Source organism: Microbacterium sp. MAH-37 (assembly GCF_009758255.1).
Lineage (GTDB): Bacteria > Actinomycetota > Actinomycetes > Actinomycetales > Microbacteriaceae > Microbacterium.
In genome coordinates this window covers 1-57671 of record NZ_WSEN01000008.1, presented here as the reverse complement: position 1 = coordinate 57671, position 57671 = coordinate 1, and the positions used below count along the sequence as shown (strand labels likewise).

Here is a 57671-nt window from a genome sequence, read left to right as displayed (position 1 = left end):
CGGACTCGACCAGCCGCTCACCGAGACCGAGGTCGTCGAGCTGCGCGGCATCGGCGACCGGCTCGACCTCACCGAGGTCAGCGAGGTGTACCTGCCGCTGAGCCGCCTGCTCAGCCTGTACGCGACCTCGTCGAAGGGCCTCGGGGCCGCGACCAGCGCGTTCCTGCAGGAACCGGACTCCACCACGCCCTTCGTGGTCGGCGTCGCAGGCTCCGTCGCCGTCGGTAAGTCGACGATCGCCCGCCTGCTGCGCGAATTGATGAGCCGCTGGCCAGGCACCCCGCGCGTGGAACTGGTCACCACCGACGGGTTCCTCTACCCGAACGCCGAGCTCGAGCGGCGCGGTCTGATGGACCGCAAGGGCTTCCCCGAGTCCTACGACCGCCGCGCGCTGCTGTCGTTCCTCACCGAGGTCAAGAGCGGCGCGGCCGAGGTGCGTGCCCCGTTCTACTCGCACATGCGGTACGACATCATCCCGGATGCCACGGTCGTGGTGCGCCGCCCGGACGTCGTGATCGTCGAGGGGCTCAACGTGCTGCAGCCGCCGCCCGCACCGAACGACGTCGCCGTCAGCGACCTGTTCGACTTCTCCATCTACGTCGACGCCGACCCCGCGCACATCGCGCAGTGGTACGTCGACCGGTTCCTCGCGCTCCGCAAGGGCGCGTTCACCAACCCGTCGTCGTACTTCAACGTGTTCGCGCACCTCACCGACGCCGAGGCCGTCACCACGGCGATGGGGTACTGGAACGAGATCAACATGCCCAACCTGCTCGAGAACGTGCTGCCCACCCGGCATCGCGCCACCCTCGTGCTGCGCAAGGGCGTCGACCACGCCGTCGAGAGCGTGCAGCTCCGCAAGGTCTGACGCCTTCCGGCATCCGTTCCGCTCTTGCAGACGGCGGACGGATCTGCGTTCGGCGGCGGACACGCCGGCGATTCATCCGCCGGCCGTCGTTCCGTCCGCCGCCTGCAGATGGATGCCGGGAACCGGCCGCTCCGCGTTCCGGCATCCCGCACCGGTTCCTGAGCGAGCGGAGCGAGACGAAGGATTGGTACGGAACCCTCGCAAAACCGCGCCCTTACCCTTGAAGCCATGTGTGGAATCGTCGGATACGTGGGCCCGCGGCCCAGCCAGGACATCCTGCTCGCCGGGCTCGCCCGCCTCGAGTACCGCGGTTATGACTCCGCCGGCATCGCCGTGATCGACGAGGCCGGTGAGCTGGGCATGCGCAAGAAGGCCGGCAAGCTCGCGGTGCTGCGCGATTCGCTGGCGGATGCCGCACTGCCGGACGGCAGCACGGGCATCGGACACACCCGCTGGGCGACCCACGGCGGCCCGACCGACAACAACGCGCACCCGCACCTCGCCGACGACGGCAGGCTGGCCGTGATCCACAACGGCATCATCGAGAACTTCTCCGCACTGCGCGCCGAACTCGCCGATGCGGGAGTGACCTTCCTCAGCGAGACCGATACCGAGGTGGCCGCCGCGCTGCTCGGCCAGGAGTACCGCCGCACCGGCGATCTGGCCACAGCGTTCCAGACGGTCGTGAACCGCCTCGACGGCGCGTTCACGCTGCTCGCCATGCACCAGGACCAGCCCGGCCTCGTGGTCGGCGCGCGCCGCAACTCGCCGCTCGTGATCGGCCTCGGCGAGGGGGAGAACTTCCTCGGCTCCGACGTCGCCGCGTTCGTCGAGCACACCCGCAGCGCTCTGGCGATCGGGCAGGACCAGATCGTCGCGATCACCCCCGACTCCGTCACCGTGACCGACTTCGAGGGCAACGCCGTCGAGGCGCAGCCGTTCGAGGTGTCGTGGGACGCCGCCGCCGCCGAGAAGGGCGGCTGGTCGTCGTTCATGGCCAAGGAGGTCGCCGAGCAGCCTGATGCCGTGGCGAACACCATCCGCGGACGCGTGCAGGAGGGGCAGGTGATCATCCCGGAGCTCGAGGGCCTGGACTCGCTGTTCCTCGGCATCAACCGCGTGATCATCACCGCCTGCGGCACCGCCTCCTATGCGGCCCTGGTCGGCAAGTACGCCGTCGAGCAGTGGGCGCGTGTGCCGGTCGAGGTCGAGCTCGCGCACGAGTTCCGCTACCGCGACCCGGTGATCGGCGACGACACCCTGGTCGTCTCGATCAGCCAGTCCGGCGAGACCATGGACACGCTGATGGCGGTCAAGTACGCCCGCGAGCGCGGCGCCCGCACTCTCTCGATCTGCAACACCCAGGGCGCGACGATCCCGCGCGAGTCGGACGCGGTGGTCTACACCCACGCCGGCCCTGAGGTCGCCGTCGCGTCGACCAAGGCGTTCTCGGCGCAGATCACCGCGCTGCTGCTGCTCGGCCTGCACATGGGCCGCGTGCGCGGAACGCATGTGGATGCCACCGCCGAGGTTGCCGAGCTGCAGTCACTGCCGGACAAGATCGCCCAGGTGCTCTCGGAGGAGCAGGAGCACGTCTCGCAGCTGGCCGGCTGGATGGCCGACACCCGCTCGGTGCTGTTCCTCGGTCGCCACGTGGGCTACCCGATCGCGCTCGAGGGCGCGCTCAAGCTCAAGGAGATCTCGTACATCCACGCCGAGGGCTTCGCCGCCGGCGAGCTGAAGCACGGCCCGATCGCCCTGATCGAGGCCGGCCAGCCGGTGTTCGTGATCGTGCCCTCGCCGCGGCACTCCGCGCTCATCCACTCCAAGGTCGTCTCGAACATCCAGGAGATCCGCGCCCGCGGCGCCCGTGTCATCGTCGTTGCCGAGGAAGGGGATGCCGCGGTGCTGCCCTTCGCCGACGAGGTCATCCGCATCCCGCTCGCCGGCGCCCTCTTCGAGCCGGTCCTCGCCGTCGTGCCGCTGCAGATCTTCGCGATGGCGCTCGCCACCGCGAAGGGCCTCGACGTCGACCAGCCCCGCAACCTGGCCAAGTCCGTCACCGTGGAGTGAGGTCGTCACCTCATTTGCAGGTGGCGGATGGATCGGCGTTCGGCGGTGGACTCGCCGGGGGCTTGTCCGCCGACTGCAGATCGGTCCGCCATCCGCAACGGAGGACGTGGGATGCCGGGTGTCGGATCATGCGCGCGCCCGAGCAAGCGCGGCCAGGATCGCGGGAAGGACGCTCTCCCACTGCTCGATGATCTGCCAGTAGTCGAAACGCAGCGTCTCGTACCCGCGAGCGGATGCCGCGGCATCCCGCCGCAGATCCTTCCGACGGTTCGTCGCGCCCTCGTGGTTCTCCTCGCCGTCCGCCTCGATGATCAGCCGGCCGTCGATCACGAAGTCGACCTTGCCGACACCGGGGATCGCGACCTGCGTCTCCACGCTGATCCCGAGCTGGTGCAGGCGAAGTCTCACGAGCGATTCCAGGCCGCTGTCGGCGTCGTTCCGTGCGAAATCCACCATCCACCGTGCGGATGCCGGAAGGGCGGCGCGGATACGGGCCCGCTCGCCGGCTCCGATGAGTCTCTCGTGCCAGGCGGACTCGAAGGCCGCGAAGAAGAACTCGTCGCCGTGGCAGTCGTAGGCGTGCACGAGTGCCAGCTCGACGTCGGCGACGCCGAGCTGCATCCGTCCCGGGCGGTAGTGCAGGGTGCATTCGCACTTGTCGTGGGTGTGCTTGCGGCCCGCCCGCCCCATCCATACATGAGGCTTCGGCTCATCGTGCAGCACCCACACTCCGTGATGCCGGAGGGCACCGGAACACGTGAGCGCACCCCCGTGTGCGGCCGCGGCTCTCGCTGACGAAGAGGCGGACGGCGTCGCGAACACTCCAGGACGGATGCGCTCGATCTCGCCGTTGCGCGCAGCGACATCCAATCGGTATCGGGAGAAGCCGAATGGCGCCAGCTGCTTGCTGCGGGCGACACCGCCGAAGTGGTCGACGAGCTGACGGGCGGAGATCATGCTGGTGATCCTGGTCGATCTCAGAATCGCCCCGAGCGTCAAAAGGCGGTGATGTGCATAGGCCTCCGGAAAGTCGCCCTGTGGAGGGTGACTGGCGTCCTCGCGGGTGGCGGACGATTCTGCATCGGGCGGCGGACACGCCGTGGAATCCTCCGCCATCCGCAGATCGGTCCGCCACCCGCAAGAGACCCTTGAGAGTATAAGTATGAACTTATATAGTGAGGCCGTGCACGAGTTCGAGGTCCTCGCGGATGCCGTCAGGCGGCGCCTGCTCGCGCTGCTCGCCCTGGGCGAGCAGCCGGCCGGCGTTCTGACCGACATCGCTCGCAGCGAATTCGGCATCTCGCAGCCGGCCGTCTCGCAGCACCTCCGGGTGCTCCGCGAGCACCGCTTCGCGACGGTGCGCGCCGAGGGCACGCGTCGGATCTACGCGCTGGATCGCGCGGGGGTGGATGCCGCATCCCGCGCCCTCGCGCAGCTGACCGATCCGCTCGCACAGCGCCTCGACGCACTGCACACCGAGGTCGCGCGGGGCCGCCGCGCGGCATCCGGCGAGAAGAGGGAGAGGAAGATCTCATGAGCATCACCAGTCCCGTCATCGAGAAGCATCCGTCCGGCTACCGGCTCGTCTACGAGGACGTCTACGCCACCGGCATCCGGGATCTCTGGCAGGCGATCACCGACCGCGACCGGATCGCGCGCTGGATGGTCGATCTCACGGGCGACCTGAGCCTGGGCGGTTCCTGGTCGGTCGTCGCCGTGGGGGACGAGCCGTCGTGGGCCACCGGCACCATCACCGCGTGCGACGCACCGCGCTCATTCACCACGACGTGGCACGCGATCGAGGAGGAGCCCACCGAGCTCGTCGTCACGCTCGAGGAGGTCGAGGGCGGCACTCGGATGCGCCTCGTGCACACCGGCATCCGCTCGATCTTCTACGGCGCCGGCTGGCAGACCTACCTCGAGCGGCTGCAGGCGCACCTCGCCGGGCAGCCTTTCACGCAGGACTGGGATGCCCGCTTCGCCGAGCTCTCGCCGGGATACGAGGAGCGGTTCGGGACACTCTGATCCTGGCCTCGCAGGCGGCGGATGAATCTGCGTCCGGCGGCGGACACGCCGTGGAATCCTCCGCCATCCGCAGGTCGGTCCGCCATCTACAAGCGCGGCTGGCGGCGGAGCGCCCTGCAGACGGCGGCACGCTCTGCATCCGGCGGTCGAATCGCCGCGGGAGCTGCCGCCATCTGCGGAAACCTCCGCCATCCGCAGAGGACCCTGCGCTGCGGATCGTCCGCAGAACCGGCCCCGGTAGGCTGAACCGGTGATCATCGGGACTGGAATCGACCTCGTCGACATCCCGCGGTTCGAGCGCTCGGTCGCCCGGACGCCTCGGCTGCTGGAGCGCCTGTTCACGGCATCCGAGCAGCAGCTGCACCTGCGCTCGCTGGCCGCGCGCTACGCCGCCAAGGAGGCGCTGATCAAGGCGCTCGGCGGCTCGGACGGTGTGCACTGGACCGAGATCGAGATCGCCTCCGAGCCCTCCGGCAAGCCCTACTTCGTGCTCACCGGGTCCACGTCGCAGGTCGTATCCGAGCGCGGCATCCGCACGATGCACCTGAGCCTGAGCCACGACGCCGGGCTCGCGATCGCCTACGTCGTCGCCGAGGGGCCGGATGCCGCGCCCGCGCCGGCCACCGCCGCCGAGGCCTCTTCGTCTCGGCGCAGAGGAGAAGAGGAACCAGAATGAGCGCGCCGTTCCGCGAGGCCACGATCGACCTCGACGCGATCTCCGACAACGTGCGTCACCTGCGGCGCCTCACCGGCACCGACGTCATCGGCGTCGTGAAGGCGAACGGCTACGGCCACGGCGCGGTGGCTGTCGCGACCGCGGCGCTCGCGGGCGGGGCATCGCGCCTCGGCACCGCGACCATCGAGGAGGCCCTCGAGCTGCGCCGTGCCGGCATCAACGCGCCGCTGATGGCGTGGCTGCACCCCGCTGATCGGCGGTTCGACGACGCAGCGGATGCCGGTGTCGAGATCGGCATCTCGTCGATGCAGCAGCTGCAGTCCGCGGCATCCGCTCCGGGCACGACGTCGGTGCACCTCAAGCTCGACACGGGGCTGAGCCGCAACGGACTCGCTCCGGGCGAGCGCGAGCAGGCCTTCGCCGAGGCGGCGCGGCTGGAGCGGATCGGACACATCCGCATCGTCGGCATCTTCAGCCATCTGTCCAACGCCTCCGCAGAGGACGACGCGGCCGCACTCGCCGCCTTCAACACGGCGGTCGAGCAGGCGGCATCCCTCGGCATCCGCCCCGAGATCCGGCATCTCGCGGCCACCGCTGCCGCGATCGACCGGCCCGACACCCGCCTCGATGCCGTGCGCATCGGGATCGGGCTGTACGGGCTGTCGCCCTTCGCCGACCGCGGCTCGGCCGACCTCGGCCTGCGCCCGGCCATGACGCTGCGCGCCGCAGTCGACGCCGTGCGCCGGGTGCCCGCCGGCACCGGGGTCTCGTACGACTACGCCTACCGCACCGAGCGCGAGACGACGCTGGCCCTCGTGCCGCTCGGCTATGCCGACGGCATTCCGCGCCAGGCATCCGATCGCGGCCCCGTCCAGATCGGCGGGCAGCGGTTCCGCGTCGCCGGGCGCATCGCGATGGACCAGTTCGTCGTGGACGTCGGCGACGCGCAGGTCGCTCCGGGCGACGAGGTGATCCTGTTCGGCGATCCCACTCTCGGGCACCCGTCCGCCACCGACTGGGCGGATGCCGCGGGCACGATCAACTACGAGATCGTGACTCGCATCGGGCACCGCGTCCCGCGTCGGGACGTGCGATGAGCGGGCTCGAGGAGTTCGCCGGGCGGCGCGAGATCGCGACCTCCGACGAGATGGAGACACTCGGGCACCGCATCGGCACCCGGCTGCAGGCGGGCGATGTGCTCGTGCTCACCGGTCCGCTCGGCGCGGGCAAGACGACGTTCACGCGGGGGCTCGCCGAGGGCCTTGGTGTGCGCGGACCCGTGCAGAGCCCGACCTTCGTGATCGCCCGCACGCATCCCTCGCTGGTCGGCGGTGCGCCGCTGGTGCACGTCGACGCGTACCGGCTGGGCTCCGCCGATGAACTGGACGACCTCGACATCGACTTCACCCACTCCGTGGTCGTGATCGAGTGGGGCCGGCCGATGGCCGCTGCCGTGACGGATGCCTGGTGGGACATCGAGCTCGAACGCCCGGTCGGCGGTGACGACGACCTCGCCGACGAGGACCTCGACGCGGACGCACCCCGAATCGTGACGATCGCCCGCGTCGAGGTCTGAGGCCGCCGGCATCCGCCGTACGTCCAGGACAGGATTCGCGGAACTCGGTCCTGTTCTCGGTGGAACTCGTGTACGCGCCGAACGCACTCCGCGCAGGCCTCTCACACCCCGTCACGACTACGCTGGAGGGCGTGATCCTCGCCGTCGACACCTCGCTGGGCTCGGCCGTCGCAGTCGTCGCCGAAGACGGCACGACCGTCGCCGACGCCGGCAGCGCCAACCCGCTCGGACATGCCGAGGTGATCGGCGATCTGCTCCAGGGCGTGGTCCGCCCCGGCATCACGCATGTCGTCGCGGGGATGGGCCCCGGACCCTTCACCGGCCTGCGCATCGGCATCGCCGCCGCGCGCACGTTCGCGCTCGGCCGAGGCATCCCGGTCATCCCGGTTCCCAGCCACTACGCCGCGGCTCTCGCCCAGGCGCGCACCGACAGGTTCGCGATCATCACCGACGCGCGCCGCCGCGAGATCGCGGTCAGTGTCTTCGAGGGCACGGATGCCGACGGCATCCCGATCCTGGTGGAGCCGACCCGCCTCGAACCGCAGGATGCCGCCTTCGACATCCCCGTGGTCACGGTCAGCACGATCGACGGGGCCGCCCTCGCCCGCGTCGGCGCGGCGGCGCTCGCGGCCGGACGCACCCTCTCCGGCGACGAGCCGCTGTACCTGCGGCATCCGGATGTGAAGGTCCCGAAGCAGGTGCGGCTGTGATCCGCGCCGCGACCATCCACGACCTCGACGCGATCATGGCCCTCGAGAACTCGTCGTTCCCCGACGACGCGTGGAGCGAGCAGACCATGGCCACCGAGATCACCAGCGCGCACAACCACTACGTCGTCGACGAGGAAGCCGGTCGCATCGTCGGCTACGGCGGCGTGCGCGCACTGCTCGGCGCACCCGACTCCGACATCCAGACCATCGCGCTCGACCCCGCGTTCCGCGGGCAGGGCAGGGGACGACGGATGCTGCGCCTGCTGCTCGACCAGGCGCGTGAACGCGGCGCGCGCGACACGTTCCTCGAGGTGCGCGACGACAACGGGGTCGCGCAGACCCTGTACCTCTCCGAGGGGTTCGTCGAGATCGGTCGCCGTCCGCGGTACTACAAGGGCGGGATCGACGCGATCATCATGAAGATCGAATTGAACGGGAAGGCGCAGGATGCCTGAACCTCTGGTCCTCGGCATCGAGACGAGCTGCGACGAGACCGGCATCGGCATCGTCCGCGGCCGCACGCTGCTGTCGAACACGATTGCCTCGAGCATGGACGAGCACGCCCGCTACGGCGGCGTCGTGCCCGAAGTCGCCGCACGCGCGCACCTCGAGGCGCTGCAGCCGTCGATCGAGGCTGCGCTCGCCGAGGCGCAGGTCACTCTTGACGATCTCGACGCCGTCGCCGTGACCAGCGGACCGGGACTCGCCGGCGCGCTCATGGTGGGCGTCGGCGCGGCGAAGGGACTCGCGGTCTCGCTGGACAAGCCGCTGTACGCGGTGAACCACCTCGTCGGTCACATCGCGGCCGACATCCTCACGCCCGACTCGGAGCCCCTGGAGTACCCGACCATCGCCCTGCTGGTCAGCGGGGGTCACACCTCGCTGCTGCACGTGCGCGACCTGACCACCGACGTCGAACTGCTCGGCGAGACGGTCGACGACGCGGCCGGCGAGGCCTTCGACAAGGTCGCACGGCTGCTCGGCCTGCCCTATCCCGGCGGCCCGCAGATCGACAGGGCTGCTGCGGACGGCGACCCGACCGCCATCCGGTTCCCACGCGGTCTGTCCCGGGCATCCGACATGGCGAAGCACCGCTACGACTTCTCGTTCTCGGGACTGAAGACGGCCGTCGCACGCTGGATCGAGCGTGCGCAGGCCGACGGCCAGGAGATCCCGGTGGCGGATGTTGCTGCGAGCTTCCGCGAGGCCGTCGTCGACGTCCTGGTCACCAAGGCACTGGCCGCCTGCGAGGACCTGGGTGTGCCGCGGCTGCTGCTCGGCGGCGGCGTGATCGCCAACCGCCGGCTGCGCGATGTCACCCTCGAGCGCGCGGAGGCCGCCGGCGTGACGGTGCGCATCCCTCCTCTGAGCCTGTGCACCGACAACGGAGCGATGATCGCCGCGCTCGCCGCAGAACTGATCGCCTCCGGCCGCGGCCCCTCGACCTTCGCATTCGGCGCTGACTCCACGCTGCCCGTGACAGAGATCCAGGTGAGCCCGGCATGAGCGAACCGCACGTCGAGGAGCCCAGCCCCGAGGTCGAGCGCCCGGAGGGCTCGGCGGCTCTGCCCGGCGCGCGGAAGACCTACAGCAAGCTGCCCACCGGACCGGTGAGCGTCGAGCCGGTGATGACGGGGCCGGATGCCGACACCGGCGGCATCTCCACGGAGTGGGAGCCCTCCGCGGGGGAGCCCTACGCCGAGGACAAGACCAGGCTCGCGCCCTGGGCGCTGTTCGCGGCGATCGTCGCGCTGTGCACGTCGATGTTCGTCGGCTGGGGCATCCCGGTTGCGGTCATCGCCGTGATCGCTGCGATCATGTCGATCCGCCGCCCTGTGGAGAACCGCGCCGTCGCGATCTGGGCGCTCGTGCTGGGGATCGCGGCCACGGTGTTCAGCGCGGGCTGGCTGATCTGGGCGGTGGCGCAGTACGAGAGGCTGGTCTGAGGGTGCCTGACGGCGAGCGCCTTCGCGAGCTGCAGCGTCGGGCCTACGGGCCAGGCGGGGGCCTGAGCGCCGCAGAGGCGGAGGAGCTCGCGCAGCTACAGGCCGTGGGGCGGATGCCGGTCGCAGAGCCCCCGGTGGGGGAGGTAGTCGAGCCCTCGGTCGTCGAGCCCTCGGTCGCGCTTACCGTCGCCAGCCCTGCTCCGGTCTCACTCGTTGCGGGTGTTGAGGCCGAGACACCCGCATCCGTTGAGACCGGAACTGATGATGCGCCAGGGGCACCCGCAAGCGTTGAGACCGGAACCGATGAGGCGGGGCAGACGCACCCGGGTCCTGAGACGGAATCGTCTCCCTCCACGGATCCTGAGAGAGGAGCGCAGCGACGAGACGAAGGGCGGAGCGCACCCCGGAGGAGACGCATTCTTCTCGCCGTCGCGGCCGCGGCATCCGCTCTTCTCGTCGGTCTCGGCGCCGGCTGGCTGCTGTTCGGCCGCGACACCGGCCCGGCGATGGATGCGAAGCAGCGGAGCGCCTGGACCGAGTTCGAGGCATCCGGCAAGTACGACGCCGGTTCGATCCGCATGCTCGGCGAGCAGTACGGGATCACCGCCTGGTACGCGACGCAGGAGGACGGATCGACCGAGTGCCTCATGCTCACGCCGTCGAAGCAGGTGTCGATCGGATGCCTGCCGACGAAACGGGAGGAACAGGGGCAGGCCTACAGCGTGCCGTTGTCGACCCAGGTGCGGTTCGGCGACGACAAGGGCACGACCGTGAACGGCTTCGTGGTGCGGGATGTGCGTGGGACCCCGACCGTCGTGATGCAGAAGTGGGAGAGCCAGGCCTCGAACTGGGCTGACATGTTCAGCGGCGACGAGCGTGACATCGCCGAGTTGATCGTCGACGAGACCGGAGTGCCCGGTGACTTCCTCCAGATCGTGGGCTATGACGGCGATACACCGATCTGGCTCACTCAGAACGTCGAGACCTGCCTCTACGCCGCTGATCTCGGCGGAATCAGCCAGCAGTCCTGCAGCGCAGACACCACCGAGGTGACGATCAGTCTGCCGAACGCGACGTACGGGCTGCGGGACACGAACATGGGACCGCGACTCACGACCACGTTCAGTCACGATTCTCTGGTGACCGGGGAGCAGGCGGCCGAGTGACCATGCCTGCCGACGACCGCCTTCGGGAACTGCAGCGCCGGGCCTACGGCCCCGGCGGCGGCCTGAACGCGGCCGAAGCGGACGAGCTCGCCGCCCTGCAGGCGGCCGTGCGGAGCGGTGCGTCCGCTGCAGCCGCCACAGCTCCGGTCTCACCCGTTGCGGGTGCGGAGATCGAGAGACCCGCAACCGTTGAGACCGGAGTTGGGGAGGCGCCGAGGGCACCCGCAACCGTTGAGACCGGAGCAGAAGAAGCGGCGGAAGCGCCGGAGGTACCTGCACAACCTGGGACGGATCCGGCTCGCGCCGCGGATCCTGAGCGCGGAGCGCAGCGACGAGACGAAGGACGTGGCGCGCCCCGGAGACGCCGCATCCTCCTCGCGGTCGCGGCCCTGGCATCCGCTCTGCTCATCGGTCTCGGGGCGGGCTGGCTGCTCTTCGGCCGCGACGGCGGCCCGGCGATGACCGCCGAGCAGAGGGCGGCCTGGACCGACTTCGAGGCATCCGGCACGTACGACCCCGGATCGGTCCGCATGGTCGGGGAGAAGTACGGGGTCACGGCGTGGTACGCCACGAAGTCCGATCTCCATCTCGAGTGCATCATGCTCACCCCGCTGCCGGAAGACGCCGTCAGCTGTGCGACACCTCCGGATCCGAAGGCCGACGAACAGGCGTACTGGGGGCAGCTCGCCGTCAGTGGTCAGCTCGACGAGTCCGGGAACACGACGGTGCAGGCGTACATCGTCCGGGACACGGAGGGCGGGCAGGTCGCGATCATCGACAAGTGGGAGAACTCCGGCCCGGACTGGACCACCATGTTCCAGGGCACCGAACTCGACATCGCCAAGGTCATCGTGAAGGAGACCGGCGCTGAAGGGGAGTTCCTGCAGGTGGTCGGCTACGACGGCGACGTCCCGATCTGGATCGACCAGGGCGTGAACTCGTGCCTGTACGTCGCGGACCTCGAATCCGTGACGACGAAGCTCTGCGGCCTCGACCTCACGACCGAGGGCGCGACGGCGCGGGTCGAGGAACCGGGCACCGCATACGTCGTGCGGGTGACCAACCACGGTCCGGTGGTCACCGTGATCAAGGGCGCGGTTCCGACGCCGTCGAGCCCGGACGAGCCCGCCATCGACGACTCGACCGGCAAGACGCAGTAGCGGTCAGACCCGGTCGGCGAGGATCGCGATCCGTCCCGCGGGCGTGCGGGTGAGGATCAGCGTCGCCTCCTGCGAGCCCTTCAAGGCGAGTTTCCTGCGGAACACGGCCGGGTCGATGTCCATGCCGCGCTTCTTGATCTCGAGTCGGCCGATGTCGTGCGCTCGCAGCGCGGTGTTGATCGTCTTCGGATGCGCCGCCATGGTCTCTCGCACCCGGAACGATTGCACGAACGGGCTGGTGAGCGCTTCGTCCCCGGTGAGATACGCGATCTGCTCGTCGAGCATGCCGGCGTCCAGCATCCGGGCCGCATCGCCGATGAGACGGGCGCGGATGACCGCGCCATCGGGCTCGTGCAGGAATGCTCCGAGCTCGCGCACCGGGGCGTCCTCGGCATCCGCCGCGCCCGTCAGCTCGTGCATCGCGTCGCCGCGCACGACGAGCGCGGCACGACGGATGCCGGGACGCGCGAGCACCCCGCTCCAGAGCACCAGCTCGACCACACTGCCGTCTGCGCTGACCCACTGCGCCTCGACGTCGCCGGGGATCAGGTCGCGGTCAAGGCCCGGGCCGAGCTTGATCCCGGTGGGCACGCGCGCGGCCAGGTCGAAGCACCAGTCCAGCGAGGGAGACCAGTCGGATGCCGCGACGCGCTGCGTCTCGGAGTGCCCGGCCGTGCGGCGGGCGGGGTCGAGCCAGACGGCGCCCTGCGCGGCATCCGCATACTCCTCGGCCGTGCCGTGCGACACGGTCACGTCGTCGCCGAACGGCGCCAGGTTGTAGGCGGCGATCGCGGCGGTCACGTCGTCGGCGTCGACCGCGTGCACAGAGAGGCCGGCACCGGCGAATGCCAGGGAGTCGCCGCCGATCCCGCATCCGAGATCCGAGACGACGTGCGTGATGCCGGCCTGCCGCATCCGTACGGCGTGCAGCGTCGCGACGTTCAGCCGCGTGGCCTGTTCGAGGCCGGCCCGGGTGAACAGCATCCGGTCGGCGAACTCGCCGAACTTGGCCTGCGCCTTCGCACGCAGGTGCGCCTGGCCGACGACGGCCGACACGAGGTCGGGGGAGTGCCCGGCGGCGCGCAGCCGCGACACGGCCTTCGCGACCTCGGCCGCCGACGTGATCGGCCCGACCTCGTCGAGCAGCGCGAGTCCGTCGCGGGTGAGCAGCGCGGTCAGCTCGGTCATCTCCACCCCCTCAGCCTACGTTCCCGGGGACATTCCTCAGGGGGTGAACGGGAAGGGGGTTGGCACTCGCATTGCGTGAGTGCCAGCCGACCGCATACACTGGCATTAGCACTCTCCCCCTGAGAGTGCGAACCAGTCTTCTGATTGTTCAGCCGAGAAAGAGGTAGACCGTGTCGGTTTCCATCAAGCCGCTCGAGGACCGCATCGTCATCAAGCAGGTCGAGGCCGAGCAGACCACCGCGAGTGGCCTGGTCATCCCCGACACCGCCAAGGAGAAGCCCCAGGAGGGCGAGGTCGTGGCCGTGGGCCCCGGCCGCATCGACGACAACGGCAACCGCGTCCCGCTCGACGTCGCCGTCGGCGACCGCGTGCTCTACAGCAAGTACGGCGGCACCGAGGTCAAGTTCGGTGCGGACGAGTTCCTCGTCCTGTCGGCCCGCGACGTGCTCGCGGTCGTCGTCCGCTGACGCACTGACGTTCCAGAAGGGTCCGGATGCCTGGCATCCGGACCCTTCTGCGTACCCGACGCACCCCCGTCGATCCCCGATGCCGCCCCCATAGCCCGCGGGGTCACCCCCGATGCCGGACGCCTCGCTGACGTCGACACTCTTATCAAGCGCTTCAAGGCGCTGTCACCGATAAGGGGAATCGATCATGGCACTGGAAGACAACCTGAACGTCCTCGGGGCTCAGTGGAACGTGGGTCTCGAGAACGTGGGCAACGACAACTCGGACAACTCGGACAATTCCGACAACTCCGACAACTCGACGAACGACTCCAACAACGACCTGTTGTCCAACAACGACACCGACGTCGCCGACTCGTTCAACGACAACTCCGACAACTCGGACAACTCCGACAACTCGACGAACGACTCCTACAACGAGGACGACTCGATCACGGTCAAGGACTCGTTCCAGGACAACTCCGTGCACGACTCGGGCAACCAGACGCTGAACGACCACTCGGTCAACGCCGGCATCCGGCAGTACAGCTCCGGGTTCAACGACCTGAACCTCGACTTCGGCGGAGCCGCGGGCATGGCTGCGATGGGCGGCGGCGCCGACGTCGACATCGACATCGACGCAAGGTCCACGGTCAACGACCAGTCGGTGAACCAGAACATCACCACCTCGTCCGGCAGCGGCGGCGCGGCCATCGCGGTCGGCGGCGACGCCGACGGCGGCTGGGGCGGCCCGGCCTTCTCGGGCGCGGGTGGCGGCGACACCGGCTCCGGTGGCGCGGGCGGCGCCGGCGGGGACGGCACCGGTGGCCTGGGCGGCCTCGGCGACGGCGGTGACGGCACCGGCGGTGCCGGCGGCGCAGGCGGCGGGACGGGAGCAGGCGGCCCTGCCGGCTCGCTGGCCGACGGCGGCGACGCGAACGGCGGCGACGGCGGCAACGGCTGGGCGAACGGCGGCGACGCCGACGGCGGCAACGTCGGGCAGTACTTCGGCCAGAGCAGCCAGGTGGCCTCGGGAGACAACTCGATCGCGGCCGGCGGAGACGTCGACGTGCGCAACATCGACACCGACATCTCGGTCGGCGACATCTCGATCGGCAACCGCTACGCCACCGACTCCTTCAACGAGGACTTCTCCGACAACTGGTCGGTCAACGACTCGTTCCAGGACAACTCCGACAACTCGGACAACTGGTCGGTCGACGACTCGTTCCAGGACAACTCGGTCAACCCCGATGTCGACGTGGACGTGGACGTGGACAACTCGAACGTGCTGAGCCCCGGCGCAGACGCGAACGAGTTCGACTTCTGATCGAGTCGCACACTCTGCCCGGTCGCCCCTCGCGGGCGGCCGGGCAGCACCACTACACTCCAGGAACACCCGATGCGGGGAGTGGATCATGTTCGAGATCGTGGATGGCGATCCGGCTGACGAAGAGCCGGTGATCGACCATTTCGGCACGGGTACGGAGCTCGACCCGTTCACGAGCAACGCCTTCACCGAGGAGATCCAGAACGTCGACGAGGCGGACTGGACCACCCTCGACCCGGATCTGCTGTGGAGTGCGGATCCCGGTGACGGTCCCGACGCGGATGCCGCGGGGCCGGACCTTCTGGCCTGAGCAGAACGAGCGGGCCGACACGAATCAGCGGGGGACACGTGCAGCAGCAGGGGATGGACACCGAGAGGGCGCTCCTCGACATCGCCAAGGCGGTCGAGGAGCTCGCCGCGTCCGCGGGCAGGAACGATCTGGCGGCGCGACTGGAGACCACGCGCGCACGGCTGATCGACCCTGCGGTGCGCGTGATCGTCGTCGGGGAGTTCAAGCAGGGCAAGAGCAAGCTCATCAACGCGCTGGTCAACGCGCCGGTCTGCCCGGTCGACGATGACGTCGCCACGAGCGTGCCGACCGTCGTCGGCTACGCCGAGCAGGCGGGGGCCTGGGTGCTCGAGCGTCCTTCCGCCGAGGCGCAGCCGGAGCGGCGGGAGGTGCCGATCGACAGGCTCGCCGACTACGTCTCCGAGCGCGGCAACCCCGGCAACGAGCGCGGGGTGCTCTCCGCCGAGGTGCAGCTGCCCCGCGAGATCCTGCGCGGCGGCCTGAAGCTGATCGACTCGCCCGGCGTGGGCGGGCTGGAGTCGTCGAACTCGCTCGCGACCCTCGCCGCGCTGTCCTCGGCGCACGCCGTGCTGCTGGTGTCGGACGCCTCGCAGGAGTACACCCAGCCCGAGGTGCAGTTCCTGCGGCATGCGATGCGCATCTCGCCGAACGTCGCGGCGGTGCTGGCGAAGACCGACCTCTATCCGGAATGGCGGCGGATCGAGGATCTCGACCGTCGGCACCTGAGCACCACTGGGGACGTCCCGATCTTCGCCGTCTCCAGCGACCTGCGGCTGATGGCGGCCGAGCTGCAGGACCGTGAGCTGAACGACGAGTCCGGCTTCCCGGCCCTGGTGTCCCATCTGCGGCGCAGCATCCTGGGCCGGGCCGAGGCCATCCACGAGCGCAGCGCCGCGCACGACCTGAGCGCGATCGTCGAGCAGCTCGGCATGTCGCTGAAGGCGGAGCTGAACGCGCTGCAGAACCCGGAGGACACCCCGCGGATGATCGCGCAGCTCGAGGAGGCGAAGGAGCGTGCCGACGAGTTCCGCGGGCGCTCCGCCCGCTGGCAGGTGACGCTGACGGACGGCATCTCCGATCTCGTCGCCGACATGGAGCACGACGTGCGCGACCGGCTGCGCCGCGTGCAGCGCGAGGCGGAGCGGGCGATCGACGAGGGCGACCCCGGTCCGATCTGGGATCAGTTCCGGGAATGGCTCGACCAGCGCGTGACCGCGGCGATCACCGAGACCTTCGTGTGGACCGACGAGCGATCGCGCTGGCTGGCCGAGGAAGTCGCCGAGCTGTTCAGCCAGGATCAGACCGAGGTGCCGGTCGTCTCGCGCGGCGATGCCCGAGACGCACTGGACCAGGTCGACGACATCGCCGGGCTGGATCACGGGCAGCTGGGTGCCGCAGAGAAGATCTACATCGGCGTGCGCGGGTCGTACGGCGGCGTGCTGATGGTGGGCCTCGCGACCGGGTTGATCGGCATGGCGCTGATCAACCCGCTGTCGCTGCTCGCGGGCGTGCTGGTCGGGCGGCGCGCCTACCGGGAGGACATGAACGCCCGGCTGTCGCGACGCCGACAGGAGGCGAAGGCGATCGTTCGCCGGCACATCGACGAGGTGACCTTCCAGGTCGGCAAGCAGCTGAAGGACCGGCTGCGCCAAGTGCAGCGCAACGCACGAGATCATTTCGGATCGCTGGCGGAGGAGCTGCACCGGTCGCTGTCGGAAGCGCTGACGAACGCCAAGGCCGCCGCCGGGACCTTCGCCGCGAACCGCGACGAGCGGGTGGTCGTGCTGAAGCGGCGTCTCGCCGAACTGGAGCGGGTGCGGCGGGCGATCCCGGTGCTCCCCGAGCCGCTGGAGGCGGGATCGACCGAGACTGCGATCGCGCGCCGCCCGGCGGCCGGCATGATCGCTCCGGCGGCGCGATCATGACCGCCGACGTCATCGAGCAGACCCGCGAACTGCTCGGCACCGCCCGCGAGGTCTACGACGGCGATCGGGAGCAGCTCGCGCTCATCGACCGGCTCGAGCTGAGGCTGGACGAGCCGCTCCGGCTGGCCGTTGCCGGCATGGTCAAGGCCGGCAAGTCGACGCTGCTGAACGCGATGCTGGGGGAGCGTATCGCCGCGACCGACACCGGCGAGTGCACCCGCATCGTCACCTGGTACCGGTACTCCGCCACGCCGACCGTCACGATGCACCTGCGGCAGGGGCCGCCGCAGCGGATGGCGATCCGGCGGGACCAGGGGCTCCTGCAGTTCGATCTGGGCGGCCGCACCGCCGAGGAGATCGAGTGGATCGACGTCGGCTGGCCGCTCAGCGGTCTGAAGGAGCAGATCCTCATCGACACCCCCGGCATCGCTTCGCTGTCCGAGGACACCTCGGCGCGCGCCGCGCGCTTCCTCACTCCGGAGGAGGCACCGTCTGCGGCTGACGCCGTCATCTACCTGATGCGGCATCTGCACGGCTCTGATCTGAAGTTCCTCGAGGCCTTCCGCGACACCGCGGCCGGTGCCGCGCAGAGCGTGTGCGCCGTGGCGGTGCTCTCGCGCTGCGACGAGGTCGGCTCCGGACGCATCGACTCGCTGCTCTCCGCTCGCCGGGTGGCCGCCCGCTACGAGCGCGACGGCGACCTCGCCCACCTCGCTCTCGGCGTGATCCCCGTCACGGGGCTGGTCGCCGAGGGAGCGAGGACGCTGCGCGAGAGCGAGTTCATCGCATTCCGCGCCCTGGCGGGCATGGAGCGCACCGACCGGGAGCGGCTGATGGTGTCCGCCGACAGATTCACCCGCGTCGCCGATGCCGCCGGACTCAGCACCCAGGTGCGTCAGGATCTGCTGGCCCGCTTCGGCATGTTCGGGGTGCGCCTGGCGACCGCGATCATCCGCGGGGGAGCGGACAGCTCGTCCGCACTGTCCGCGGCGATGGTGGAGCAGAGCGGCCTGGACGGGCTGCAGGAGTTCGTGCGCCGGCAGTTCCACCCGCGCGCCGCCACGCTCAAGTCACGCGGAGTGATCCTGCAGCTCGGCGCACTCGTCGAGCGCGAACCGCGGCCGGGCGACGAGCGGATCAGAGCGGGCATCGAGCGCTTCACCGCATCCGCGCACACGCTGCGTGAGCTCTCCATGCTCGCCGTGGCGCGCGCCGACGGCCTGCCGCTGGAGCCCGCTGACGCGCTGAGCGCACAGCGGATCCTCGGGGCGGACGGCGTCGCGCCGCGCACCCGATTGGGGCTGCCGGAGGAAGCGGATGATGCCGAGGTCGCCGCTGACGCGCACGCCGAGATCGACCGCTGGCGCTCGCTCATGGAGTCTCCGCTCACCGAGCGTGCGGCCGCGGTCGTGTGCCGAGCGGTGATCCGCAGCCTGTCCGACGTGGTGTCAGAGGTCGGCGCCCCGCGGAGCCTCCGGCCCGCGCCGCACGTCGACCCGCCGGGCGGACCAGGCGAGGGCGCGGGGCAGGATGCTGAGCAGCAGAGCCAGCAGGACAAGCGCCGCCTGCGCCGCCAGAAGTGGCTGAACCCACGATCCCTTCTCGCCGAGCGCGACCCACTCCGGTGACAGCAGCACCAGGGTCGCCTGCACGGCCAGGGTCGCCAGCTGCCACCAGCGCACCTGCGGCTTGCGGTTCAGGAACGACACCAGCAGCGTGATCTGCGCGAGCAGCATCGCCAGGCTCACCGCGAACACCGTCCAGAACAGGATGTCGGCGGCACTCTCGTAGGTGTCCTCCGACCGGCCCTTGTCGACCGTCTCCACGAGATCGGCGATCAGCGGCAGCAGGTCCTGACGGATCACGAACAGGTACACGACCGCGAAGCCGCCGACCGCGAAGCTGACGATCCACAGGAACTGGCTGAGGCGCACCTCGAACGGTGCGGACTTCTTGATGACGACCGGTGCGCCGTTGCGGTTCGCCAGCGCGGGCCGCTCCGGCGCGTCCCGCGTGAACGGGGCGTCGCCGGAGTCGAGCTGCATGCGGACCGGCTCAGTCATCGTCGAGCGGATCCTCGATGGCGGGTTCGTCGGCAATGGCGGCGCTCGCCGCATCCGCGTCGTAGGCGTCTCCGCCGGACGGAGCGGTCATGTCGCTCTCGAGCAGATCGGCCGGCTCCGGCACGTCCGCCGGAGCGGCGGGGGCCGCCGGGGCGCTCGCTGCCACCGGATCCGGGGCGTCGGCGGTCGGCGCCCCGGCGGCTGTCGTGGCGGCGTCCACAGCGTCGTGCACCGCGTCGCCCGCGGCTGCGCCGGCGTCTCCGTCGGTCCCGCCGCCCGCGGCGCCTGCGGCCGCAGCATCCGTGTCCTCGGCGTCCGCGTCGTCGGGATCGCCGGTGGTGTTGTGACTGCCGGTGTTGGTCTCGTTGCCGACCGACACGTCGCCGACGGTGACGTCGACGTCGGAATCCACCGTGGTCGCGTCGTCGCCGGCGGCGATCGCGTCATCACCGGACGCCACCACGGCGTCCTGGTCGAACACCTGCGTGACGTCGCCGCCCTCGGTCCAGATGTTCTGGTTCACGGACTGGTCGACGACCGTCGACCGCGCATCGATCGTGGTGAACTGCTGCACCATGCGCACGATGTCGTTCACGACGTCCGTGTCATGCGGATGCGGGTGCGACGGCGGATTCGGATGCTGCACGACCGACGGGTGATCGATGATCACCGGCGCCACCGCCTGCAGGTCTGCGCGGCAGACGCCGCCGAGCCCGTGTCCGTCCATCGTCGACTGCGGATGCGCGACGAAGTCCTCCGCGGCGTCCGGGTCGCGCAGCAGACTCAGAATGAATGCGATCAGCGCATCCGCGATCGTCTCGACTGGTGAGATCATCAGTGGCCCCCTTAAACACTTCGATCCATCGGCATCGCGCGTCCCCTCGCGGTGCCTGCTCAGATCCCCGCACATGGAGGATCACATCGATGCCAGAAGCGTAATCGCGATGCGCCGCCAGGGGATCGGGGGTGGCCCCGATACCGGTGGGGGCTTCGACGGGGGTCATGCGGGATCCCCCGTGATCTGCGATCGCTGCGGCGTGCCTGCGCCGGCGTCCGCGCCCAGCAGGACGCGGAGCTTGCCCAGCACCTCCGACCGCGAGGTCGCGCCCAGCCGCTGGCGGATGTGGGCGATGTGGTGCTCGACCGTGCGCGGCGAGATGAAGATCGCCTCGCCGATCTCGGCGTAGGTCTTGCCGTCCAGCACCATGCGCGCGACCTCGATCTCGCGTTCGCTGAGCATCTCGGTCGGCACGGCGGGCACCTCGCCGCTCGCGGCCTCGTCGGTCGTGGCGGCGATCCTGCGCGTCTCGTCGGCGGGATGCAGCTCACGTGCGCACGCCAGCAGCCTGGCCGCGATGCGCCGGTCGGTGCTGCGCGCGGCGCCGTGCCCGGCGAGCCGGGCGGCATCCCATCGCATGCCCGCCGAGGAGAGCCCCTGTGCGGCGGCCTCGACGGCATCCGGATCGACCTTCCCGGCGAGCACCGAGGTCCACACCCGTCCGGCGCGGGCCATGGCCGCGGCGACGGGGTCGGTGGCGGATGCCGCCACCAGAGCCTTGGCATGCGGTGCGAGACTCTCCGGAGCGTTCGTCAGGATGCCCTGCTGGATACCGGCCCAGAGCAGCTGGCAGGTCCACAGCGACGGCCCACCCAGTTGCGCGGTGATCGCCAGCGCCCGCTCGAGGGCGGGCTGGATGCGGGCGGCGTCGCCGACGCGCGCGGCCGCGGTCGCGAGCTCGGCCAGCGGATGCACCAGGAACAGGTCGATCTCGGTGCGCAGGATGCTGCCGCGGGCCTCCTGCCAGGCTGCTTCGAGCCCCGCGGCGCTCTCGTAGCGGCGGGCGATCGCCACGCGCAGTGCGCGGGCGAGCAGTTGATCGCGCGGCGACAGTGCGCATCCGTCGGCGAGCGCCTGATCCAGCGACTCGCGCGCCTCTGCGGGATGCGCGCGCTGCATGGCGACCCATGCCCGCCACAGCAGCAGCCGCCGCACCGCCCAGGGGCCGCCGTGTCCGCCGGCGATCGCGTCGTCGAGCACGACCTGGGCCGTGGCAGTCGCGCCGAGGTTAAGCGCGACGACGGCGGCGATCACGGCCGGCAGTTCGCAGATCGCCGATGCCGTGCCGGCGGATGTGTACAGTGACGCGGAGCGGACCAGGTCGGCCAGCACCTCCTCGGAGCAGCCGGACTCGAGAGAGGCGGCGAGGCCGCGGTGCAGCAGGTCCATCGACACGCCGAGGGCGGACGGCGCCGTCTGATCCGTCGCGGCCGCGGGCGGTCGGAACGCGCCCACCGCGAGCGCGGGGATCGCGGCGCGCGCCGCGGCGATCGCGTCTGACGGCGCATCCGCACGGTACACGGCGTCGGCCTGCAGCATCATCCCGCGTGCGGCCCAGACGGCCGCCGAGACATCGGTGAGCCGGCCGCGGTCGCAGGAGCCGGGGGGAGCGGACTCCGCGATCGCGGCCGCCCCGTCGATGTCGCCGGCAGCCCAGGCCGCCTCCGCGCGGCGGCCGGCGACGGCGGACTCCTCCGCCCCGCAGCGCACCGCGCCGCGATAGAGAGCGGCCGCACGCTGCGGTCGAGCTGCGAGCAGCCGGTCGGCCTGCTCGACCAGGATCGCGGCGAGCCGGTCGTCGTTCGGCAGATCAGGCAGGTCGCCGTCGCCGTCCGCGGCATGCCGGGCGAGGTCATCGCCGAAGCGGCCAGTCAGTTCCCGCAGCCGGTGCGCGGGCATCACGGCCAGCACGGCGCTGCGCACCAGCGGAGCCGGGCGTCCGTTCCGCTGCAGCAGACCTTCGGCGTAGGCCCGCATCACAGCGAACTCGGCGGCAGCGTCGGCTGTCGATGCGAGGCCCGCGGGATCGACGCACGCCTCCTCCACGACGCTCCGGATGACCGGATCGACGGTGTCGAGGCGCTGCGCGACGCACTCCTGCAGGGCGCGCTCCACATCGGCGTGCGCGGCGCCGCCAGGACATCCGCGCGGATCGTGCCGCTGCAGCGCCTCCCACACCAGCCACGAGATGCCGAGCGTCGCCGACAGGATGCGATCGACGCAGGCCGTGGATGCACCGTCGAGGCTCTCCAGCACATCGGCTCGTGAGGCGTACCCCAGCACCACCGCCGGAAGGTGGCGCGACAGCCGCTGCGCGATCGCGGACTCCTGCTCCGGTACTCGCCAGGGCCGGCTCGCGACGATGAGCGCGGCGCGCGGGTCCTGAGCCCGCTGATCGAGCAGATCGCGCCCCTGTTCGTCGAGCAGGTGCGGATCGTCGACCAGCAGCACGTGATCGGCGGGGATGCCCGACAGATCGGCGGTCGCGCCGTGCGCGAGCACCGCCTGTCGGGAGTCGCTCTCGAAGAGGGCGTACAGGTGAGCCAGCGCCGTGGACTTGCCCGACCCGGCGCCGCCCACCAGCAGCGCTCTCGGCGTCGGGTTGCGCACATCGAGCTCGGGCCGCCGGAGGCCCGCCAGCACAGGAGGGCGCACGCCGGAGCGCGGCGTCATGGATGTCACGTCTACGAGCGACATGATGATCGAGACCGCGTGGCCGGCTCAGGGAGCCGGAGCCTCGGTCGCTGCCGGTGCGACGCTCTGCTCGGGCGCCGGGGCCGGGTCGCTGGTGGGTTCCGGCGCGGGCGCCGGATCGCTGGCGGGTTGCGGCGGAGGCGCCGGATCGCCGGACGGTGCCGGATCGCCGGTCGGCTCGGGATCGGGGACCGGCGCCGGATCGGTCGTCGGCTCCGGCGCGGGCACGGGGTCCGTGGTCGGTTCCGGGGCCGGCTCGGCGGCGGGTGGCGCCGCGTCCACGGGTGCGGGGTCGGATGCCGGCTGAGACGGTTGCGGTGCCGGCGCCGGTGCGCTCGTCCCGGTACCCGGCGATCCGCCGCCGGAGCTGTCCTCTGCAGATGCGGAGCCTCCGCTGCGCTCGGGTGCACCGGTCTCCTGGACGGGTCCGGGCTCCCGGCCATCGAGGCGCTCCGCGGCTTGCGCGGTGTCAGGTCCGTCGCTCGCATCGGGCTCGGCAGAGAGCACGCCGATGAACGCCGCGTTCCGCGGCGGCATGACCGTGCTGTGCGTCGAGCCTGCGCCGGTGGCTTCATCCGCGCCCGCCCGCTCGCCCGCCGGAGTGGTGGCGGCGAGGATCAGGCCGCCCGCGACCAGCACGGCCGCGGTGCCCAGGGAGAACGCCGGGACGAGCCCGGGGCGCGGACGGCGCGTCGGCGCCGCGGCATCCTCGTCGTCGTCGCCGGGGTCTTCGGCGATCGGCGTCTCGGTGATCGGGGTCTCGGTGACGGCCGCTGTCGCGGCGGAAGGCAGCAGATAGGCGCCCGCCGCCCGGGCGGCGCCCCGCGCGATGGTCGCCCCCGGGTCGTCGTCCGCGAGCAGCGGCCGATCGAATCGCTCCGACAGCCGCTGTGCGACCAGCGGGATGCGGGAGGAGCCGCCCGCCAGCACGATGGCGTCTATCGCCCGGGTCGAGAGACCCGCCGCGTCGATGGCAGCCTCGGTGGCATCAAGCGTGCGCTCCAGCATCGGGCCCGCCATCGACTCGAACTCGGAGCGGGTGATCCGCACGCTCGTCTCGAGCGAGGGCAGCCGCACCGGCACCGCGGCATCCGCGTCGCTCGACAGCGACTCCTTCGCCGACGTGACGGCGCTGCGCAGGTCCGCGAGCGCCGCGCGGCGGTCGGGCGCGACTGCCGCCGCGAGATCCGCTCCCGCCATCCGCAGCACGTGCACGAGCAGGGCGTCGTCGAGATCGTCGCCGCCGACATCGGGCAGAGCGACGGATTCGCCGACGCAGCGCAGCCGCTCCGCGTCCTGCTGGACGACCGTCGCACGGAACCCGTCGCCGCCGAGGTCGTAGACGACGACCGTGCGCGCCTCCTCGGATGCCTGCGGCGGATGCCCGTGCACGGCGGCGATCGGCGCGCGCATCATCGCCACGTCGCCCAGCCCCACCGCGCGCAGCGCCGCGTGCACGGCGGCCAGGCGGTGGCCCGACCACTCTGCGGGATGCACGAGCACGACAGCGGCCGGCGCGGCGTCGTGCTGCGCGGACACGTCGTCAACGATCCAGCGCGCCAGACGCGCGACGAACTCCGCCGGCGTCGCCGCGAAACCGCCGACGACCACCGGCGCATCGTCACCGACTTCGCGGGTGAACCCGCGGATCAGCCGGTCCGGTGCGCGCACGCCACGCTTCTCGGCCTCGTGTCCGAAGACGACGTCACCGTCGTCCGTCACGAATCCGAGCACCGCGGTGCTCCCGGGTCCGCCATCGATCTCGGCAGACTCGACTTCTATCTCCCCACTCGACGCCGAATGGTAAGAAACAGCCGCCTCCCAACGGCTCGTTCCCGCATCCAGCGCGAGCATGAACTCCCTCATGAACATGCTCCGTCGCCCCAACCCTCCCCCAGGGTCCAGCTTCGAACCCTCACACCATACCCCCATCGCCGCCCGCGCGATAGAGCCTGTGTCCGGCGTCGCTCCGGCGCGGACGTAGGCTTTAGCGGTGAGCTCGAAGACCGCGGGGGTGCTGTACACCGTCGGTGCGTACCTGATCTGGGGCGTGCTGCCGCTGTACTTCATCGCACTCAAGCCCATCGGTCCCTGGGAACTCGTCGCCTGGCGCGTGCTGCTCTCGCTGGTGTTCTGCATCCTGCTGCTCACCGTCACCCGCGGCTGGCCAGCGCTGATCGCGGTCGTCAGGCAGCCCAAGCTGCTCGGTCTCACCGCCCTCGCCGGTGTGCTGATCTACATCAACTGGCAGGTCTTCGTCCTCGCCACGCTGAACGACCAGGTCGTCGAGACCAGCCTGGGCTACTTCATCAACCCGATCACGATGGTGCTGCTGGGCGTGCTCGTGCTGCACGAGCGGATCCGCCGGCTGCAGTGGGTGGCGATCGGCATCGCCGCGCTCGCCGTGATCGTGATCATCGTCGCGCACGGGACCTTCCCGTGGATCGCGCTCTCGCTGACCGGATCGTTCGGCGTCTACGGCCTCGTGAAGAAGAAGATCGGCCCCGCAGTGGACGCCACCAGCGGGCTGACCCTCGAGTCGTTCTGGCTCATCCCCATCGCCGCCGTGATCCTGTTCTCCGTCGCCCAGGACGGCGGCATCACCTACGGCAACTCCGGTGTGCTGAACACGGTGCTGGTGTCGTTCGCCGGCGTCGCCACCGCCATCCCGCTGCTGATGTTCGCGGCGGGCACCAGGCGCGTCGACCTGACCCTGGTCGGCATGATCCAGTTCATCACCCCGGTGATGCAGTTCCTGGTCGGCTGGCTGCTGCTCGGCGAGCCGATGCCCCCGGAGCGCTGGGCAGGGTTCGTGCTGGTGTGGATCGCGATCGCCGTCTTCGTGCTGGACATCGTGCTGGCGGCGCGGCGCGGGCGTGCGAACACGGCCACCGGCCCGGTCGAACTGGTCTGACGGATCGTTAACGCACCGCAATCCAAATGGCGTGCGGCACCGCTTAGTGTGGATACACCCGAAGGTGGGTCGACCACGTTCATTTAGCAAGGGAGCACCATGAACGCACTGAGGACTTCGCGAAAGACGCGGATCTTCGCCGGCATCGCGCTGGCCAGCGCCACAGCGCTCGTCCTGGCGGGCTGCAGCACGCCGAGCGACAGCGGAGACGGCGACAAGGGCGGCGACAAGCCGGCCGCTGACCTCACCCTCAAGCTCGGTTCGCTGCTGCCGCAGACCGGCTCGCTGGCATTCCTCGGCCCGCCCATGGAGTCGGGCGTCGGACTGGCCGTGCAGGAGATCAACGAGGCCAAGGCCGGCATCACCATCGACCTGACCGCCGAGGACGAGGGCGACACCGACACCAAGGCCTACGAGACCTCGATCACGAAGCTCCAGGGCGCCGGCGTGACCGCCATGGTCGGCGCCGCGGCATCCGGTGTGTCGAAGCTGATCCTCGACGGCAACGTGTCCGCAGGCATCCTGCAGATCTCGGCGTCGAACACCTCACCGGACTTCACCGCGTGGGACGACAAGGGGCTGTACTTCCGCACCGCTCCGAGCGATCTGCTGCAGGGCGAGGTCCTGGGCAACCTGATCGCCGAGGACGGGCACAAGTCGCTCGGCATCATCTACCAGAACGACGCCTACGGCACCGGCCTCGACGCCGCGATCAAGCAGACGTTCGAGAGCACCGGCGGCGAGGTGGTCGCCGAGGCGTCCTTCAACGTCGGAGACGCGCAGTTCGACGCGCAGGTCGAGACGATCAAGGCAGCCAACCCGGATGCCGTCGCGATCGTCTCGTTCGAGCAGTTCAAGACCATCGCGCCGCTGCTGGTGAACGCCGGCATCTCGGCCGACAAGTTCTACATGGTCGACGGCAACCTGTCCGACTACGGAACCGACATCCCGGTCTCGCTGGAGGGCGCTCAGGGCACCAAGGCGGGCCCGAAGCTCGCCGACGACTTCACCGAGCGTCTGCAGACGTTCTGGACCGGCGAGGGCAACCCCGAGGTGAAGGACTTCACCTACGCGGGTGAGGCCTACGACGCGGTCGTCCTCGTGGCGCTCGCCTCGCTGGCGGCGAACTCCACGAAGGGCGCCGACATCGCGAAGAAGATGCAGGAGGTCTCCGGCGGATCGGGCGACGGCAAGGCGTGCACCACGTTCGCCGACTGCGCCAAGATCATCAACGACGGCGGCACCGCCGACTACAACGGCTACTCCGGCGACGTCACGTTCGACGAGAACGGCGACCCGCAGGGTGCCACGATCGGCATCTACAAGTACGGTGCTGACAACAAGGTCGAGCGCACCAACTGAGATCACGAAGAGGCCCCGGATGCTCGCATCCGGGGCCTCTTCGCTGCCCTCCCCGCAAAGGGGAGGAGCGGGTCAGGCGGCGTCCTCCTGGCCGAGCGTTCCGAGGTACAGTCCGATGACCTTCGGATCGTTCAGCAGGTCGCGGCCAGTGCCCTCATAGGCGTCACGGCCTTGATCCAGCACGTACCCGCGATCGCAGATCTGCAGGCAGCGGCGGGCGTTCTGCTCGACCATGATGGTCGTCACGCCGGCCTTGTTGATGTCCGAGACGCGGATGAACGCGTCGTCCTGGCGCACCGGTGACAGCCCGGCGGACGGCTCGTCCAACAGCAGCACGGACGGATCCATCATCAGCGCGCGCGACATCGCGACCATCTGCCGCTCACCGCCGGAGAGCGAGCCGGCGCGCTGGTTCAGGCGCTTGCCCAGCTCGGCGAAGATGCCGGTGACGAACTCCAGACGCTCGTTGTAGATCCTGGGGTTCTGGTAGAGCCCCATCTGCAGGTTCTCCGCGATCGACAGCGACGGGAACACGTTGTTGGTCTGCGGCACGAAGGCGACCCCGCGCTTGACGAGTTTGTCGGCTTTGAGGCCGACGATGCTCTCGCCCTTCACGGTGATGTCGCCGGAGCGCACGTTGACCATGCCGAAGATCGACTTCAGCAGCGTGGACTTGCCGGCACCGTTCGGTCCGATGATGCCGATCAGCTCGCCCTGGCGTGCGACGAGGTTCGCACCGTTGAGGATGTTCACGCCGGGCAGGTAGCCGGCGTGCACATCGGTCAGCTCGACGATGACCTCGCGGTCGTCGCCCTGGGTCGCTGAGCCCGTCGAAAGGCCCGTCGAAGTGGCATCCGTCATGACTTCTCCTCCTCGCCGGCGTCCTCGGCCTCGAGCTCGGCCTCCGCCTCGGCTTCGATCTTCTCGCGCAGGCGGATCGCCCGCTCTGCGGACTCCTGGTCGACCACGGTGAGGCGGCCGGTGACGACCCCGAGGTCGAGATCCTGGTGGGCGCCGAGGTAGGCGTCGACGACGGCCGGATCCTCCATGACGTCCTCCGGCGGACCCTCAGCGACCACGCGGCCCTCGGCCATCACGACGACCCAGTCGGCGATGTGCCGCACCATGTGCATGTCGTGCTCGACGAAGAGCACGGTCATGCCGCGGTCCTTCAGATCGAGGATGTGGTCCAGCAGCGACTGCGTGAGCGCCGGGTTCACCCCGGCCATCGGCTCGTCGAGCATCACCAGGGCGGGGTCGCTCATCAGCGCGCGCGCCATCTCGAGCAGCTTGCGCTGCCCTCCCGAGAGGGATGCCGCGAAGTCCTTCTCCTTGGCGTCGAGCTTGAACCGGGCGAGCAACTCGCGGGCGCGGTCCTCGATCTCCTTCTCCTGCTTGCGCCAGGCGCCGGGGAACAGGCTCGACCAGAACCGCTCGCCCTTCTGGCCGGGCGCGCCGAGCTTCATGTTCTCGAGCACGGTCAGCAGCGACAGGGACTTCGTGAGCTGGAACGTGCGCACCTGGCCCATGCGGGCGACCTTGAACGACGGGACCCCGGCGAGGTTGTGCCCGTCGAACGACCAGGTGCCGGTATTCGGCTTGTCGAATCCGCAGAGCAGGTTGAACAGCGTGGTCTTGCCGGCTCCGTTCGGACCGATCAGCGCGGTGATCGCCCCACGGGGGATCTCGAGATGATCCACGTCGACGGCCACGAGACCGCCGAAGCGGCGCTGCACGGCATCGGCCACCAGGATCGGATCGACTTTCGCGACGCCGGGGGCCGCGGGCCCCTTGGCGAGGCCGGTGGTCTTCGGACGGCGGATGCTGCCGGTCGTGGGCGCACCCTCGACCGGAATGTTGTCACTTGACAAAGGTCATCTCCCTCTTGTCTCCGAGGATGCCCTGCGGGCGGAAGATCACGAGCAGCATCAGCGCGATACCCACGAAGATGAACACCAGCGTGGACGCCTGGCTGTCGGACATCGGCAGGATGCCGGCGTTCGCCATGCTCGGGAGCAGGTTGGCCATGAACGCGAAGACCAGCCAGAACAGCACCGCGCCGAGTGTCGGGCCGAACACGGTGGCAGCACCGCCGAGCAGCAGGATCGTCCACAGGAAGAACGTCAGCGAGGTCGTATAACTGCCGGGGACGACCGCCGACGGGAGGACGAACACGATCCCACCGGCCGCTCCGAGGATGCCGCCGACGACGAGCGCCTGCATCTTGTAGGCGAACACGTTCTTGCCGAGCGAGCGCACGGCGTCCTCGTCCTCGCGGATGCCCTTGAGCACGCGGCCCCAAGGGCTGCGCATCAGGGCCCAGACCAGCAGGATGCCGAGCGCCAGGAGGATGAGGCCGAACACGCGGGTCCAGAGCTGATCGGCGCTCCATGTCCACGGGCCGAACCCGTAGGTTCCCTCCGGGAACGGATTCGCGTCGCGGAAGCCGCCGTTGTACTGCGCCAGGCCGTCGGCGGAGTTGGTCCACGCGTCGAAGAGCTGCGTGGTGAACAGCAGGCGCACGATCTCACCGGCCGCGATGGTCGCGATGGCGAGGTAGTCGGCGCGCAGCCGCAGCGTCGGGATGCCGAGCAGCACCGCGAACAGCGCTCCGCCGAGCAGGCCGATCAGCATGCCGATCCACCACGACAGACCGAAGGTGAGCACCGAGATGGCGTAGCCGTACCCGCCGATGGCCATGAACGCCGCCATGCCGAAGTTCAGCAGGCCGGCGTAGCCGAAGTGCACGGCGAGGCCGGTCGCGGCGAGTGCGTACGCGATCGTGACCGGGCTGAGCAGGTAGACGGCGGTGTTGTTGAAGATGCTTCCGAAGTCCATGATCAGCCCAGCCTTTCCTTGCGTCCGAGCAGACCCTGCGGCCTGACCAGGAGGATGATGATGAGCACGACCAGAGCGCTGGCGTACTTGAGGTCGGAGGGGATCCAGAGGGTGGACACCTCGACCGCGATGCCGACGATCAGCGAGCCGATCAGCGCGCCGAACGCGGTGCCGAGACCGCCGAGGGTGATCGCGGCGAACATCAGCAGCAGCATCTGCGTGCCCATGTCCCACTTCACGCCCGGCCGGAAGTACGCCCACAGGATGCCGGAGATGGCGGCCAGCACGCCGGCGATGATCCAGACGATGCGGATCACCTTGTCGACGTCGATGCCGGACGCCGCAGCGAGCTGCGGGTTGTCCGAGATCGCGCGGGTGGCCTTGCCGATGCGGGTACGGGTGAGGAAGAACGCCACGCCGATGATGACGACGATGCTCACTCCCATGCCGATCAGGTCGATGTAGGAGAGAGACACGGGGCCGAACTGCAGCGGCGCGGGGCTGGCGCCGGGCAGCTGATAGGTGCCGCCGCCGATGACGAACTGGAACGCGTATCGCAGGGCCAGCGAGAGTCCGATGCTCACGATCATCAATTGCACGATCCCGAGCCCGCGCCTTCGCAGCGGCCGCCAGATCCCGGCATCCATCGCCCAGCCGAGGAGGCCGCCGCCGATGACCGCGGCGATGATGCCGAGCCACAGGGGCAGGTGCCAGGTCGTCGTGAACACCAGCGCGACCAGGCCACCCCAGGTGACCATCTCGCCGTGCGCGAAGTTGGAGAGCCGCGTCGTGCCGTAGATGAGTGCGGCTCCCATCGACGCGAGCGCAAGCAGCAGACCGAAGTTCAGCCCGCCGATCGTGCGCGAGATCAGCTGGTCCCAGAACGAGATCGTGACCCGCTCTCCCTCGCCGAGGAACAGATTCATGATCTTCGTGCCGGTGAGGCCGAACTCGACCTCGAACGACGCTGTCGTGCCGGCGATCGGCTGCGTGCCCTCCGGCAGCTGCGCCGCGTCGACGATGACTCCCTTGGGCAGTGTCTCCTCGTCGACGGTGAGGACGTACTTCTCCTTCTCGGGGACGTACAGGCGCCACTTGCCCTCGGCATCCGTCTTCGTCTCGCCCTCGAAGCCCTTGCCCTCGATCGAGAGGACGACGTCGGGCACGGGTTCATCGTCGAACGTGATCACCCCCGCGAAGTAGAAGTCGGTCTTCTCCTGATCATCACCGGGGGCGGCATGCGCCGGGGGAGTGATCAGTATCGCGAGCATGAGTGCTGCCAGGATCGCCAGCAGCGCTATCAGCCCGCGCCGGGGTCGGCTGAGAGCCGGGGTTCTGAGTCCCACAGGGCCTCCACATCGAGAGCGTCCGAGCAGGCTTCGGCGCCGCTCGGGTGACGGACGTCGCACTGAGCGTAACCCGGGGACCGCTGTGCGCGCACCCTGCGTGATGAACATGGAACCAACCTGGAATACTGCACAGCCGGGCGCGTTTAGAATCTGTATAGACGGGCGTGTCCCGTCCGGCCACTGTCGTCCCCGCGCATCCGCCATCGACCGCGCCACCGGGCGCAGAGGAGCCATTCATGGAGCAGCACGACCCGTTCGGTTTCGTCGGACTCACCTACGACGATGTTCTGCTGCTTCCTGGGCATACCGACGTCATCCCCAGCGAGGCCGACACCTCTTCGCGGGTCACCCGTCGCATCTCGGTCGCCACCCCGCTGCTCTCCAGCGCGATGGACACCGTGACCGAGGCGCGCATGGCGATCGCCATCGCCCGTGAGGGCGGCATCGGCATCCTGCACCGCAACCTCTCGATCGCCGACCAGGCCGCCGACGTCGACCGCGTCAAGCGCAGCGAGTCGGGCATGATCACCGACCCGATCACCACGACGGCGGACGCCACGGTCGAAGAGGTCGACGCGCTGTGCGCGAAGTACCGCATCTCGGGCCTGCCGGTCGTCGACGCGGACGGCCGTCTGATCGGCATCGTCACGAACCGCGACATGCGCTTCGTCTCGGGCTTCGAGCGCCAGACCACCCTGGTCAAGGACATCATGACCAGCGAGAACCTCGTCACCGCCAAGGTCGGCGTCGCCGCGGGCGAGGTCATCGCACTGTTCGCGAAGCACCGCGTCGAGAAGCTGCCTCTGATCGACGAGAACGGCAAGCTCGCGGGCCTCATCACCATCAAGGACTTCGACAAGAGCGAGAAGTACCCGCTCGCCACCAAGGACGAGCAGGGCCGACTGCGCGTCGGTGCCGCGATCGGCTTCTTCGGCGACGCATGGGAGCGCGCGGAGGCGCTGCGCGACGCGGGCGTCGACGTGCTCGTGGTCGACACCGCCAACGGACAGTCGCAGGGCGTCATCGACCTGGTCAAGCGTCTGAAGGCCGACCCGTCCTTCGCGCACATCGACGTCATCGGCGGCAACGTCGCGACCCGTGAGGGCGCGCAGGCGCTCATCGACGCGGGCGTCGACGCCGTCAAGGTGGGCGTCGGGCCGGGCTCCATCTGCACCACCCGCGTGGTCGCCGGCGTCGGCGTGCCCCAGGTCACCGCCGTGTACGAGGCATCCCTCGCCGCGCGTCCGGCCGGTGTGCCGGTGATCGCCGACGGTGGTCTGCAGTACTCCGGCGACATCGCCAAGGCGCTGGTCGCCGGTGCCGACGCCGTGATGCTGGGCTCGCTGCTGGCGGGCACCGACGAGTCGCCGGGCGAGATCGTCTTCCAAGCCGGCAAGCAGTTCAAGCAGTACCGCGGCATGGGCTCGCTGGGCGCGATGCAGACCCGCGGCAAGCAGACCTCGTACTCGAAGGACCGCTACTTCCAGGCCGACGTCCCCAGCGACGACAAGCTCATCCCCGAGGGCATCGAGGGCCAGGTGCCGTACCGCGGACCCGTGTCGGCCGTCGCCTACCAGTTGGTCGGCGGTCTGCGTCAGTCCATGTTCTACGTGGGCGCGCGCACCATCGAGGAGCTGAAGACCCGCGGCAAGTTCGTGCGGATCACCGCGGCCGGTCTGAAGGAGTCGCACCCGCACGACGTGCAGATCGTCGTCGAGGCGCCGAACTACAAGAAGTAAGCGCTGGACACGGGAAGGGCGGATGCTGCGGCATCCGCCCTTCCCGTGTCCGGGGTGCGGCGTAGCGTGAACCGCATGTGCCGCAGCATCCACACTCTCCACAACTTCGAACCGGCCGCCACCTCGGACGAGGTGCACGCCGCCGCACTGCAGTACGTGCGCAAGATCGCGGGCACGACCAAGCCCTCGAAGGCCAATCAGGAGGCCTTCGACAGGGCCGTCGCCGAGATCTCGCACATCACGCAGCACCTGCTCGACGACCTCGTCGCGACCACCCCGCCGAAGAACCGCGAGGAGGAGGCGGAGAAGAAGCGCGCCAGGGCGATCGCCTCCGGCAGATACGCCGCCTGACCGGCATCCGCGCGCGCCGCATGACCCTGCGTGACGGCTCGTTTCGGGGCATGACGGCGGGTCTCGACGCCGCTCAGGCGCGTCGCTAGCGTCGCGGTCATGACTCTTCTTCAGGACAGCACCGCCATCGCCGACATCACCGCAGAACAGCGCGCGCAGCGCCTCGAGGCAGCCGGCTCGGCGTGGCACAGCCGCATCGCGGCCGACGCCGCCAACGCCCAGCTCACGTACACGGTGACCGGCCGTGGTGTCGGCTCCGTCGGCACGGAGATCACCTCGGGCAAGCACCGCTTCCTCGTCGATGAGCCGGCCGGTCTGGCCGGCGACGATGCCGCGCCCAGCCCGGTCGAGTACGCGCTCGGCGCTCTCGTATCGTGTCAGGTCGTGGTCTTCCGCCTGTACGCCCAGGCGCTCGGGCTGACGATCGACGACATCGCCATCACGGCGGAGGGCGACCTCGACGTGCGCAAGCTGTTCGGCATCGACGAGTCCGGTCGCGCCGGTTTCCACGACGTGCGGGTGCGCGTCGACATCACCGGTCCGGACAGCGCCGAGGACTACGAGCGGCTCCGCGTCGTCGTCGAGGAGCACTGCCCGGTGCTCGACCTGTTCGCGAACACGGTGCCCACGTCCGGCGAGCTCGTCTGAGGCATCCGTCCGCCGGTGGCCGGGACGGCGTCGGCCGCTCCCATAGGCTGAGCGCATGGGGTCAGCGTCGTCACTCACTCGCGGTCAGGTCGCGCGGTACGCGATCGGTTCGCTCGGGACGGGCGGGTTCGCCACGCTGCCCGGGCTCGTCCTGGTCTACTACCTGACCGATTCCCTCGGCGTGACGGCGCTCGCCGCCGGCGCGATCGTCACCGCGGCGAAGGTGTGGGACGTGCTGATCGACCCCGTGATCGGCGGACTCAGCGACCGCTCCTATGCGCGCACGGGCACACGACGCTGGTTCATGCTGCTCGGCGGCGTCGGACTGCCGCTCGCGTTCGTGCTGACCTTCGCCGTGCCGGCATCCTTCTCCCCGCTGCCCGCGGCAGCGTGGGTGTTCGTCGCGTTCGTGATCGCCGCGACCTGCTTCAGCCTGTTCCAGGTGCCATACATCGCGCTGCCTGCGGAGCTCACCGACGACTATCGTGAGCGCACCCGGCTGCTGACCTGGCGCGTGGTGGTGCTGACGCTCGCGATCCTGCTGTTCGGCTCGGGCGGACCTGAACTGCGCGGCATGTTCCCCGACGACCCGCTGCGCGGCTACCTCGTGATGGCGATCGTCGCGGCTGTCGTGCTCGGCATCGGGATGCTGATCTCGGCATCCGTCGCACCCCAGCGGCCCGCGCTGCCGGTGGTGCCCGGCGCGTCGATCGGCACGCACTACCGCGACGGCATCCGGGTGCTGCGGCAGAGCCAGCCGTTCCGCTCGCTGCTGCTCACCTTCATGCTGCAGGGGCTCGCGACCGGTCTCATGCTCGCGGCCGCGCAGTACGTCGCGCGCTGGGTGCTGCACGACGAGGGAGCGGTGACGCCGCTGTTCGCCGCGCTGATCGCCCCGGCGCTGCTGATGGCGCCGGTGTGGAAGATCATCGCCGACCGCACCGGCAAGGAGCGGGCGTTCCGCCTGGCCAGCCTGGTGTTCCTGCTCGCGACGCTCGTGCTCATGGTCATGGTGTGGCTGCCCGGGTGGTGGATCCTCGCTCCGGTGGCGCTCGCCGGCGCCGCGTACGCCGGCATGCAGACCCTGCCGATGGCGATGCTGCCCGACGTGATCGCGCACGATCGGTCGACCAGCGGCGGCGAGAACCGCTCGGGAGTGTTCAGTGGCGTGTGGACGGCGGGCGAGACCACCGGCATGGCGCTCGGCGCGACCGTGCTGTCGATCGTGCTCGCGCTCACGGGCTACGCGGAGTCGACCGCCGGTGTGCTCGTCGAGCAGCCGGCCGCCGCGGTGGCCGGCATCGCCGTGGCGTTCAGCGCCCTCCCCGCGGTGCTCATGGTGCTGAGCCTGGTCACCCTGTCGCGCTACCGCCTGCGCGAGCACGACATCGTGGGGACAGCGGCATGAGCGGCATCCTGGACCGGCTGCGCGAGCTGCGCGCCGGAGACGCGCCCACGCACGGCGGACATGTGCTCGCGTACGTCTACGACTCGGGGATGCCGGAGCTCGACGAGCTCGCGGATGCCGCGGCGTCCCTCGCCCGGCCCGTGAACGGGCTCGACCCCACCGTCTTCCCGTCGATCGCCGCGATGGAGCGCGACGTACTCGGCTTCGTGCGCAGGGCGTTGCACGGCGGTCGCGACGTCGTCGGGTCGGTGACGAGCGGCGGCACCGAGAGCTGCCTGCTCGCGGTGAAGACCGCCCGGGACCTCTGGCGTGCCGATGGCGGCGCGGGACGGCCCAGGCTGCTGGCACCGTCGACCGCGCACGCCGCGTTCCAGAAGGCGGCACGGATGTTCGACCTGGACTACGACGCGGTGCCGTGCCGGCCGGACGGCACCGTCGACCCCGACGACCTGGTCGCGCGGATGGACGAAGACGTGGCGCTCGTCGTCGTCTCCGCCCCGGCGTATCCGAGCGGCGCGCTCGACCCGATCCGGCAGGTGGCCGCGGCGGCGAAGTCGCGCGGCATCCGCTGCCACGCGGACGCCTGCTTCGGCGGGCTGGTGCTGCCGTGGTGGCCGGATGCTCCGGTGTGGGACTTCCGTGTGCCCGGCGTGACGAGCATCTCGGCCGACCTGCACAAGTTCGGCTACGCGCCGAAGGGCGTGTCGGTGCTCATGCACCGCGGCCGCCGGCAGCACCGCGCGCAGTTCTTCGCGACGACGCGCTGGCCGGGGTATCCGGTCGTGAACCCGACGCTGCTCGGCTCGAAGTCCGCGTCGCCGCTCGCCGCCGCCTGGGCGATCGTGCAGCGGCTCGGGGACGCCGGGTTCGCCGAGCTCACCGCGTCCATCGCGCGGGTCGCGCGCGGCATCCGCACCGAGGTGGAGACGATCCGCGGGCTGACGGTGATGGGTGATCCGGTGGGACCGGCGATCGCTCTGATCGCCGACACGTCGGTGCCCGCGCCGGAACGCGTGGACCCGCACCGGCTCGCCGATCAGCTGGCGCAGCACGGCTGGAAGATCCAGCACCAGCCAGGCTTCACGCAGGCGGACGAATCGAAGCTGCCTCGCAGTGCGCATCTCACCCTCACTCCGGTGCTGGAGCGGAACCTGCCGGAGTTCCGGCAGGCGCTCGCAGCGGCATCCGATGCGGTGCGCGGCCGCGGGGCGGCTGACGGGCGACTGCTGGCCGGCGCGGTGCGGATGCTGGGTTACGGCCCCGATCGTGTTCCCGGGCCGGAGGCGTCCTGGCGCCTGCTGCGGATCGCCGGTGCGGGCAGCGTCACGCCCGGCCAGCCGATGTCGACTCTCATGGCGCTGATCGAGGAGCTGCCTGCCTCGGTCGCCGAAGCGCTGCTCACCGAGCTGCTGGCGAGGTTCTCCGAGCCGCGCTGAGCAGCGCCGGCGTCATCGACTGCAGGAGCGTTGGCGAGGACAGGATGCTTGCTCGGCATTCGTCCTGTTCTGGGGTGTTGTCCTGTTCTCGGTGACGCGGGGTCGGGGAGGGCACGTCACCGAGAACAGGAGATCAGCGACGAGCGGCGAGGTGAAGACCCTGTGCGATCGCGTTCACGATCGTCTGCTGCACATAGCGCGCGTCGAACATGACCTGTTGGTAGTCGAAACGGAGCACGGTGTATCCGAGCAACGCCAGCCGCGCGTCCTGCCGCATGTCTCGGCGGCGATCCTCGGGCTTGCTGTGGAACTCGAATCCATCGAGCTGCACGATCAGTCGCTCACCGATGAGGGCATCGACGGGATGCCCGTCGATGACGACCTGCTGCCGCACCTGTACCCCGCAGCTCCGCATGATCCTGAGGAAGGTGGTCTCGACTCCGGAGTCCGAGAGCACGCCGACCCGCTCGAGCACCTCCCCGACGGCTGTGCTTCTCCAAACGGTACGGCGCACCTGATCCAGAGTGACGTGTCCCTTCCGCAGCGCGGACTCCCAGATCGCCAGGGCGGAGGCGAGTTCCTGGCAGCGAGCCACGTGATACAGCACATTCAGGATCGGGTCCGCGGTCGTGAACTTCGCCACAGGGACGGGCCCGGTCGCCCAATGCAGCCGGCGCAGCGGTGCGGCGTTCCTCGATGCTGTGGCCGGGACGGCGAGGTGTGTCTCGGTGGTGTTCTCGCTCCACAGGCCCAGTTCCTTCGCAGCCGTGACGCACGTCACCCGCCCGCTCACCTCGGCGGCCGCGCGACGGGCATCGCTGCACTGAGCGGTCAGCAGCCACGAGCGGCGCATCCGCTCCAGATGTCCGGCATCCACGGCCTTCTTGATCTGGTGGGCGGTGTAGCCCGCGGTGCGAAGATCTCGGCTGTGGGCAATGCCGTCGTGGTCGCGCATCCAGGTCGCAAGGGGAATGGTCATGCGGACGAGGATGCTCCGGTGCACGGCATGTGGTTCGCGGGAGAAGCGGGGCTGTGGAGAACACGGCGGAGGACGCGCGATGTGGACGACGAGTCGTGCGTCCGAGAACAGGAGAAACGGCGAGGGTAGGACGGATGCCGGGAATCTGTCCTGTCCTGGCGGGATCTCCTGTTCTGGGGAGGGGCCGAGTGCTCTGGAAAGGGACCAAGCCTGATAGCCTGGTCGGCTCGCCTTCGCGAAGGAACGCGGCGGGCGGAAGGACCACCACCGTGGGATACATCGACGTCGCCGGCGTCTCACTCACCCTGCCCGACGGCCGCCCGCTGCTCGACGAGGCGACTTTCCGCGTCGGCGCAGGCTCCACCAGCGCGCTGATCGGCCCCAACGGGGCCGGCAAGTCCACCATCCTGCGGATCATCCGCGGCGATCTCGCGCCGGATGACGGCGTCGTGACGATCGACGGATCGCTCGGCGTGATGGACCAGTTCGTCGGCCACGGCCGCGTCGGCCAGACGGTGCACGACCTGCTGATCTCGGTCGCGCCCGCCCGCATCCGGCAGGCGGCCGAGGCGCTCGAGACCGCGGAGAACGCGCTCATCGAGGACGACACCGAGCGCACCCAGATGCGGTACGCGACGGCGCTCGCCGAGTACGCGGATGCCGGTGGCTACGAGCACGAGACCGTCTGGGACCAGTGCACGGTGGCGGCACTCGGCGTGCCCTTTGAACGCGCGCGGTTCCGCGACCTCGGCACTCTGTCCGGCGGCGAGCAGAAACGGCTCGCCCTCGAGGCCCTGCTTCGTGGACCGGACGACGTGCTGCTGCTCGACGAGCCGGACAACTACCTCGACGTGCCGGGCAAGCGCTGGCTGGAGGAGCGGCTGCGCGAGACGCCGAAGACCGTGCTGCTGGTCTCACACGACCGCGAGCTGCTGGCACGAGCCGCCGACCGCATCGTCACGCTCGAACCCGGCGGTGCCGGCGCGACGGCGTGGGTGCACGGCGGCGGCTTCGGCACCTACCACCAGGCCCGCATCGACAGGATGGACCGCCTCGACGAGCTGCGCCGGCGCTGGGACGAGCAGCACGAGAAGCTGAAGACGCTGGTCGCGAACCTCAAGGTCAAGGCCGAGGCGAACGACGGCTTCGCCTCTCGGTACCGTGCGGCGCAGACCAGACTGCGGAAGTTCGAGGAGGCGGGGCCTCCCGAGGAGCGCCCGCCCGCCCAGGAGTTCGACATGCGGCTGCGCGGCTCGCGCACCGGCAAGCGCGCGATCGTGTGCACGGCGCTCGAGCTCACGGGCCTGATGCGTCCGTTCGACGCGGAGATCTGGTTCGGGGATCGGGTCGCCGTGCTGGGCTCGAACGGCTCGGGCAAGTCGCATTTCCTCCGCCTCCTCGCCCGAGGCGGCAGCGACCCCGATCCGACGCTCGGGCACCTGACGGGTGCGGGGGAGCGGCTCGACGAGGTCGCGCACACCGGCGCGGCGGTGCTCGGTGCGCGCGTCGTGCCGGGCCTCTTCGCGCAGACGCACGCGCATCCGGAGTTCGCCGGCCGCACGCTGCTCGAGATCCTGCACCGCGGCGACGACCGACGAGCGGGAATGCCGCGCGACGCGGCGAGCTCCGCGCTGGACCGGTACGGTCTCGTACGCCAGGCGCAGCAGGAGTTCGCCCAGCTCTCGGGCGGGCAGCAGGCGCGCTTCCAGGTGCTGCTGCTCGAGCTCTCCGGCGCCACGCTGCTGCTGCTCGACGAGCCGACCGACAACCTCGACCTGGAGTCGGCCGAGGCGCTGGAGGACGCGATCGCCCGGTTCGAGGGCACGGTCGTCGCGGTGACGCACGACCGCTGGTTCGCCCGCTCGTTCGACCGGTTCCTCGTGTTCGGTGAGGACGGCGGAGTCTACGAGTCGGATGCTCCGGTCTGGGACGAGCGTCGTGTCGTGCGGGCTCGCTGAGTCCTCCGGGCAAGCCGGGTAGTCTGAAGGGGTGAGCATGGACTTCGAGATCGGCCGAGGCAAGCGCGCCCGTCGCGCATACACGTTCGACGACATCGCGGTGGTTCCCTCGCGACGCACGCGGAACCCCGAAGACGTCTCGACGGCATGGACGATCGACGCCTTCGCGTTCGACATCCCCGTCATCGGCGCGCCGATGGACTCGGTCGTCAGCCCGCAGACGGCGATCATGCTTGGCCGCCTCGGCGGTCTCGGCGTGCTCGACCTCGAGGGCCTGTGGACCCGGTACGAGAACCCCGAGCCGCTGCTCTCCGAGATCGCGGGCCTCCCGGCCGATCGCGCGACGGTGCGGATGCAGGAGCTGTACTCCGAGCCGATCAAGCCCGAGCTCATCAAGTCGCGTCTGGCTGAGATCCGCGAGGCCGGTGTCACGGTCGCGGGCTCCCTCACGCCGCAGCGCACCCAGGAGCTCTACCAGACCGTCGTCGAGGCGGGCGTCGACCTCTTCGTCATCCGGGGCACCACGGTGTCCGCCGAGCACGTCTCGAGCGTCGCGGAGCCGCTGAACCTGAAGAAGTTCATCTACGACCTCGACGTGCCGGTGATCGTCGGCGGCGCCGCCACCTACACCGCTGCGCTGCACCTGATGCGCACCGGCGCGGCCGGCGTGCTGGTCGGGTTCGGCGGGGGAGCGGCGTCCACCACGCGCGCCACCCTCGGCATCCACGCGCCGATGGCCACGGCGGTCTCCGATGTCGCCGCCGCGCGCCGCGACTACCTCGACGAGTCCGGCGGTCGCTACGTGCACGTGATCGCCGACGGTGGCGTCGGCACCTCGGGCGACGTGGTGAAGGCGCTGGCGATGGGCGCGGACGCGGTCATGCTCGGCGTCGCCCTCGCGCGCGCCACGGATGCTCCCGGCCGGGGCTTCCACTGGGGCGCCGAGGCGCACCACCCGCAGCTGCCGCGCGGTCGTCGCGTGCCGGTCGCGGGCGTGGCCACGCTCGAAGAGGTGCTGTACGGGCCCGCTCCCGTCGCAGACGGCACGGCCAACCTCATCGGCGCGCTGCGCAAGTCGATGGCGACCACCGGATACTCGGACCTGAAGGAGTTCCAGCGGGTCGAGGTCGTGCTGGCGCCCTACGAGGCCGGATGACTCGGGGCCCGATAACCGCAACGCAGGACTTCCCTCCCACGCTCCGGGAGGTGATGCTGCGCGGGCGCTGGCTGGGCATGCTCGCGCTCTGCCTCGTCGTCGCCGGTGTGTTCGCCTGGCTGGGGCAGTGGCAGCTGGGTCGCGCCATCGACACCGCGCCGCCGGAGCCGGGGATGACCGAGAAGGTGCAGCCGCTCACCGACGTGGTCGAGCCCGGTGAGTACCTCGCCGAGCCCCTGGTCGGGCAGAAGGTCACCACCGGCGGGACCTGGGTACCCGAGGACTTCATCGTGGTCTCCGGTCGCTTCAACGACGGCGTGGCGGGCTACTGGGTCACCGGCCAGCTGCGCGTCGCCGAGCGCACCTCGATCGCGGTCGCGATCGGGTTCGCGCCCACCCGCGAGAAGGCGGATGCCGCAGCATCCGCCCTTTCCTCGAGGGGGGCCGCGGAGGCCGAGATCACCGGCCGCGTCATCTCGGACGAAGGTCCCGTCGTCACCCGGGATCCGTTCGATCTGAACCGGATGTCGCCCGCCGCGCTGCTCAGTCGCTGGCACGAGATCGACCAGCTGGACGTGTACCGCCCGTACCTGGCATCGACCGAGGCGACCGCCGGCCTCGCCGACATCTCCTCGCCGGCACCGGAGGAGCGCTCCTCGGTGAACTGGCTGAACATCTTCTACGCGATCGAGTGGGCGATCTTCGCCGGCTTCGCGTTCTACCTCTGGTACCGGCTCGCCAAGGACGCCTGGGAGCGCGAGGTCGAGGAGTTCGACGATCGTCAGGACGCGGCCGCGGCCTCCTGAGCGGCTCGCAGATGACGATTCGGTGACCGGATCGCGAATGGCATTGAGGAATGTCCCAGCTGGGTCATAAGGTCTGTGTCATGTGCGTGCGCAGCCCGGCGCACGCGACCGGTGGTTCCACGAGAACCGCCGCTTGACCCGAGGAGACAGCACTGATGATGTCCGCCCCCGACGACGCGAACCGCAAGGTCCCTGTCCCGCGCAGAAGGGCGCGCGCCTGCGCCCTCGTCACCTCCGCAGCGGTCGCTCTGAGCTTCGGCTCGATCGCCGCGACGCCGGCCTTCGCAGACACGAGCGGGACGGGGGTGGTCATCAACGAGGCCTACCTGTCCGGCGGCAGCGCCGGCGCGGCGTTCGTGAACAAGTTCGTCGAGCTCTACAACCCGACCTCTGAGGCCGTGAAGCTCGACGGCAAGTCGCTGCAGTACCGGTCCGCATCCGGCACCGCAGGCTCGAACGGCGTCGTGCCCCTCACAGGGTCGATCCCCGCCGGCGGCTACTACCTGGTGCAGGGCGGCAGCAACGGCGCGAACGGTGCCGCGCTCCCCACGCCGGATGCGACCGGCAACCTCAACCCCAGCGGCACCACCGGCACGATCGCCCTGGTGAACAGCACCTCCGCCGTGACGCTGCCCACCGGATCGGTGACCGGCGGCGCCGTCGTGGACCTGCTCGGGTACGGCACCTCGAACACCTTCGAGAAGGCTGTGGCGACCGCGCCGTCCGGCAACACCGACGTCAAGTCCCTGAACCGCACGAACGGCGCGGACAGCGACGACAACAGCAAGGACTTCTCGCTCTCGGCCACGATCACGCCGCAGAACTCCGGCGGCGGCACGGATCCGGGCCCGGGGCCCGACCCCGTGACCGCGACGATCGCCGAGGTGCAGGGCACCGCGGACAATGCCGCGATGGACGGGCAGACCGTGACCGTCCAAGGCGTCGTCACCGGCGACTACCGCACCGGCGGGTACAAGGGCATCAGCATCCAGACGCAGGGCTCCGGCGGCGCGACGGATGCCACCCCAGGGGCTTCCGACGGCGTGTTCGTCTACCTGAATGCGCTCAAGGCATCCGGTGTGAACATCGGCGACCTCGTCTCGGTCACCGGCACGGTCAGCGAGTACTTCGGCCAGACGCAGATCAACCCGGCATCCGAGGCCGGCGTCGCGGTGGTCACCGCCGGCGTGGGCGTCCCCGCCGCCACCCCGCTGCCCGCCGACGTCGTCGGCGCCGACCGCGAGGCGTACGAGAACATGCTCGTGGCGCCGACCGGCAGCTACGCGCTGGCCTCCAGCCACCAGCTCTACAACTACGGCGCACTGTGGCTGAACCCGGACGAGCTGAATGTCAAGAGCACCGAGGCCAAGCGCCCCGGCGCCGAGGCGGATGCGATCGCGGCGGCGAACCGCGCCAGCCGCATCCTGCTCGATGACGGATGGTCGACGCAGGTCACCAACGCCGCCCACCCCGGCCAGCAGCCGTACTTCACGAAGGACACCGTCGTGCGCAACGGCGACACCGTGGACTTCTCGGAGCACGGCTATGTTCTGCAGTACGGCTTCGACGACTGGCGCCTGCAGCCCGTCGTCCCGATCGACGACTCCAGCGACGCCTCGTACAAGGTCACGTTCAACGCGGAGAACCCGCGCACGACGACCCCGCCGGCCGTCGGCGGTGACTTCCAGGTCGCCTCGTTCAACGTGTACAACTACTTCACGACGCTCAGCAGTGAGAACTCCAACGCGCGCGGCGCGAAGGATGCTGCGCAGTTCGCGATCCAGAAGTCGAAGATCGTCGCGGCGATCAACGGGCTGGACGCCGATGTCGTGACGCTCATGGAGATCGAGAACTCGGTCAAGCTGGGCGACCCGGTCGACACCGCGCTGAAGGACCTGGTGTCCGGCCTGAACGCCGCCTCCGGTTCGGACGTCTGGGGTTACGTGCCCACGCCGGCCGCATTGCAGAATGCGGCGACGACCGACTACATCACCAGCGCGATCATCTACCGCAAGGCCGCCGTCAAGGCGGTCGGCGACGCTGTGACGGTCACCGACGAGACGGTGTGGGGCAACGCCCGTGAGCCCATCGCGCAGACCTTCGAGGCGGACGGCCGCACCTTCAGCGTCATCGCGAACCACTTCAAGTCGAAGTCCGACCCGAAGGACGGCACCAAGGAACCGGCCGACGGACAGGGCTTCTTCAACGCCGACCGTGTGAAGCAGGCGCAGTCCGTGCTGGCGCTCGCCGGTTCCGTGCAGAAGACCTCCGGCAGCGACGACGTGTTCCTGGTCGGCGACTTCAACGCGTACAGCGAAGAGGACCCGATCGACGTGTTCACCTCGGCCGGCTGGTCCGACCTGGTGGCACACACGACCGACGGCCAGTACACCTACACGTTCGACGGCGAGCTGGGCTCGCTCGACCACGTGATCGCGTCGCCGTCGCTGACGGCGTCCGTCACCGGCGCCGGCGTCTGGGGCATCAACTCGCCGGAGTGGAGCGACCGCGGCTACGCGTTCGGCGCCACCGAGTCCGGCACCCCGTACCGCTCGAGCGACCACGATCCGATCGTCGTGGGCGTGTCCAGCACCGAACCGCCGATCAGCATCGACGTCGCCACGATCAACGACTTCCACGGTCGTATCGAGGCCGACAGCGCGGCGGGCGGTGCAGCCGTGCTCGCCGGAGCGATCAAGCAGGTGCGCGAGGCGAACCCGAACACGGTGTTCGCCGCGGCCGGCGACCTCGTCGGCGCGTCGACCTTCACCTCGTTCATCCTCGACGACAACCCCACGATCGATGCGCTCAACGCCGCCGGTCTCGAGGTGAGCGCCGCGGGTAACCACGAGTTCGACCAGGGCTGGGAGGATCTGCGTGATCGGATCCAGCAGCGGGCGGACTGGGAGTACATCAGCTCCAACGTGTTCCTCAGGGGCGCGGACGACACCGCTCTCGCCCCGAGCTGGGTCAAGGACGTCGACGGCGTCAAGGTCGGTTTCGTCGGCGCGGTGACGGAAGAGCTCGACTCGCTCGTCTCGCCCGACGGGATCGCCGACCTCGAGGTCCGCGACATCGTGGCGTCCGTGAACAAGGCGGCCGACGCGCTCAGTGACGGCGACCCCGCCAACGGCGAGGCCGACGTCATCATCCTGCTCGTGCACGAGGGCGCCGCGACCACCGACGTGTCGAGCATCACGCCCGACTCGCCGCTGGGTGAGATCGTCTACGGCGTCGACTCCGACGTCGACGCGATCGTCTCGGCGCACACTCACCTGGCGTACAACCACGTCATCGATGGGCGCCCTGTCGTCTCGGCCGGCCAGTACGGCGAGAACTTCGGTCTGATGAACCTGAAGGTCGACCCGAAGACCCACGAGCTGCTCTCGATCTCGAACGAGATCAAGCCGCTCGCGCGTCAGATCGCCGACCCCAACGACCCGACCAAGAAGATCTGGGTGGCCAACTACCCGGCCGTTCCCGAGGTGCAGTCCATCGTCGACGCCGCCAAGAAGGAGGCCGACGTGATCGGCGCCGAGAAGGTCGGCGACATCACGGCGGACTTCAACCGGGCCCGTCAGAGCGACGGCAAGACCGAGAACCGCGGTGGCGAGTCGACGATCGGCAACTTCGTCGCCGACGTGCAGCAGTGGTCCACCGGCGCCGAGATCGCGCTGATGAACCCGGGTGGCATCCGCACCAACCTCACGTACGCGTCGAGCGGGGCGACCGACCCCGACGGCAACCTGACGTACCGCGAGGCGGCCACGGTGCAGCCGTTCGCCAACACCCTGGTGACGCTCGAACTCACCGGCGCGCAGCTGAAGAGCGTGCTCGAGGAGCAGTGGCAGCCGACCGGCGCGAGCCGTCCGTTCCTGAAGCTGGGCGTCTCGCAGGGCTTCGAGTACACTTACGACCCGGCTGCGGCGACGGGCCAGCGCATCACCTCGATGACGCTGAACGGCACGGCTATCGACCCGGCGAAGTCCTACCTGGTCGCGGCGAACTCGTTCCTCGCGGCCGGTGGCGACAACTTCTTCACGCTTGCCAAGGGCGCGAACAAGAAGGACACCGGCAAGATCGACCTGCAGTCGATGGTGGACTGGTTCTCGGCCAACAAGACCGCGACGCCCGACCTGAAGCAGCGCGCCGTGGGCGCGACGGTCACCCCGGCCGCCCCCGAGGGCGGTTACAAGGCCGGCGACCAGGTCACCGTGGCGCTCTCCTCGCTCGCGTTCAGCGCGGGTGAGCAGGCGCCGGGCGAGGTCAGCCTCTCACTGGGCGACGCCGTGCTGGCCACCGGTGCGGTCGACCCGACCGTCATCGACGCCGGTGACGAGGCGGGCCGCGCGACCCTCACCTTCACGGTTCCGCAGGGGGCGTACGGTCCGCAGCTGCTCACCGTGAGCGTGGCGGGCACCGGCACCACCGTGCAGCTGCCGATCGCCTTCGCCGAGGACGGGGGCCAGCCGCCGGTGTTCGACGGTGAGGTCTCGGTCGAGGCATCGAAGGTCGGCGCGGGCAAGAAGCTCGAGCTCTCGGGCTCCGGGTTCGTCCCTGGTGTCGAGACGAACGCCGAACTGCGCGGCAAGAAGGGTGCGGTCGTGGATCTCGGCGCCGTCGAGATCGCGGACGACGGCACCTTCCAGGTGTCGCTGACCGTGCCGAAGAACACCCAGCCCGGCAAGTACACCCTGGCGATCGTGCAGGACAGCGGCGACGAGGTCACCGTCACCGTGCACGTGAACCGCGGAAACAAGTGATCTGAGAGCCGGATCGAGCAGGGCCGTCGGGGTGACCCGGCGGCCCTGCTTCGTGCGCTCCGGCCTCGCCTAGAATGGACGTATGCCCGAACCGAAAGTCGCCAGTTTCCCGGCGATCCGCGGTGCACTGAAGTTCTACCAGGTCGCGTCCATCATCACCGGCGTCATGCTGCTGCTGCTGGTCGCCGAGATGGTGCTGAAGTACACGCCGATCCACCTCGAGCTCTTCGCGGGCGGATCAGGCGGGCTGCTGTGGTTCGCTCCCGTGGTGGAGGGACCCGACGGTGGTCTGATCTCCACCGGCGACGGGTTCAACCTCTCGCTCGGCATCCTCGTCGCGCACGGCTGGTTCTACGTCGTCTACCTGTTCGCATGCTTCCGCATGTGGAGCCTGATGCGCTGGCGCTTCCCGCGGTTCATCATGCTCGCCCTCGGCGGCGTCGTGCCGCTGCTCTCGTTCTTCATGGAGACCCGCGTCGCACGCGAAGTGCGGGCCTACCTCGCTACCCGCGAAGAGGCGGATGCTGCCGCATCCGTCCCCGCACCCACCACGGAAGGCACCCGGTGACCGAACAGAACTCCGCCGCCGCATCCAGCCCGGACACCGCGCAGCGGCCGGCGCTCGTCGTCGACTTCGGCGCGCAGTACGCGCAGCTCATCGCCCGTCGCGTCCGTGAGGCCGGCGTCTACAGCGAGATCGTGCCGCACACCGCGACGGCCGCCGAGATCGCCGCGAAGAACCCGGTCGCGATCATCCTCTCCGGCGGCCCGTCGTCGGTCTACGAGGAGGGTGCGCCGCAGCTCGACCCGGCCGTCCTGGAACTCGGCGTGCCGACGCTCGGCATCTGCTACGGCTTCCAGTACATGGCCCGCACCCTCGGCGGCGAGGTCGCGAACACCGGCCTGCGCGAGTATGGCGCGACCGACGCGATGATCCCGGTGAACGACAGCACGCTGCTGGGCGGCGAGCCCACCGAGCAGAACGTGTGGATGAGCCACGGTGACCAGGTGTCCCGTGCCCCAGAGGGCTTCGAGGTCCTGGCAACCACGCCCGCGACCAAGGTCGCCGCCTTCGCGAACGAGGAGCGCCACCTCTACGGTGTGCAGTGGCACCCCGAGGTGCGTCACTCCGACCACGGTCAGGCCGTCATCGAGAACTTCCTTCACAAGGGCGCCGGCCTCGCCGCCGACTGGAACAGCGGCAGCGTCATCGCCGAGCAGATCGAGCGCATCCGCGAGCAGGTCGGCGACGCGCGCGTCATCTCCGCGCTCTCCGGCGGCGTCGACTCGGCGGTCTCCACCGCGCTCGTGCACAAGGCCATCGGCGACCAGCTCACCGCGGTCTTCGTCGACCACGGTCTGCTGCGCAAGGGTGAGCGCGAGCAGGTCGAGCGCGACTACGTGGCATCCACCGGCGTCCGCCTGATCACCGTCGACGCGGCCGACACCTTCCTCGGTCACCTGGCCGGCGTGACCGACCCCGAGACCAAGCGCAAGATCATCGGTCGCGAGTTCATCCGCGCGTTCGAGCAGGTCCAGCGCGACCTCGTCGAAGAGGCCAAGGCGTCGGGCGAGAAGGTCAAGTTCCTCGTGCAGGGCACCCTGTACCCCGACGTCGTCGAGTCCGGCGGCGGCACGGGCACCGCGAACATCAAGTCGCATCACAACGTGGGTGGCCTGCCTGACGACCTCGACTTCGAGCTGATCGAGCCGCTGCGCGCTCTGTTCAAGGACGAGGTCCGCGCGATCGGCCGCGAGCTCGGCATCCCCGAGGCGATCGTCGGCCGCCAGCCGTTCCCCGGCCCGGGCCTCGGCATCCGCATCATCGGCGAGGTCACCCGCGAGCGACTGGACGTGCTGCGCGAGGCCGACGCGATCGCCCGCGAAGAACTCAGCGCCGCCGGCCTCGACCAGGCGATCTGGCAGTGCCCGGTCGTGCTGCTCGCCGACGTGCGCTCGGTGGGCGTGCAGGGTGACGGCCGCACCTACGGCCACCCGATCGTGCTGCGCCCGGTGTCGTCCGAGGACGCCATGACGGCGGACTGGACGCGTCTGCCGTACGACGTGCTCGCGAAGATCTCGAACCGCATCACCAACGAGGTGAGCGAGGTCAACCGGGTCGTGCTCGACGTCACGTCGAAGCCGCCGGCAACGATCGAATGGGAGTGAGTTAGAGGGGGCTTCCGCGCCCCGGGGTCTTTGATTCTGGGGTACGGGCGGAGGGAACGTCGCCTTCGCTCGCAGCCCTTCGACTCGCTCCGCTCGCTCAGGAACCGCGGTTCAAGCCGCTCCGCTTCGCGGGTCCCTCCCCGATGCTCGCTCCGGCGACGATCCCTCCGCCCTCATGCCTTTGGTATGGGGGCGGAAGGCGTTTTGGGAGCAGGGGAACGGCGCGGAGATCTGCGGGATCTCGGAGGGATGGGGCGGATCCGGTCAGGGATCCTGTTGATCTCCGAGGTTGTGCCGACGTCAGAGCGGGGTCGTGACGATGTGGTGGGCGGCCTGGAGGACGGTGAGGCCGCGGGAGTCGGGGTAGATCGCGTCGGCGAGGAGGGCGCGGATGCCGGCACGCTCTGCGCCCTCGACGTCGGCGATCGGGTTGTCGCCGACCATCCAGGTGTCGTCGCCCGCATCCGACACACGCAGCGCGTGTGCGAACAACAACCGATTCGGCTTCTCGATGCCGACCGCCGCGCTCGTGATCGTCAGAGAGATCAGGGGTGAGAGGCCGAGGTCGTCGACGAGCGTCGGCAGACCGGGGCCGTGGTTGCTGAGGATGACGTTGTCGTATCCCGCATCCGACGTCTGCAGCAGAGCGTCCATCGCGCCGTCGACCACCCGCCACGGCTCGATCCGGTAGTACTCGTCGAGCACGCGGACGGATGCCGCGGAGGCGACATCCTCAGGGACGCCCTGCGCGCGCAGCGCGCGGACGAAGACCGGTGCCAGACGTGCGGCCCAGGCGTCAGCCGTCAGCGGGGGAGAGGCCACGACATCTGATTCGTGCCACGGGAATCCGCTCCGCAGATGCGGCCGGACGAGCTCCGGATCGACCGTCGCACCGGCATCCACCGTCCGCAGCGCATCGACGACGGCCGCCGTCCACATGCCCTCGCGGACGGCGAGGGTACCGTCGAAATCCCAGAACACCACTCGCCGATCGCCCGCAGTCACGCGCCCAGCCTACGGTCGCAGCTGCGACGCACCCCGGAGGCTCGCTAGAAGCGGCGACCGCCGGAACGACCCGACGAGCGGCTGCCTCCGGAGGAGCGACTCGAGGAGCGGCTGCTGGAGAAGCCGCGGGAGGATCGGGACGAACCGCCCCAGGACGATCTCGACGAGCCGCCCCAGCCCGAGGACGAGCCGCCACCACCACCGGAACTGCCGAAGGCACCCATGAGTGCGCCGAAGACGCCGCCGCCGAGCACGAACATCACGACGATCCCGGCGTTCCCGTCGGCGAACCCGAGACCGCTGACGAGGCCGATGACGCCGCCGCTGATCGCGCCGACGGCCGCTTTTCCGCCGGTTCCCTCGCTGTCTTCCTCTTCGGTGTACAGCCGCCAGGACGACTCGCGTGCAGCGCTCGACACGGCCGTGTCGTACATGACGGCGCCGTTGTCGGCCGGATGCGACGACGGAGACGACCGGACGAAGCGGCGTCCTTCGGGCGCGGTAGCCGCTCCGACGAGGCCCTGTACCTGCTCGGCCGCGGCGAGGGCGGATGCCGCCTGGCGCTCCGCATCCGCCGGGGCGGGCGCCACGGATGCACGGCTGAGCAGCTGCTGCGCCGAATGCAGACGTGCCAGGGTGAATGCGCTGACGCCGCCGGGCCGCGCCTGCACCGAGGCTTCGGCGGCGCGCACTGCCGCCGCCGCCTGGCTCAGGACCGATCCGGTCGTGCCGGACCCGATTGATGCCGCGTCGCCGCTCCCCACGCCCGCGACTCCCGGAACGACGGCGGTCTCCGCCGCCGTGCTCCGCGTGGCGAGGGCATCCGCCTGGGCCTCGATCGCGGCCCGGAGATCCCTCGCCTCGGCGAGCAGCCGCTCGATCTCGTGCACGGCGTCGGTGATCGCCTTCGGCTTGCGAGCATCCACCGCCTTCTGCAGCGCGTCGAGCTGCGCATCCGCCGCGCGCAGCCGCGCGCCGATCTGATCGGCGTTGTCCACGACCCCGATCAGATCTGCCGGAGCGAAGGCAGCCGCGAGCGACGCGAGACGATCGACGGCCTCGCTCTGCAGCGACTCCGCGTCCGCGCGGGCCGCCCTCAGCCGCGCGAGAGTGTCCGCCGCTCCCTCAGCGAGCGCGCGGAGTGACGCCAGTTCCTGCCGGCGAGCGTCGAGGGCGTCGTCGACCTCTCGGCAGAGCCGGAGGATCGTGTCCGTCCACTCCCTGGTCTCCTGGGTGGTGTCCTCCTCGGCATCCTGCAGCTTCTCCAGCAGGCCGAACGCCTTCTGCAGCCGCGTGCGGCAGTCGGCGAGCAGCGCGGTGAACGAGGCGGTCGTCTCCTCGCCGAACTCCGCGGTCACGAAGCCGAGTTCCTGCTCGCTGGTGCGCACCGCCTCGTCGGCCTGCACCAGACGCCGGGCCGCGGTCTTCTTCTGCCCTTCGAGAGTGCGCAGCTCCGCCGCGAGGGCGGCACGGCGCCGCAGGAACAGCACCAGCCTGGTGACCGCGAAGACGAGAGCGGCGAGTCCGGCGACGCCCAGCAGCCACACCCACCACGGCACGGGCACCTGAGAGAACTCGTCGGCGACGAACGCGATGCCTCCGTCCCAGTCGTCATCGGCGAGGTACCGGGAGCCGAGGTCGTTCTCGATCTCGAGGACTCTGTTCTCGGCGAGCGGTCCGGCATCGACCCCGTCACCGCCGTACTCCGCCGAGATCGCGAGGCTGCGTCCGTCGGTGGCGATCGCGAGCAGGTACTGGTCCGGGGCCAGGTTGTTGCGCAGAGCGGTCGCATCCGCCCAGGCGAGCGCGTTGGACGGGTCCTCGAAGTCCGGGACGAGGACGACGTAGAGCTCGGGAAGTCCGTCGGCGGATGCCAGTTCGCCGAGGCGCTGTTCCAGCCGGGTCTCCTGCGAGTCGCTGAGCACATCGGAGAAGTCGCTGACGTGACCCTGGTCGAGGTCGGGCGGCGTCTGCGCACTCGCGGCGACCGCAGGGCCGCCGACGAGCGCACCGAGCAGCGCAACCGTGCCGATGGCCGCAACGCGACGTAGCCGGTTCCTCATGGTGCCCCTTCCGCTCCACACATGGTCCGGCCCATCATGACACGCGGCGAAGCGGCAGCATCCCGCCGCGGCCTCCCGGCGCCGGGAGGCGGCGAATCGCGACATTCTTCGAGGAATTTTGTGCGGCGCGGTGGGGCGCGGTGGCCATGTGGATTCCGGCAGGATGGAGCCATGGCAGGTGGACGCACGAAACTGACCGTCGTCGGCGCGGGGAGCGTGGGCGTGAGCGTCGCGTATGCGGCGCTGTCGCGTGGCAGCGCTTCGGAGATCGCGCTGTACGACATCGCGACCGAGAAGGTCGAGGCGGAGGTGCTCGACCTCGCCCACGGCACGCAGTTCACTCGTTCGCTCGTCTCCGGCGGATCCGATCCGGCCGTCGTCGCAGGCAGCGATGTGATCGTCGTGACCGCCGGCGCGAAGCAGCAGCCCGGCCAGACCCGGATGGAGCTGGCCGGCACGAACGCCCGCATCTTGGGCAGCCTGATGCCGGTCCTGCTCGAGCAGGCACCCGACGCCGTCTTCGTGATCGTGACAAACCCGGCCGACGTGATGACCGTCGTCGCGCGCGAGATCACCGGCCTCCCGGCATCCCGCGTCTTCGGATCCGGCACGGTGCTCGACACGTCGCGGCTGCGCTGGCGGCTCGCGCAGCGCGCGGGCGTGAGCATCACCAGCGTGCACGCCGACATCGTCGGGGAGCACGGCGACACCGAGTTCCCGCTCTGGTCGAACGCCCGCATCGGACCGGTGCCGATTCTGGAGTGGAACGGCGGCGAGACGTTCACGCAGGCCGGACTCGACGAGATCGCCGTCGACGTGCGGGACGCCGCGTACACGGTCATCCGGGGCAAGGGGGCGACCAACCTCGCGATCGGGCTCAGCGCCGCCCGCATCGCAGAGGCGGTGCTGCACGACGAGCACGCGGTGCTGCCGGTGTCGACCGTGCTCGACGGGGTGCATGGCGTGCACGGCGTCGCGCTGTCCGTCCCGTCGGTGGTCTCCGCCACGGGAGCGGTCCCGCTGACGGAGACACCGATGTCCGCCGACGAGGAGGCCCGCTTCGCGGCATCCGCCGACGCGATCCGCGCGGCACTGGAGATGCTCGGCTGACACGCCCTTCGTCTCGCTCCGCTCGCTCAGGACCCGGGGCTCAGGACGCAGGGGAGAGGTGCTTGAGCGCCTCACGCCGTGACAGCGGCGAGAGGTCTGGATGCTGCGCGACGAAACTCCGCACCCAGTCCGGATCGTGCTTGCCCAGATCCCGCAGCGCCCAGCCGATCGCCTTGCGGATGAAGAACTCCTGGTCGGCGATGTTCGGCTCGATCGCGTCCGTCAGCAGCGCGCGGTCCACCCGATCCCTCCTGCCGAGCTGCGAGATGATCGCGACGCGACGCATCCAGAAGTCCTCGTCGCCCGACCACACCCGCAGCTCGAGTCCCATCTCCACGGGGTGCGTGTCGAGCAGGTCGGCGAGCCGGTGCGCGACCTCGTCGACGTGGTCCCACCACGCCCCGGTGCGCACCATCTCCTCGTGCACGTCCAGCATGTCGAGCCGGCCGTGCAGCGGTGGCAGTGACATGAGGGCCTGCGCCGCGTACCGCTCCTCGCGATGCTCGGCCTCTCGCCACAGTTCCAGGGCGGCGGAGCGCAGCGTGCCGGCATCCTTCTCGTGCCGCGCGACGCCGCGCACGAGTCTGCGCACCTCCGGAACCCGCACGCCGAGGAACGGCATCACGGACTTCATGTACGCCTGCTGTCCCGGCGCGAGCGCCGGGTCCGCGGCATCCCGCAGGGCGTCGCGGACTTCGCCGACAATGCTCATCCGAAGATCCTAGAAAAAGTTCTGCGCCGATGTCGATCGGTGCTCTTCTCGTTCGACGTCCTGAATGAGAGGGTCGAGAGACGGCCCCGAGATCGAGGAGATCATCATGAAGTACATGCTCATCATGCGCGCGGACGACGCAGGCGTCGAGGCATACCAGGACACCCCCTTCGAGCAGGTCATCGAGGCGATGGGGAAGTACAACGAGTCCATGCTCAAGGCCGGCGTGATGATCGGCGGCGAGGGACTGACGGATGCCGAGGAGGGCTTCGTCGTGGACTTCTCCGGCGAGGCTCCGCTGGTCACCGACGGTCCCTACGGTGAGACCAAGGAGCTGTTCAACGGCTTCTGGATCATCGAGGTGTCGACCCGCGAGGAGGCCGCGGAGTGGGCGAAGCGTGCGCCGCTCGGCCCGGGTGCGTACCTCGAGGTGCGCCGCGTCACCGAGCTCTCCGATTTCCCGGAGGACAACGAGTGGATCCAGAAGGAGGCCGGCTGGCGCGAGGAGAACGAGCGCCGTGCCCAGAGCTGAGGATGCCGCGACGGCGCGCTCCCGCGAATCCGCGGAGCGCGCCGTCGCCGCGGTCTGGCGCATCGAGTCGGCGAAGATCGTCGCCACGCTCACCCGGATGACGGGCGACTTCGCGTTCGCCGAGGACCTCGCCCAGGACGCCCTGGCCGAGGCGCTGGAGAGCTGGCCGGATGCCGGTGTCCCGAGCAACCCGGCGGCCTGGCTGACCACCGTGGCCAAGCGCCGCGCGATCGACGGCTGGCGGCGCAGGGAGCGCTACGACGAGCGGCTCGCGGCGATCGCGCACGACCTGGAGCGGGAGCAGCAGGAGCAGTCCGCGCAGGGCGTGCCGTGGGATCCGGATGCGATCGACGACGACGTGCTCCGGCTGATCTTCGTCGCCTGCCATCCGGTGCTCTCGCGCGAGGCGCGCGTCGCCCTGACGCTGCGTGTGGTCGGCGGTCTGTCCAGCGAGGAGATCGCCCGGGCCTTCCTGGTGCCGGTGGCAACCGTGCAGCAGCGCATCGTGCGCGCGAAGAAGACCCTGGGGGCGGCGAACGTGCCGTTCGAGGTGCCGCCGCGCGAGGAGTACGCCGAGCGCCTGGGGGCGATTCTCGGCGTGCTCTACCTGATCTTCAACGAGGGGCATGCGGCCAGCGCCGGCGAGGATTGGATGCGCCCCGACCTGGCGCGCGAGGCCGTGCGGCTCGGCCGCGTGCTGGCGGAGATCGCACCCCGTGAGCCGGAGGTGCACGGACTCGTCGCACTCATGGAGCTCACTGCGGCGCGCTTCCCCGCTCGCGTGGACCCGAATGGCGACCCGATCCTGCTCGCCGACCAGGACCGCCGACGCTGGGACCGTGGGGCGATCACGCGCGGACGCGCGGCGCTGGCCCGCACCGACGCACTCGGCCGTGGCCGGGGACCTTACGCTCTGCAGGCCGCGATCGCCGAATGCCACGCCGTCGCGGCATCCGTCGACGAGACCGACTGGGAGCGCATCGTGCTGCTCTACGAGGCTCTCGGGCGCATCGCGCCCTCGCCGGTGGTGGAGCTGAACAGGGCCGCCGCAGTGGCGATGGCGACCGGACCCGCGAACGCCCTGCGCATCATAGACAGGCTCGCGGAGGAGGGATCGCTGCGCGGCTATCACCTGCTGCCCGCCACTCGGGCGGAGCTGCTGCTGCGGCTGGGCCGCACCGAGGAGGCACGCAGCGAGTTCGCCGTCGCCGCCCGGCTGGCCGGCAACGACCGCGAGCGCGCCCTCCTCGAGGCGAAGGCGCGCGGCTGAGGATGTGAAAAGGGCCGCTCTCCGAGGAGAGCGGCCCTTTTCACGACGTCAGGTCAGTTGTTGCCGCGCAGGATGGCGATCATGCGCAGGATCTCGACGTACAGCCACACGACGGTGACCATGATGCCGAAGCCGCCGAGCCAGCCGTACTTGCGGGGAGCGCCGTTGCGCACGCCCTGCTGGATCTGGTCGAAGTCCATCACCAGCGAGTAGGCGGCCATGAAGACGACGAGGATGCCGATGATCAGACCGAGCGGGATGCCCGCGATCTTCATGCTGTAGATGCCGAAGGCGCCGGCCGCCATCGGAACATTCGTCCACATGAGGATGAGGTTCACGACGGAGAAGACCAGGTAGCCGATCATGGCGATCATGACGATCTTGGTCATCTTCGCGGAAGCGCGGATCTTGCCGCTGGCGAACAGTGCCAGAGTCACGCCGACCACGGAGAACGTGGCGAGGGATGCCTGGATGACGATGCCCGGCCACAGCGTCTCGAAGAACGCCGAGATGGCACCGACGAAGAGGCCCTCGAACGCGGCGTAGCCGAAGATCAGCCCCGGGCGGACCTTCTTGCGTGAGGTGAAGGTCACGACCATGGCGAGCACGAAGCCGCCCAGCGCGCCGACCATCCAGGGGATGAGCGTGACATCACCGGTGATCGGGTTCATGCTGGACATCGTCCAGACCCAGCCGACCGCCGCAGTGGCCAGCAGGATCGCGAACAGGCCGACCGTCTTCCAGACCGTGTCCTCGACCGTCATCCGGTCGGTCTCGATGGCACCGGCCGACGGCGCGGCGTACATGCCCTCGAGGTTCGCGTTGACGGCGGCGGCCTGGGCCGCGGTCGGCGCGGGCGGCGGCGCGTAGGTGCCCTGCGGCGCGCCGGGGTACGTGGCGGCCTTGCGCGGGTCCTGCTGCTGGAACGCCGGGTTGTTGAACGCGAAGTTGCTGCTCATGCTGTGGATCACTCCAAAGGGATCGGTCCCGGGGGATCGGTCGATGTCAGACAAGTCTACGGAGAATCCCTATGAAAGGGGTGCTTTACGCTGAAAGCGTGGTCAGGAGATCTCCGCTCGTCATCGGGCACCGCGGTGCGCCCGGCTACCGGCCCGAGCACAGTCGCTCCTCGTACGAGCTCGCGTTGGCGATGGGCGTCGACGCCGTCGAACCAGACATCGTCGCGACACGGGACGGCGTGCTGGTCGTACGGCATGAGAACGACATCTCCGGCACGACGGACGTCGCCGAGCATCCGGAGTTCGCGAACCGCCGCACCACGAAGAAGGTGGACGGGGAGGCGCTCACCGGCTGGTTCACCGAGGACTTCACCTGGGACGAGCTGAGCACGCTGCGCACCCGTGAGCGGCTGCCGAAGCTGCGGCCCTCGAGTGCCAGTTTCGACGACACGCAGCCGATCCTGCGGCTGACCGACCTGCTCGACCTCGTGCGGGAGGGATCGATCGAGCACGGCCGTGAGATCGGCGTCGTGCTGGAGATCAAGCACGCCACGTATTTCGAGGGCATCGGTCTCGACCTCGTTCCGCTGATCGTGCGTGATCTGCGCGCCGCCGGCTGGGCGGACGGCGAACTGCCGCTGATCGTCGAATCGTTCGAGCGGACCGTTCTGCAGCGGCTGCGCGAGCAGGGCGTCGCCGCCTCGTACATCTACCTGATCGAGGCGAGCGGCAAGCCGTTCGACCAGGTCGCCGCGCGAGGGCGCGCGGCGCAGACCTATCGTTCCGAGGTCGAGCCCGAGGGCCTCCACCGCCTGGTCGGCGTCGTCGACGGCATCAGCGTGAACAAGCGGATGCTGCTGGAGCGCGGCAGCACGATCGTGACGGATGCGCACGCCAGGGGGCTGCGCGTGTTCACGTGGACCTGCCGTCCCGAGAACAGGTTTCTCGACGCCGCCTACCGCGGTCCGGGCGGCAAGGCGGCGTTCGGCGAGTACGAGGCCGAGTGGGACGCGATCGCCCGCACCGGCGTGGACGGCGTGTTCGTCGACCACCCCGATCTCGGGGTCGCGTTCTTCCGCGCGGGCTAGGTGTTCTTCCCCGACACGTTGTGAACGTCTGAGGTGAGCGAAGACCTCCGGGACGATGTGGG

49 protein-coding genes (1 of these 49 running past the window's edge) are annotated in these 57671 nt (G+C 69.9%); 35 read left to right on the top strand and 14 right to left on the bottom strand.

What is annotated here, in order from left to right; translation table 11 throughout:
• Together coaA and glmS are read left to right on the top strand one after the other, a co-directional pair.
• Positions 1–868 carry the 3' portion of a type I pantothenate kinase gene (coaA, locus tag GON06_RS10675; RefSeq protein WP_332837409.1) on the top strand. Its footprint begins 71 nt before the window's first position, so 868 of the gene's 939 nt are visible here — the last part of the coding sequence; the start codon falls outside the window, past its left edge; the stop codon is at positions 866–868.
• A 228-nt stretch (positions 869–1096) separates the two neighbouring features.
• On the top strand, positions 1097–2941 hold the full coding sequence (gene glmS, locus GON06_RS10670) for a glutamine--fructose-6-phosphate transaminase (isomerizing) (protein WP_157312299.1): 1845 nt from the start codon (positions 1097–1099) through the stop codon (positions 2939–2941).
• Positions 2942–3067: 126 nt separating this feature from the next.
• On the opposite strand, the gene GON06_RS10665 is transcribed toward glmS, so the two are convergent.
• On the bottom strand, positions 3068–3898 hold the full coding sequence (locus tag GON06_RS10665) for a type IV toxin-antitoxin system AbiEi family antitoxin domain-containing protein (protein ID WP_157312298.1): 831 nt from the start codon (positions 3896–3898) through the stop codon (positions 3068–3070).
• Positions 3899–4124: 226 nt separating this feature from the next.
• On the opposite strand from GON06_RS10665, the gene GON06_RS10660 reads away from it, so the two are divergent.
• The 11 genes from GON06_RS10660 (at position 4125) to GON06_RS10610 (ending at position 12200) form a co-directional block, all read left to right on the top strand.
• Positions 4125–4478, top strand: coding sequence for an ArsR/SmtB family transcription factor (locus tag GON06_RS10660; protein ID WP_332837408.1), 354 nt, complete (start codon positions 4125–4127; stop codon positions 4476–4478).
• Entirely contained in the window at positions 4475–4966 is a 492-nt protein-coding gene (locus GON06_RS10655; RefSeq protein WP_157312296.1) for an SRPBCC family protein, read from the top strand. The genes GON06_RS10660 and GON06_RS10655 overlap by 4 nt, the downstream gene beginning before the upstream one ends.
• Before the next feature lie 250 nt (positions 4967–5216).
• On the top strand, positions 5217–5642 hold the full coding sequence (locus GON06_RS10650) for a holo-ACP synthase (RefSeq protein WP_332837407.1): 426 nt from the start codon (positions 5217–5219) through the stop codon (positions 5640–5642).
• A complete protein-coding gene (alr, locus tag GON06_RS10645) occupies positions 5639–6739 on the top strand; it encodes an alanine racemase (protein WP_157312295.1) in 1101 nt (366 codons plus the stop codon). The genes GON06_RS10650 and alr overlap by 4 nt, the downstream gene beginning before the upstream one ends.
• Positions 6736–7218: a tRNA (adenosine(37)-N6)-threonylcarbamoyltransferase complex ATPase subunit type 1 TsaE gene (tsaE, locus tag GON06_RS10640; protein ID WP_157312294.1), complete on the top strand. Its 483-nt coding sequence runs from the start codon at positions 6736–6738 to the stop codon at positions 7216–7218. Before alr ends, tsaE begins: the two co-directional genes overlap by 4 nt.
• 131 nt (positions 7219–7349) lie before the next feature.
• On the top strand, positions 7350–7928 hold the full coding sequence (tsaB, locus tag GON06_RS10635) for a tRNA (adenosine(37)-N6)-threonylcarbamoyltransferase complex dimerization subunit type 1 TsaB (RefSeq protein ID WP_332837406.1): 579 nt from the start codon (positions 7350–7352) through the stop codon (positions 7926–7928).
• Positions 7925–8383, top strand: coding sequence for a ribosomal protein S18-alanine N-acetyltransferase (gene rimI / locus GON06_RS10630; RefSeq protein WP_332837405.1), 459 nt, complete (start codon positions 7925–7927; stop codon positions 8381–8383). Before tsaB ends, rimI begins: the two co-directional genes overlap by 4 nt.
• Entirely contained in the window at positions 8376–9434 is a 1059-nt protein-coding gene (gene tsaD, locus GON06_RS10625; RefSeq protein ID WP_157312293.1) for a tRNA (adenosine(37)-N6)-threonylcarbamoyltransferase complex transferase subunit TsaD, read from the top strand. The genes rimI and tsaD overlap by 8 nt, the downstream gene beginning before the upstream one ends.
• Positions 9431–9874 carry a hypothetical protein gene (locus GON06_RS10620; protein ID WP_157312292.1) on the top strand — a complete coding sequence of 148 codons (444 nt, stop codon included), beginning with the start codon at positions 9431–9433 and terminating at the stop codon, positions 9872–9874. The genes tsaD and GON06_RS10620 overlap by 4 nt, the downstream gene beginning before the upstream one ends.
• Before the next feature lie 2 nt (positions 9875–9876).
• Positions 9877–11040, top strand: coding sequence for a hypothetical protein (locus GON06_RS10615; protein WP_157312291.1), 1164 nt, complete (start codon positions 9877–9879; stop codon positions 11038–11040).
• A complete protein-coding gene (locus GON06_RS10610; protein WP_157312290.1) occupies positions 11037–12200 on the top strand; it encodes a hypothetical protein in 1164 nt (387 codons plus the stop codon). The genes GON06_RS10615 and GON06_RS10610 overlap by 4 nt, the downstream gene beginning before the upstream one ends.
• Before the next feature lie 3 nt (positions 12201–12203).
• Here GON06_RS10610 and GON06_RS10605 read toward each other — a convergent pair whose 3' ends face one another.
• Positions 12204–13394 carry a class I SAM-dependent methyltransferase gene (locus GON06_RS10605; RefSeq protein ID WP_332837403.1) on the bottom strand — a complete coding sequence of 397 codons (1191 nt, stop codon included), beginning with the start codon at positions 13392–13394 and terminating at the stop codon, positions 12204–12206.
• Between the two features lie 164 nt (positions 13395–13558).
• On the opposite strand from GON06_RS10605, the gene groES reads away from it, so the two are divergent.
• The 5 genes from groES to GON06_RS10580 all read left to right on the top strand — a co-directional run bounded on the left by groES (position 13559) and on the right by GON06_RS10580 (position 19027).
• The gene (gene groES / locus GON06_RS10600) at positions 13559–13855 is read left to right on the top strand and encodes a co-chaperone GroES (protein ID WP_017203655.1); all 297 of its coding nucleotides are present in this window, start codon (positions 13559–13561) and stop codon (positions 13853–13855) included.
• Between the two features lie 187 nt (positions 13856–14042).
• Entirely contained in the window at positions 14043–15164 is a 1122-nt protein-coding gene (locus tag GON06_RS10595; RefSeq protein ID WP_157312288.1) for a hypothetical protein, read from the top strand.
• Positions 15165–15252: 88 nt separating this feature from the next.
• The gene (locus tag GON06_RS10590; RefSeq protein ID WP_157312287.1) at positions 15253–15474 is read left to right on the top strand and encodes a hypothetical protein; all 222 of its coding nucleotides are present in this window, start codon (positions 15253–15255) and stop codon (positions 15472–15474) included.
• 53 nt (positions 15475–15527) lie between these two features.
• Positions 15528–17399, top strand: coding sequence for a dynamin family protein (locus GON06_RS10585; protein WP_157312286.1), 1872 nt, complete (start codon positions 15528–15530; stop codon positions 17397–17399).
• Positions 17396–19027 (top strand): dynamin family protein, encoded by a 1632-nt coding sequence (locus GON06_RS10580; protein WP_157312285.1) that lies wholly within the window; start codon positions 17396–17398, stop codon positions 19025–19027. Before GON06_RS10585 ends, GON06_RS10580 begins: the two co-directional genes overlap by 4 nt.
• A 427-nt stretch (positions 19028–19454) precedes the next feature.
• On the opposite strand, the gene GON06_RS10575 is transcribed toward GON06_RS10580, so the two are convergent.
• The 3 genes from GON06_RS10575 to GON06_RS10565 form a co-directional block, all read right to left on the bottom strand.
• Entirely contained in the window at positions 19455–20297 is an 843-nt protein-coding gene (locus tag GON06_RS10575) for an IniB N-terminal domain-containing protein (RefSeq protein ID WP_157312284.1), read from the bottom strand.
• Between the two features lie 165 nt (positions 20298–20462).
• Positions 20463–22973 carry a LuxR C-terminal-related transcriptional regulator gene (locus GON06_RS10570; RefSeq protein ID WP_157312283.1) on the bottom strand — a complete coding sequence of 837 codons (2511 nt, stop codon included), beginning with the start codon at positions 22971–22973 and terminating at the stop codon, positions 20463–20465.
• A gap of 48 nt (positions 22974–23021) precedes the next feature.
• Complete coding sequence (locus GON06_RS10565) at positions 23022–24716, bottom strand: Hsp70 family protein (protein ID WP_332837399.1); 1695 nt, start codon at positions 24714–24716, stop codon at positions 23022–23024.
• Between the two features lie 271 nt (positions 24717–24987).
• On the opposite strand from GON06_RS10565, the gene rarD reads away from it, so the two are divergent.
• Positions 24988–25908: an EamA family transporter RarD gene (gene rarD, locus GON06_RS10560; protein ID WP_332837398.1), complete on the top strand. Its 921-nt coding sequence runs from the start codon at positions 24988–24990 to the stop codon at positions 25906–25908.
• Between the two features lie 99 nt (positions 25909–26007).
• Entirely contained in the window at positions 26008–27270 is a 1263-nt protein-coding gene (locus tag GON06_RS10555) for an ABC transporter substrate-binding protein (protein WP_157312281.1), read from the top strand.
• 72 nt (positions 27271–27342) lie between these two features.
• On the opposite strand, the gene GON06_RS10550 is transcribed toward GON06_RS10555, so the two are convergent.
• The 4 genes from GON06_RS10550 to GON06_RS10535 are packed head-to-tail and all read right to left on the bottom strand — an operon-like array spanning position 27343 to position 31379.
• Positions 27343–28131 carry an ABC transporter ATP-binding protein gene (locus GON06_RS10550; protein ID WP_232528419.1) on the bottom strand — a complete coding sequence of 263 codons (789 nt, stop codon included), beginning with the start codon at positions 28129–28131 and terminating at the stop codon, positions 27343–27345.
• The gene (locus tag GON06_RS10545; protein WP_332837474.1) at positions 28128–29093 is read right to left on the bottom strand and encodes an ABC transporter ATP-binding protein; all 966 of its coding nucleotides are present in this window, start codon (positions 29091–29093) and stop codon (positions 28128–28130) included. Before GON06_RS10545 ends, GON06_RS10550 begins: the two co-directional genes overlap by 4 nt.
• Before the next feature lie 37 nt (positions 29094–29130).
• Positions 29131–30108: a branched-chain amino acid ABC transporter permease gene (locus GON06_RS10540; protein ID WP_157312279.1), complete on the bottom strand. Its 978-nt coding sequence runs from the start codon at positions 30106–30108 to the stop codon at positions 29131–29133.
• Positions 30109–30110: 2 nt separating this feature from the next.
• Positions 30111–31379 carry a branched-chain amino acid ABC transporter permease gene (locus tag GON06_RS10535; RefSeq protein ID WP_157312546.1) on the bottom strand — a complete coding sequence of 423 codons (1269 nt, stop codon included), beginning with the start codon at positions 31377–31379 and terminating at the stop codon, positions 30111–30113.
• 314 nt (positions 31380–31693) lie between these two features.
• Here GON06_RS10535 and guaB point away from each other — a divergent pair, with 314 nt between their 5' ends.
• From guaB to GON06_RS10510, 5 genes are all read left to right on the top strand, one after another.
• Positions 31694–33196: an IMP dehydrogenase gene (gene guaB / locus GON06_RS10530; RefSeq protein WP_157312278.1), complete on the top strand. Its 1503-nt coding sequence runs from the start codon at positions 31694–31696 to the stop codon at positions 33194–33196.
• Between the two features lie 75 nt (positions 33197–33271).
• Complete coding sequence (locus GON06_RS10525) at positions 33272–33547, top strand: DUF2277 domain-containing protein (protein WP_157312277.1); 276 nt, start codon at positions 33272–33274, stop codon at positions 33545–33547.
• Positions 33548–33646: 99 nt separating this feature from the next.
• Positions 33647–34195 carry an OsmC family protein gene (locus GON06_RS10520; protein WP_157312276.1) on the top strand — a complete coding sequence of 183 codons (549 nt, stop codon included), beginning with the start codon at positions 33647–33649 and terminating at the stop codon, positions 34193–34195.
• A gap of 55 nt (positions 34196–34250) precedes the next feature.
• Positions 34251–35603: an MFS transporter gene (locus GON06_RS10515; protein WP_157312275.1), complete on the top strand. Its 1353-nt coding sequence runs from the start codon at positions 34251–34253 to the stop codon at positions 35601–35603.
• The gene (locus GON06_RS10510; RefSeq protein ID WP_157312274.1) at positions 35600–37039 is read left to right on the top strand and encodes a pyridoxal phosphate-dependent decarboxylase family protein; all 1440 of its coding nucleotides are present in this window, start codon (positions 35600–35602) and stop codon (positions 37037–37039) included. Before GON06_RS10515 ends, GON06_RS10510 begins: the two co-directional genes overlap by 4 nt.
• 133 nt (positions 37040–37172) lie before the next feature.
• On the opposite strand, the gene GON06_RS10505 is transcribed toward GON06_RS10510, so the two are convergent.
• Entirely contained in the window at positions 37173–38018 is an 846-nt protein-coding gene (locus GON06_RS10505; protein ID WP_157312273.1) for an endonuclease domain-containing protein, read from the bottom strand.
• A gap of 269 nt (positions 38019–38287) precedes the next feature.
• Between GON06_RS10505 and GON06_RS10500 the strand changes: the two genes are divergently transcribed.
• From GON06_RS10500 to guaA, 6 genes are all read left to right on the top strand, one after another.
• Entirely contained in the window at positions 38288–39976 is a 1689-nt protein-coding gene (locus GON06_RS10500; RefSeq protein WP_332837397.1) for an ABC-F family ATP-binding cassette domain-containing protein, read from the top strand.
• Positions 39977–40013: 37 nt separating this feature from the next.
• Positions 40014–41132, top strand: a complete 1119-nt coding sequence (locus tag GON06_RS10495) for a GuaB3 family IMP dehydrogenase-related protein (RefSeq protein ID WP_116242317.1) — start codon at positions 40014–40016, stop codon at positions 41130–41132.
• A gap of 53 nt (positions 41133–41185) precedes the next feature.
• Entirely contained in the window at positions 41186–41938 is a 753-nt protein-coding gene (locus tag GON06_RS10490) for an SURF1 family protein (RefSeq protein ID WP_157312545.1), read from the top strand.
• A gap of 155 nt (positions 41939–42093) precedes the next feature.
• Complete coding sequence (locus GON06_RS10485) at positions 42094–46701, top strand: ExeM/NucH family extracellular endonuclease (protein ID WP_157312271.1); 4608 nt, start codon at positions 42094–42096, stop codon at positions 46699–46701.
• A gap of 82 nt (positions 46702–46783) precedes the next feature.
• Entirely contained in the window at positions 46784–47269 is a 486-nt protein-coding gene (locus GON06_RS10480; RefSeq protein WP_232528418.1) for a DUF3817 domain-containing protein, read from the top strand.
• Positions 47266–48870 carry a glutamine-hydrolyzing GMP synthase gene (gene guaA / locus GON06_RS10475; protein ID WP_332837396.1) on the top strand — a complete coding sequence of 535 codons (1605 nt, stop codon included), beginning with the start codon at positions 47266–47268 and terminating at the stop codon, positions 48868–48870. The genes GON06_RS10480 and guaA overlap by 4 nt, the downstream gene beginning before the upstream one ends.
• Before the next feature lie 300 nt (positions 48871–49170).
• Here the strand turns inward: guaA and GON06_RS10470 are convergent, their stop codons facing one another.
• Complete coding sequence (locus tag GON06_RS10470; RefSeq protein ID WP_157312270.1) at positions 49171–49875, bottom strand: HAD family hydrolase; 705 nt, start codon at positions 49873–49875, stop codon at positions 49171–49173.
• A 44-nt stretch (positions 49876–49919) separates the two neighbouring features.
• Entirely contained in the window at positions 49920–51938 is a 2019-nt protein-coding gene (locus GON06_RS10465; RefSeq protein ID WP_198346676.1) for a TPM domain-containing protein, read from the bottom strand.
• Between the two features lie 171 nt (positions 51939–52109).
• On the opposite strand from GON06_RS10465, the gene GON06_RS10460 reads away from it, so the two are divergent.
• Positions 52110–53048 (top strand): L-lactate dehydrogenase, encoded by a 939-nt coding sequence (locus GON06_RS10460; RefSeq protein WP_157312268.1) that lies wholly within the window; start codon positions 52110–52112, stop codon positions 53046–53048.
• Positions 53049–53088: 40 nt separating this feature from the next.
• On the opposite strand, the gene GON06_RS10455 is transcribed toward GON06_RS10460, so the two are convergent.
• Positions 53089–53760: a DNA alkylation repair protein gene (locus GON06_RS10455; RefSeq protein WP_157312267.1), complete on the bottom strand. Its 672-nt coding sequence runs from the start codon at positions 53758–53760 to the stop codon at positions 53089–53091.
• A 106-nt stretch (positions 53761–53866) separates the two neighbouring features.
• Here GON06_RS10455 and GON06_RS10450 point away from each other — a divergent pair, with 106 nt between their 5' ends.
• Together GON06_RS10450 and GON06_RS10445 are read left to right on the top strand one after the other, a co-directional pair.
• On the top strand, positions 53867–54292 hold the full coding sequence (locus GON06_RS10450; protein ID WP_157312266.1) for a YciI family protein: 426 nt from the start codon (positions 53867–53869) through the stop codon (positions 54290–54292).
• A 97-nt stretch (positions 54293–54389) separates the two neighbouring features.
• Positions 54390–55562 carry an RNA polymerase sigma factor gene (locus GON06_RS10445; protein ID WP_157312543.1) on the top strand — a complete coding sequence of 391 codons (1173 nt, stop codon included), beginning with the start codon at positions 54390–54392 and terminating at the stop codon, positions 55560–55562.
• Positions 55563–55615: 53 nt separating this feature from the next.
• Here the strand turns inward: GON06_RS10445 and GON06_RS10440 are convergent, their stop codons facing one another.
• On the bottom strand, positions 55616–56521 hold the full coding sequence (locus GON06_RS10440; protein WP_157312265.1) for a Bax inhibitor-1/YccA family protein: 906 nt from the start codon (positions 56519–56521) through the stop codon (positions 55616–55618).
• Between the two features lie 98 nt (positions 56522–56619).
• On the opposite strand from GON06_RS10440, the gene GON06_RS10435 reads away from it, so the two are divergent.
• The gene (locus GON06_RS10435) at positions 56620–57609 is read left to right on the top strand and encodes a glycerophosphodiester phosphodiesterase family protein (protein ID WP_332837394.1); all 990 of its coding nucleotides are present in this window, start codon (positions 56620–56622) and stop codon (positions 57607–57609) included.
• Positions 57610–57671: the final 62 nt, after the last annotated feature.

What these genes read in the sequence shown, in the direction of transcription:
- glmS (WP_157312299.1), top strand. Translation starts at nt 1,097, where the DNA reads ATGTGTGGAATCGTCGGATACGTGGGCCCGCGGCCCAGCCAGGACATC.
- GON06_RS10665 (WP_157312298.1), bottom strand. Translation starts at nt 3,898, where the DNA reads ATGATCTCCGCCCGTCAGCTCGTCGACCACTTCGGCGGTGTCGCCCGC.
- GON06_RS10655 (WP_157312296.1), top strand. Translation starts at nt 4,475, where the DNA reads ATGAGCATCACCAGTCCCGTCATCGAGAAGCATCCGTCCGGCTACCGG.
- alr (WP_157312295.1), top strand. Translation starts at nt 5,639, where the DNA reads ATGAGCGCGCCGTTCCGCGAGGCCACGATCGACCTCGACGCGATCTCC.
- tsaE (WP_157312294.1), top strand. Translation starts at nt 6,736, where the DNA reads ATGAGCGGGCTCGAGGAGTTCGCCGGGCGGCGCGAGATCGCGACCTCC.
- tsaD (WP_157312293.1), top strand. Translation starts at nt 8,376, where the DNA reads ATGCCTGAACCTCTGGTCCTCGGCATCGAGACGAGCTGCGACGAGACC.
- GON06_RS10620 (WP_157312292.1), top strand. Translation starts at nt 9,431, where the DNA reads ATGAGCGAACCGCACGTCGAGGAGCCCAGCCCCGAGGTCGAGCGCCCG.
- GON06_RS10595 (WP_157312288.1), top strand. Translation starts at nt 14,043, where the DNA reads ATGGCACTGGAAGACAACCTGAACGTCCTCGGGGCTCAGTGGAACGTG.
- GON06_RS10590 (WP_157312287.1), top strand. Translation starts at nt 15,253, where the DNA reads ATGTTCGAGATCGTGGATGGCGATCCGGCTGACGAAGAGCCGGTGATC.
- GON06_RS10585 (WP_157312286.1), top strand. Translation starts at nt 15,528, where the DNA reads ATGGACACCGAGAGGGCGCTCCTCGACATCGCCAAGGCGGTCGAGGAG.
- GON06_RS10580 (WP_157312285.1), top strand. Translation starts at nt 17,396, where the DNA reads ATGACCGCCGACGTCATCGAGCAGACCCGCGAACTGCTCGGCACCGCC.
- GON06_RS10575 (WP_157312284.1), bottom strand. Translation starts at nt 20,297, where the DNA reads ATGATCTCACCAGTCGAGACGATCGCGGATGCGCTGATCGCATTCATT.
- GON06_RS10570 (WP_157312283.1), bottom strand. Translation starts at nt 22,973, where the DNA reads ATGACGCCGCGCTCCGGCGTGCGCCCTCCTGTGCTGGCGGGCCTCCGG.
- GON06_RS10555 (WP_157312281.1), top strand. Translation starts at nt 26,008, where the DNA reads ATGAACGCACTGAGGACTTCGCGAAAGACGCGGATCTTCGCCGGCATC.
- GON06_RS10550 (WP_232528419.1), bottom strand. Translation starts at nt 28,131, where the DNA reads ATGACGGATGCCACTTCGACGGGCCTTTCGACGGGCTCAGCGACCCAG.
- GON06_RS10540 (WP_157312279.1), bottom strand. Translation starts at nt 30,108, where the DNA reads ATGGACTTCGGAAGCATCTTCAACAACACCGCCGTCTACCTGCTCAGC.
- GON06_RS10535 (WP_157312546.1), bottom strand. Translation starts at nt 31,379, where the DNA reads ATGCTCGCGATACTGATCACTCCCCCGGCGCATGCCGCCCCCGGTGAT.
- guaB (WP_157312278.1), top strand. Translation starts at nt 31,694, where the DNA reads ATGGAGCAGCACGACCCGTTCGGTTTCGTCGGACTCACCTACGACGAT.
- GON06_RS10525 (WP_157312277.1), top strand. Translation starts at nt 33,272, where the DNA reads ATGTGCCGCAGCATCCACACTCTCCACAACTTCGAACCGGCCGCCACC.
- GON06_RS10520 (WP_157312276.1), top strand. Translation starts at nt 33,647, where the DNA reads ATGACTCTTCTTCAGGACAGCACCGCCATCGCCGACATCACCGCAGAA.
- GON06_RS10515 (WP_157312275.1), top strand. Translation starts at nt 34,251, where the DNA reads ATGGGGTCAGCGTCGTCACTCACTCGCGGTCAGGTCGCGCGGTACGCG.
- GON06_RS10510 (WP_157312274.1), top strand. Translation starts at nt 35,600, where the DNA reads ATGAGCGGCATCCTGGACCGGCTGCGCGAGCTGCGCGCCGGAGACGCG.
- GON06_RS10505 (WP_157312273.1), bottom strand. Translation starts at nt 38,018, where the DNA reads ATGACCATTCCCCTTGCGACCTGGATGCGCGACCACGACGGCATTGCC.
- GON06_RS10495 (WP_116242317.1), top strand. Translation starts at nt 40,014, where the DNA reads ATGGACTTCGAGATCGGCCGAGGCAAGCGCGCCCGTCGCGCATACACG.
- GON06_RS10490 (WP_157312545.1), top strand. Translation starts at nt 41,186, where the DNA reads ATGCTGCGCGGGCGCTGGCTGGGCATGCTCGCGCTCTGCCTCGTCGTC.
- GON06_RS10485 (WP_157312271.1), top strand. Translation starts at nt 42,094, where the DNA reads ATGATGTCCGCCCCCGACGACGCGAACCGCAAGGTCCCTGTCCCGCGC.
- GON06_RS10480 (WP_232528418.1), top strand. Translation starts at nt 46,784, where the DNA reads ATGCCCGAACCGAAAGTCGCCAGTTTCCCGGCGATCCGCGGTGCACTG.
- GON06_RS10465 (WP_198346676.1), bottom strand. Translation starts at nt 51,938, where the DNA reads ATGAGGAACCGGCTACGTCGCGTTGCGGCCATCGGCACGGTTGCGCTG.
- GON06_RS10460 (WP_157312268.1), top strand. Translation starts at nt 52,110, where the DNA reads ATGGCAGGTGGACGCACGAAACTGACCGTCGTCGGCGCGGGGAGCGTG.
- GON06_RS10455 (WP_157312267.1), bottom strand. Translation starts at nt 53,760, where the DNA reads ATGAGCATTGTCGGCGAAGTCCGCGACGCCCTGCGGGATGCCGCGGAC.
- GON06_RS10450 (WP_157312266.1), top strand. Translation starts at nt 53,867, where the DNA reads ATGAAGTACATGCTCATCATGCGCGCGGACGACGCAGGCGTCGAGGCA.
- GON06_RS10445 (WP_157312543.1), top strand. Translation starts at nt 54,390, where the DNA reads ATGACGGGCGACTTCGCGTTCGCCGAGGACCTCGCCCAGGACGCCCTG.
- GON06_RS10440 (WP_157312265.1), bottom strand. Translation starts at nt 56,521, where the DNA reads ATGAGCAGCAACTTCGCGTTCAACAACCCGGCGTTCCAGCAGCAGGAC.